Raw genomic sequence first — 55,224 nt, forward strand, 5'->3', positions numbered from 1 at the left:
AACCCGGATTCAGCCTCAACCCATAACCAGTAACTGTGCCGACCGGGGGCCGTGGCGCTCAGTCGTAACAACTGCGCCTGATGACCGGACATCACCGAGCTGCTGCCCAGAACTGCGGTATATAATTTTTGGATCTGCTGAGTGTCCTGAAACAGGATGGCGGGTAGCTCTTTAATACTGTCGCTGCTGGTAACCAGGGCCGGGCGATCGGTTAGAAAATAATACACCACGTCGTCCCGGCGTAAAATATCAACTCCCTCGGCATCCAGTGGCACCAGATGTTCGATTTCTCTGTCGCCGTCACGGCCATGCTGCCAGCGAAACGTTTCCACCTGACTGCCTTTAAATACCACAAAGGAGCTGTCAAAATTGTACTGCTTAACACTTAACTGCACTCTGTCAAACAGCGCCCAGCCAGCCTCATCGGCCTGCAGCAAGCTGCTGCACAACAACATCAGGGTGCAACACAGACTTACTACTTTGTTCATATTACTGCTCGTTGTCTTGCTCAGTCTTAGCCTGGTTCTGCTCCATTACCCGAACCTGTTGCCGGTGCGCCTGCAACAACGCCTGTAGTCTGCGTTGCTGCTCCTGCATGGCCTGCTGCTCCTGTTCGGCAAAACGGCTGTCAGCCGTACTGGAGCTCAAACTGACTGGCGTGGCAAAGCCGCCTATCGGGTTAGTCTGCAAAACCGGACTGGGTAGCATTAATTCCTGTCCGGGCTGCTGGTATTGCTGAACGCCCAGTACAGCAAACAGTGCCACCCCAGCTGCCACCGCCCCCTGAGCCGCAGGTTTCAGCCAGCTGCCATTGGCAGCATGTCTGATACCGCTGCTTATTTTTTGCAATACACCACGGCTTTGCACCAGATGATACGTCGGCTCGTCTTCAAGCAAGGCAGCTATATCTTTACTGAACTCAGCGGGCAAACTTACGACCTGCTCACGCCGGAAAACAGCCGCAGCTAACTGATATCGTTCCAGCTTCTGCTGTAACTCAGGTTGCTGCAACAAGAGATCAAGCTCAGTGTCGCTGATTTGTCTGTTGTCACTGGCCGCTGACAGCCACTCCTGTTTTTCTGACGACATAATTTTTCCTGTCTGCTTGCTGTTCATTATCCGATTTAACCTATCAAGGGTTTAAGCTGAGTGTCGATAGCTTCCCGGGCCCGGAAAATCCGGCTTCGGACCGTACCGATCGGGCATGCCATCACTTCGGCTATTTCTTCGTAACTTAACCCTTCAAGCTCTCTGAGCGTTATTGCGGTACGAAGTTCATCTGGTAATTTATCTATGGTATTAAATACCACAGCACGAATTTCTTCCGATAATAATAACCGCTCCGGCGAATCCTGCTCTTTGAGGGCATCGCTGCCTTCAAAATACTCAGCGTCATCAGCGTCAACATCGGAAGCGGGCGGCTTACGGCCGCTTGCTACCAGATAGTTTTTTGCGCTGTTAACGGCGATCCGGTATAACCAGGTATAAAATGCACTTTCACCGCGAAACCCCGGCATGGCCCGGTAGGCTTTAATAAAAGCGTCCTGGGCAACATCGGCCACGTCTCCGTTGTTAGAGACATAGCGGGAGATTAAGTTCGCGATCCTGTGCTGATATTTTTTTACCAACAGATTAAACGCGGCTTTATCACCTTGCTGGACCCGCTGGACAATTTGCCAATCTAATTCTTGCTCGCTCATTCTTTGAGCCTGTCCCCTGTAATACTTATTAGGTTGTCGAGTTTAAATGGCCCATGGCTGGCGTCGAGGCTCTGACCATGACCACAATAAATAGTTCTGTTTATTATGACAAAACCGCTACAATAAGCTGTTCTAACAGCCATGCTGTCGGCAAATTGCGGCGGTAACCCTAAGGTTCCCCTAACATTAAGGCTCAACTGGGATAAGTGTATCGCATGACACTACAAAATGAATATCATTGTGACGTTTTAATTATTGGCAGCGGCGCGGCAGGCTTATCCCTGGCGTTGCAGTTAGCTGAACATGCAAGCGTCATCGTGTTAAGTAAAGGTCCGCTGCGCGAAGGATCAACCCTGTATGCACAGGGCGGGATCGCTGCCGTATTTGATGAAAATGACAGTATTGCCTCTCATGTTAATGACACCTTAATCGCCGGTGCCGGTTTATGTGATAAAACGGCGGTGCAATTTACCGCCGAACACGCCAAACAGGCTATGCAATGGCTGATTGAACAGGGCGTGCCGTTTGATCAGTATCAGGATACAGACGGCAGCCTGAAATATCACCTTACCCGGGAAGGCGGTCACAGCCACCGCCGCATTCTGCATGCAGCAGATGCCACGGGCCAGGCCGTGCAGATAACCCTGGTTGATAAAGTAAAACAGCACCCGAATATACGTTTACTGGAAAATTATAACGCCATTGATTTAATTAACGGCAGCAAAATAGGCTTAGACAGCAAACGTTGCTATGGCGCTTATGTGTTGAACAAAAGCCGGGGCAAGGTTGAAACCATCAAAGCACATTTTGTAGCCCTGGCCACTGGCGGCGCCAGCAAAGTGTATTTGTATACCAGTAACCCCGATGTTGCCAGTGGTGACGGCATAGCGATGGCCTGGCGTGCTGGCTGCCGGGTCGCTAATATGGAGTTTAACCAGTTTCACCCAACCAGCCTGTATCACCCTGACGCGCCAAATTTTCTGATTTCAGAAGCGATGCGTGGCGAAGGCGCCTATTTATGCCGACCGGATGGCAGCCGTTTTATGCCCGATTTTGATGAACGGGCAGAGCTGGCACCACGGGATATTGTCGCCCGGGCAATCGACTACGAAATGAAACGACTTGGTGCCAATTGTCTGTATCTGGATATCAGCCATCAGCCAAAAGATTTTATTATTGAGCATTTCCCGACGATTTATGCCAAATGCTTAAGTGTCGGTATTGATATCAGCCGCCAGCCAATACCGGTGGTGCCGGCAGCGCACTATACCTGTGGCGGGGTAATGACCAACCTTAACGGCCAGACTGATCTGGAAAATCTGTATGCGGTTGGCGAGGTGGCCTATACCGGATTACATGGAGCGAACCGGATGGCCAGCAATTCATTGCTCGAATGTGTCGTGTTTGCACAGGCGGCAGCAAAGCATATTATCAGCCAGCTGACAGCCCGCGCTGGCTTTGCAGAGATCGCGCCATGGGATGAGAGCCGGGTCAGTGATTCCGACGAGGAGGTCGTCATTACGCATAACTGGCATGAGCTACGGTTATTTATGTGGGATTATGTCGGTATTGTCCGTACCAATAAACGGTTGGAGAGAGCCCTCCACCGGGTAGAATTGTTGCAGTCAGAAATTCATGACTATTACAGCCATTTCCGGCTAAGTCATAATTTACTGGAACTGCGTAATCTGGCGCAGGTGGCTGAACTGATTATCCGCTGTGCCATGGCACGAAAAGAAAGCCGTGGCCTGCATTATAATCTGGACTTCCCTGATCTGCTGAGCAGCAGTCAACCGACGATACTGACCCCGCCATCTTAGCTACCGGCTTTGGGTTTCATTGCTCTTAGCCGTCTGACGCCCCCCTGAGGTTTGCCAGTTAAACTGATTTAACTGGCGTGCCAGCGCGCGATAATCGGCCGCTGACAACTGATCGGCAAATAACCACTGCCAATGTTGCTGCTTATTAACGCTTTGCCAGCTTAACAGCAACGCGTACTCGCTGATAAGACAGCCGGCCATCAGCTGTCCGCCAGGCTGGTCGCTCTGCCACCACCGCAGCTGGCCATCAGCCTGCAGACTCAGCCCCCGGGCAACCGGCGTCTGCCGGTAAAGTATCACAAGGTACCTATATAAAAGGAACAGCAAGGGCGCCGACAGCCACAGCATCAGCGGTGGTAGTGGCTGCAGGGCAAACATCAGCAACAGGCATATTACCAGCGACAGCAGGCCATAGCGGCGCCAGGCCGACGGTTTGACAGCAACATTACACCCGGACACGGTCTAAAATTAAGGCAATAAGCGCCTGCAGCGCTGGATCAGAGGATTTGGCATGCCCCATAAACCAGGCAAATAAATCCGGGTCATCACAGGCCAGCAACCGTTCAAAATCCTGCTTTTGCTGCAACGACAGCGCATCGTAGCCTTCTTCCACAAACGGCGCCAGCAATACATCCAGCTCCAGCATGCCGCGGCGGCACGCCCAGCGCAAACGGGGTTTAATCATCAATTCAGTCATTCCTGTTCCTTACTGCCAGCGGTATAAATAAACATAACGGCATGCCAACAATTCTGCCGCTGTGGGGTTGAGCTTTTCACTGCAGCCCCAATGTTACAACTATCTGCACTCTGGTGATACTTCTGGTGATATAAACTATGCATACATCCTGGTTAACCGCAAACAGTTACGGTAAATTATCCAATCAGGTTCAGGGCGCCTTTATCGCGCCACTGCCGGCGTTTGACATTGTCAGTATCAGTGGTGCTGATAACCGCAAATATTTGCAGAGCCAGACCACCTGTGACATCGACAAACTCGGTGACGATGTCTTTTTACGCGGGGCTCATTGTGACGCCAAAGGTAAGACGTGGTCGGTGTTTCATTTGCTGCAGCAGGGGGACGAACTGCTGGCTGTGGCATTTCGGGATGAGCTGACCGCTTCTGTTGCCCAGTGGCGTAAGTTTGGGGTATTTTCCAAAGTCAGCTTTACCCCAGCCCAGGATCGCTTTGCGGTGCTCGGCATCGGTGGCACAGGCGCGGCAAGACTGATTGAACAGCTTGGCTTTGCCCTGCCTGCAGGTAACGGCAAACTTAGCCGCCATAATGGCGGTGTCTTGTTGCAACTGGCCGAAGCGCATTTTATGCTGGTGTTGCCAACAGAACAGGCGATTGCCCTGCTGGACGCTGACTATCCGCTGGCCGCCCCAACCTTGTGGTTAAAACAGCATATTCTGCAGGGTTTATGTTATCTGGAGCAACCGCTGATTGGCGAGTTTGTTCCACAAATGCTTAACTTACAGGCGGTGAATGCGATCAGTTTTACCAAAGGATGTTACCTCGGGCAGGAGACCGTGGCCCGGATGAAGTACCTGGGGCGTAATAAACGTGCTGCCTGGATCCTGCAGGCAGCAACGGATGACATGCCTGTTGCAGGTTCTGATATCGAACAACAGTTTAACGACAACTGGCGCCGGGTGGGCCAGGTTATTAACGCGGTGAATATCAATAATCAGCTCTGGTTGATTGCGGTACTGCCTAATGACATAACACCGGCAGACTCGTTACGGTTAAAGTCCGACAGTGCACCGGCGCTGCAGTTACTGCCGTTACCCTATCCTTTAAGTTAAAGAGGTTTTCATGACCATATCACAAGACAAAGTCGTCGCCATGCACTACACCGTTACCGATCCGCAAGGTAATAAACTGGATTCATCTGTAGATGGCGAGCCTTTGGTATTTCTGTTTGGCCATGGCGCATTAATTCCCGGCCTGGAACAGGCGTTAGCCGGTAAAACCGCTGGCGATACTTTTACTGCGACCATAGCCCCGGCCGACGCTTATGGCGAACGTCACGATCAGTTAGTTCAATCGGTACCAAAAAACATGTTTGATGGCATGGAAGTCGCACCGGGTATGCGGTTTCGTGCTGCCGGACCTGATGGCCGCGAGCAGTCTGTCATTATTCTCGATGTCACTGATGACGAAGTAGTCGTGGACGGCAACCATCCATTGTCAGGCATTGAGTTGAGTTTCGATGTCGAAGTACTGAAAGTACGGGATGCAACCGAGGAAGAATTAGCCCACGGCCATGTCCATGGTATCGACGGTGACGAAAGTCATTAATGTATTGACATTAATGCAATAACTTTTAAAACCGCAGCATTATGTTGCGGTTTTGTCATTTCTGGCTGCGACGAAAACCTTGACAGCAGCGACAAAGAGCCCTATTTTGGCCTCTTGTCTTGTATTTAACCATTGTAAAAGCTGTTATATCAGATGAAAGATAGAATTATTATCTCGGTATCGAGCATCAATGGTACCCGCCACTATAGCGTCAGCAAACTGTTTAAACGCAATGCCGTGATCAGTTTATGGCTGATCCTGTTCACTGTTATTATTACCGCAGCGGTGATCGATTATCTGCTGAAAACGGTTGACCACACCAGACATCAGCAGCAGGTGCTGGCAGAGCAAGCCGACCAACTGGTGGCAGAAATTACAGAGCTCAGCCAAACCCGGGAGCAGTTGCAGCAAGAGCTGGCGATTAAGCAGGATGAAATGCTGCAGGTTAGTAACCGGCTGGGTGAAATTGAATTAACCCTGGGGCTGGAACAACAGTTCCCCCAGGATCTGGAAGCCAGGCTGGATACGGCAACCGTTAACTCCAGCGCTAAAATGGCCATGTTACAGCTGGTACCCAATGGCTCACCACTGGAGTTTCGCCGCCGCTCTTCCCGCTTTGGTGTCCGTACCCATCCTATTATCGGCAAGCAGCAGCACCATAATGGTATCGATTTGTCGGCTAACCGCGGTACGCCGATTTATGCGCCGGCAGATGGTGTGGTTGAAGTCGTCCGTCCCAGTAAAAATGGCTACGGTAATCTGCTTAAAATTCGCCATGCTTTCGGCTTTTCAACGCTTTACGCCCATTTAGACGAATTTAAAGTCAGCAACGGGCTGTTTGTGCATAAAGGCCAGTTAATCGCCACATCAGGCAATACCGGTAACTCAACGGCGCCGCATTTGCATTACGAAATACACTTCTTGGACCGGTCACTCAATCCACAACACTTTATGGACTGGGATGCCAACAATTTTGACCTGGTATTCGAAAAAGAACGGAGTATTAAATGGGATTCTTTAGTAACGATGCTGCAAACCAAAGCAAGCACACAACTACAACTGTCATCGCTGAAGGATGCTCAGTTATCGGAAGTCTCCGATTAAGCTGCGACATGCAGGTCGATGGTTATGTAGAAGGCGTGATTACCAGCGAAAAAACCCTGATTATCAGTGCCGCTGGCCGGGTCAAAGCGCAGGTTAGTGCAGATAAAGTTATTATCAACGGTTTATTTGATGGTGAGCTGTTCGCTAATACGGTAGAGATCTTGCCGCAAGGTAAGGCGATGGGGATTATACATAGTGACGATTTGTGTATAGAACGGGGCGGCAGTTTTATTGGTGAAACCCAAGCTACCTCGCAGGATCAGGTGGTCAGTCTGACCCGGCCTGAGCAGGACGATGCCGCGATTGATAACCGGCTTGAAAATAACGGCTGAGCAAAAAAACGCCAACACCTGCGCTTAACTTCTGCTATAATGCCGCCCCCTTGCAGGCGGCGTCCTGTCTTTAGTTACAGGATTATAATGTGTCTGCTCTCAGTTTCAGTCAATTGCCGTTACCCGCCTCGTTACTGGCATGTTTAACAAGTCTTGAATATCATCAGATGACAGCAGTGCAGGCCCAGAGCCTGCCTGCTATTTTAGACGGTAAAGATGTTATCGCCCAGGCGAAAACCGGCTCAGGCAAAACAGCGGCCTTTGCACTCGGCTTACTGGCAAAACTGGATGTAAAAAGGTTTCGGATCCAGAGCCTGATATTATGTCCTACCCGTGAACTGGCAGAACAAGTTGCCGCTGAAACCCGTAAACTGGCGCGTCATATTCATAATATTAAAGTGTTAACCCTCTGTGGTGGCGTACCGACCCGCAGTCAGATTGTGTCGCTGGAACATGGTGCTCATATTATTGTCGGTACCCCGGGCCGGGTCCTTGATCATTTGCAGCAGCAACGGCTGGATTTAACTCATTTAACCACGCTGGTGCTGGATGAGGCTGACCGGATGCTGGAAATGGGCTTTGCTGACACATTAAATGCCATCCTGGCCGATATTCCCTCAGCACGGCAAACCCTGCTATTCAGTGCGACTTTCGATCATGCTGTCAGGCAAATTGCCGCTGGTATTATGCAAACGCCTGTCACGATCACCGTTGAGAGTGGTCACAGCCAAACCAGCATTGAACAGTATTTTTATCAGTTAGACGGACTAAGCCGCGCGGATGCCGTCAATCTGTTGCTGCATCAGTTCCGGCCGGTCAGTACAGTGGTTTTCTGCAACACCAAACGCGAGACTCAGCAGCTGGCAGATACATTACAGCACCAAGGTATCAGCGTTATCGCCCTGCATGGAGATTTAGAGCAACGGGAGCGTGAACACGCATTACTTAAATTCAGCAATAACAGTGTCAGCGTACTGGTGGCTACCGATGTTGCAGCCCGGGGGCTTGATATTGATAAGCTGGATTTAGTGATCAATTATCAGCTGGCCCATGATGTCGCGACGCATATCCACCGCATCGGCAGAACCGGCCGCGCCGGTCACAGCGGCATCGCCTGTTCCTTATTAAGCCCGGACGACGGTCATAAGCTGAGTGCGCTGGCCAGCGAGCTTGGCGATGAAATTACCGCTGAGCCGTTACCAGCGCACACTGCACTCGGCCAGAAATTAGCTGAGCCGGCCATGCAGACCCTGCAAATTGATGGTGGTAAAAAACATAAGCTGCGCCCTGGTGATATTGTTGGTGCGCTCACCGCCGGTCAGCAGCTAACATTTGCCGATATCGGTAAAATCCAGGTGCTGGACACCGTTGCTTTTGTTGCAGTTAGCCGTAAACAGGCAAAACTGGCACTGGCGCTTTTGAACGAGGGCAAGATGAAAGGCAAAAAGTACCGGGTTTGGCGACTGTAACACTCAAACCCGGTCCAGTTATAACACAGGATTAACGGCTCAGCGGTTCGGCCTGTAACAAGGTATTTATCCAGCGCTGTTCAGTGATAAAGCTCCAGTGCCAGGCCTGCCACTCTTCACCCAGACCCGCTGCAACTATCTGTTCGTTGCTCAACCCCTTAGCTTGCTGCTGCTCGACCAGCGCCAGGGTTTTTATCATCATCTGATGAAAACGCTGTAAACCGGCTTTGTCAGTTAATGCGCCGTGGCCCGGGATAACCTTAGTGTTATCATCAATATTGGCGATCACATAAGCGACGTTGGCGATATAGCCACGAACTGAACCTCCCTTGCTTAAATCGATAAACGGGAACCGGCCTTCGAATAGCATGTCGCCCATATGCACGACGTTTTTTTCCTCAAACCAGACAATAATATCACCATCGGTATGGCTGGGCGGCAGGTATTCAAGGCGGATTGATTCACCATCTAAATTCAGCCTCAGCTCGCTGACGAAGGTTTCAGTCGGCAGACCACTGCGTGGGAAAGACGCATCGGCACTTAATCGTTTAAATACATTGGTATGGGCAATTATCCGACCAGGCTTTAATGCACTATTACCGTTAACATGATCACCGTGCATATGGGTGTTGATGAGGGTACCCAGGGCTTTACCGTTACTGAGTTCGGCAAGTTTAGCGTGAATTTTATCTGCCAGCTCGGCATATTGAGCGTCAATCAAAATGACGTCATCATCAGTTACCAATGCGGCCATATTGCCACCAGAGCCGGTCAGCATATACAGGTTATCCGCCAGCGGCGTAGCATTAATTTGCACGTCAGCAAAGCGATTGGCGGTAGCAGGCAGGCTTACAAAAAATATCAGGAGCAGCGCGAGATAAGGGAACCGATGCATCGTTTTTATCCTCAGATCAGGGTTAATCAGGTTAATGCAGGCAGCTCAGATGCCGCCTGCGCCATACACAGCTTAACCTATACGCAGCGATACACCATTCAGATGATTTTATTATCCTGCCAGAATTTTTCTTTCTGTTGACGTTTCAGTCTTTTTTCACAGGGTTTGTCGCAATCACAAGCTTTATCTACGCCAATGTCGCCAAGCCCGCCGCAACTACCAGCAATGGTCTTACGCTGCACAATAAAACCTATTGCCATGGCGCATACCACCACCAGAAATAAACCAAAGGTAAAAATAAATACCGCCATCGCTTACCTCACTTCATCAACTAAAAAAGGTTTAAATGCCTCACTGGCCAGCTCACTAAAGCCATCGTCTGTTTTAACAATCAGCAGCGCCGCAAGCTGGTGCTGATTAGCAAATTGCAGCGCTTCTGCCGCATTCATAATATGCAATGCCGTAGCATAGCCATCTGCTGTCATGCTGCTCGGATGGATAACAGTACTGGATACGGTCCGGTGTTGAACCGGTTCAGCGGTGCGCGGGTCAATTAAATGAGAATAACGGACGCCATCCTGCTCAAAATAATTGCGGTAATCACCTGAGGTAGCCATTGCCATATTACCCGGCGTAATGATGCGTTGCACTGCCCTGTCACCCGCCACCGGTTTCTCGATAGCTACCCGCCACGGGCGGTCAGGCTTACTCCCTTTGACCCGCATTTCACCACCAATATCCACCATATAATCTTTTATACCTGCAGAGTCCAGAATTTCAGCCAACCGATCAACACCGTAACCTTTTGCAATCGTTGATAAATCAAGCGCCAGCCGTGGTTCAGTTTTCTGAAGCCGCTGCCCGGTCAAACTGATTTTATCGATGCCGATATAAGCGCTCACTGCTGCAAGTTCTGCAGCAGCAGGCCGTTCGCTGACGCGCCCAGCGGCGCCAAAGCCCCACAGTTCAACCAGCGGTGCTATGGTAATATCCAATACACCCTCAGTCTGCTCAGCAATTCTTATGGCTTCGGCAATCACTTTGGCCGTTGGTTCACTGATCATAAAAGGTTCAGTGGTTTGCTGACGATTAAATTGCATCAGTTCCGATGCCGGCCGGTATGTCGACATCAAATCGTTAATCAGCTCCAGCTCCTGCTCAACTCGTTGCTGTAATAGCTGACTGTCGACCGCTTGCTGACTGAAAAACTTGATACTGTAGGTGGTGCCCATAGTGCGCCCCTGCAGCTCCTGCTCCTGCGGCACTGTTAACACCGGTAAACATCCCGGCAGGGCGACACCAATTGCAAGCAGCCAGAATATCGGAAAAAAGCAAAACCGCTTTGTCATCAATGCTGTTATCACTCTGAATAAGGCTCCTGACAAGTTTGTTTATAACATAAAAGGGGCAACGCAGAACGTTGCCCCTTTTGTTATAACCCAGACGGCAGTTACTTAGCCACCGAAGTCATCCAACAGGATGTTATCGTCTTCGACGCCTAAGTCTTTCAGCATGTTTATAACCGCTTTATTCATCATTGGCGGTCCGCACATGTAAAACTCACAATCTTCAGGGGCTTTGTGGTTTTTCAGATAGTTTTCATAAATGACATTATGAATGAATCCGGTGTAACCATCCCAGTTGTCTTCCGGCTGAGGGTCAGACAGCGCAACATGCCACTCAAAGTTGTCATTCTCTGCCGCCAGCATATCGAAATCTTCGACATAGAACATTTCACGCTTAGAACGGGCACCATACCAGAAGCTGATTTTACGCTTCGATTTTAACCGGCGCAGCTGGTCAAACAGATGCGAACGCATCGGGGCCATACCGGCGCCACCGCCAATGAAGACCATTTCAGCGTCAGTGTCTTTTGCAAAGAACTCACCAAAGGGTCCTGAAATTGTCACCTTGTCACCCTTTTTCAGGCTCCAGATATAAGACGACATTTTGCCACAAGGCAGGCTCAGATTATTAGGTGGTGGCGTAGCAATCCGTACGTTCAGCATAATAATGCCTTCTTCGTCCGGATAGTTTGCCATTGAGTAAGCGCGAATCGTCTCTTCATCCACCTTTGACTCTAAGCTGAAGAAGTTAAAGCGTTCCCAGTCACCACGGAATTTTTCAGGGATATCAAAATCTTTATATTTAACATGATGTGGCGGCGCCTCAATCTGAATATAACCACCAGCACGAAACGGTACTGATTCACCGTCAGGGATGGCCATTTTCAGCTCTTTAATAAAGGTTGCCTTGCTATCATTAGAGATAACTTCACATTCCCATTTTTTGATACCGAAGATCTCTTCTTCTACTTCGATTTCCATATCAGATTTAACCGCCACCTGACAGGACAAACGACAGCCTTCGCGGGCTTCGCCTTTAGTGATATGACCTAATTCAGTTGGCAATATTTCACCGCCACCGGATTTAACATGAACCCGGCACTGCCCGCAGGAGCCACCGCCGCCACAGGCAGACGACAGGAAAATACCGTTGTCAGCCAGAGCACCCAGCAATTTACCACCGGCTTTGGTTTTGATGGCCTTGTCAGGATCATGATTGATACTTATGGTAATGTCGCCGCTTGCCACCAGTTTGGATTTGGCCGCCAGGATGATAAACACCAGCATTAAAACCACTATGGTGAACATGCCAACGCCAAGATATATCTCTTGCATTATATATTCCCTCTACTGCCTTACAGTGAAACGCCAGAGAAAGACATAAAGCCTAATCCCATTAAACCAACTACCAGAAAGGTAGAGCCCAGACCGCGCAAGCCGGCTGGAATATCGGCATATTTTAATTTTTCGCGGACCCCTGCCAGCAGGGTTATCGCCAGCGCCCAACCCACACCACTGCCAAGACCGAATACCACGCTCTCGCCAAAGTTATAATCGCGTTCAACCATAAAGGCCACTGCGCCGAAAATCGCGCAGTTTACGGTGATTAATGGCAGAAATATGCCAAGCGCGTTATACAAAGCCGGGAAAAACTTATCTAAGGTCATTTCCAGGATCTGGACCAGAGCCGCAATGACGCCAATGTAAGTTAAAAAGCCCAGAAAGCTTAAATCCGCTTCCGGAAAGCCCGCCCAGGCCAGTGCACCGGGAGCCAGCAGTAAATTAAACACCAGGTTATTCACCGGTACCGAAATACCCAGTACCACAATAACAGCTACCCCTAAACCGAAGGCAGTTTTGATTTTTTGTGATACAGCTAAAAAGGTACACATTCCCAGGAAAAACGACAGTGCCAGGTTCTCGATAAAAACGGCACGTATAAACAGGCTGATATAATGTTCCATTAACTGCTCCTTATGCCTTCTCTATCTGTTCCGGACGGTAAGTCCGTAACACCCAGATAAATAATCCAATGATAATAAAAGCACTCGGTGCGATTAACAGGAAGCCCATCGGCTGATACCAACCGCCTTCTGCAATCAGTGGCAGGACCTGCACGCCGAATAAAGAACCTGAACCGCCTAACTCACGGACAAAAGCAACTATCAGCAATACCACACTGTAACCAAGACCATTACCGATACCATCTAAAAAGCTCATGCCCGGAGAACTTTTCATGGCATAGGCTTCAGCCCGGCCCATCACGATACAGTTGGTGATAATCAAACCGACGAATACTGAAAGTTCCTTGGCTACATCATAAGCAAAGGCTTTCAGGAACTGATCCACCACTATAACCAGTGAAGCGATGATCGTCATCTGGACAATGATCCGCACACTGGATGGAATATGGTTACGGATAGTCGAAATAAACAGATTTGAAAACGCTGTGACGAAAGTAAGTGCAATACACATTACCAGCGCCTTATCCATCTTGGTGGTTACCGCCAGTGCAGAGCAAATCCCCAGCACCTGCAATGCAATCGGGTTATTGGCGAAAACCGGCCCAAACAGAACCGTTTTAATTTCTTTTACATTAGCCATTAGTTAAAGCTCCTTGACGCACTTTTTGTAAGAAAGGCCCGAAGCCCGTCTCACCAAGCCAGAAGGTAAAGGTATTTTGTACGCCGTTAGCAGTTAAGGTCGCACCTGATAAACCGTCAACTTCATAGTCAGAATCAGGGTCGGCATTACCGGGCTTTTTAACTTCCAGAGCAACCCGGCCGACATCATCCGTTATTTTCTTACCCTTGAACTGCGCCTTAAAGCGGGTACTTTCAATTTCCGCACCCAGACCCGGCGTTTCACCCTGCTCATAATAGTTCAGGCCGATAATGGTATTGGCATCAGGTTCAAGTGCCAGAAACGCATGCATGGTAGACCATAAGCCGTAGCCATGAACCGGCAATACCACCGCAATAAGATTGCGGTTGTCATCGTAGGTCAGATATACCGGCGCCAGTTCAGCGATACGACGAATAGACGCGATGTCGGCAGGACCTTCCAGCGCTGTACTCAACTCCGGATCTTTCATCGCACCACGATAATCGTAAGTCTCGGCGCAGGCTTTATCACAGTCTGCAACAATTTCGCCGGTTTCCAGATGGACTAAGCGGGATTCAATATGCTTATTAAACGTTTCGGTTATCAACTCTGGCGAGGCATTACCTTCGATTAAGCCGACACTTCTGAGAATATTTACCTGAGCATCAAGTAATTTATTCTGTTGCTGCATCGGGCGTAACTGCACTGCCGCAGTGGATACCACAATAGCACACACTAAACATAACGATATTACAACAATCAGTGTCTTGCTGATGGAGTCATTATTACTAGACATTACGTGCCAGCCTCCGCTTAATATTTGCCTGAGCCACAAAGAAATCGAACAGGGGAGCAAACAGGTTGGCGAACAGAATGGCCAGCATCATGCCTTCAGGATATGCCGGGTTAGCGACCCGAATCATCACCACCATAAAGCCGATTAAGATACCATAGGCCCACTTGCCCTGATTGGTAAACGATGCTGAAACCGGGTCGGTTGCCATAAAGAACATACCAATAGCAAAGCCCCCCAGCACCAGATGCCAATGCCATGGCATGGCAAACAATGGGTTGGTGTTAGAACCCACAATATTAAACAGATAGCTGGTCAGAATCATACCAATCATCACACCCAGCACAATACGCCAGGATGCGATCCGGAAATACAGGATGGCTAAGCCACCTACCAGCAACGCCAGCACTGACGTCTCACCTATTGAACCGGGAATGAACCCTAAGAAAGCATCCCACCATAATTCGGTATTGGCTGCATAGTCCAGTTCACCCATCTGCGCCTTACTTAACCAGGTTGCGCCTGAATAACCATCGGCCACTGTCCATACTGCGTCACCGGAAATCTGGGCCGGGTAGGCGAAAAACAGAAAAGCACGGCCTGCTAACGCCGGATTAAGGAAGTTACGGCCGGTACCACCAAATACTTCTTTGGCCACCACTATGCCGAAGGTGATACCTAATGCAACCTGCCACAGCGGGATAGTAGCTGGCAGAATTAAGGCAAAAAGGATAGAGCTGACAAAAAAGCCTTCATTAATCTCGTGTTTGCGTATCGAGGCAAATAACACCTCCCAGAAGCCACCCACGATAAAGGTTACGGCATAAATCGGAATAAACCAGACTGCGCCATACAGCATTTTGCTGGCCCAGCCAGACGCTTCAGATAAATTACCGCCGAGCATCTGAAAAACAGCCACCTGCCAGGTGTCCGGTGTACCGTAACCCGCTGCCAGTGCCTGGACAGCCTGATGACCGATATTGAACATACCAAAGAACAGCGCAGGAAACAGCGCCAGCCAAACGAAAATCATAATTCGTTTTAAATCTATACTGTCACGGACATGCGTGCCGTTTTTGGTAACCAGACCGGGGGTATAAAAAATGGTCGCAGCAGCTTCATACAGCGAGTACCATTTCTCGTATTTACCGCCTTTCTCAAATTGCGGTTCAATGCGCTCTAAAAAATGCTTTAAACTCATGATTAGCCTTCCTTCTGGATGGTCGTCAAGCAGTTGCGCAGAATCGTGCCGTAGTCGTATTTGCCAGGGCATACAAAAGTACACAGTGCCAAATCTTCTTCGTCTAACTCCAGGCAACCCAGGGTTTGGGCGCTGTCTGTATCGTTGGAAATTAAATCCCGCAACAACAGGGTCGGCAAAATATCCAGCGGCATTACCCGTTCGTAATTACCAATCGGCACCATGGCCCGCGATGAGCCATTGGTGGTTGTTGTCATATTGAACAGACGTTTCGGGCTCAGATGTGACAAATAAGCGCGGGTCACCGAGAATTTATTTGCGCCGGGTGCTATCCAGCCTAAAAACTCTTTCTCATCGCCTTCTTCCAGCACCGACACCTGATTATGGTAACGGCCAAGATAGCCATGGACGCCATGAGCGCGGTTACCTGACAGCACTGAGCCTGAAATAATACGGTTTTTACCGTCATTAAGTTCATTGTCGGTCAACTCGGCCAGTGACGCCCCCAATACCGTTTTCAGTAAACGTGGTGATTTCACTACAGGACCGGTTAAGGCCACGACCCTGTTGCTATCCAGCTCGCCGGTTAAAAACAGCTTGGCAATGGCGATGACATCCTGATAACCAATATGCCATACCACTTTTTTCATGCTTACCGGTTCCAGAAAGTGGATGTGAGTACCTACCAACCCGGCAGGGTGAGGGCCATCAAATTCTGCAACGTCGACAGCTGAGCTTGCTGGCAATTGGCTACCGGCTTTTTTAGTCAGATACACTTTACCGTCAGTCAGCTTACTTAACAGGGTCAGGCCCTGCGTGAAGGCTTCTGCTTCCGCATTAATAATAACGCTAGGGTCTGCAGCCAAAGGATTGGTGTCCATGGCATTAACAAAAATGGCACGTGGTGTGCTGTCAACAGCCGGGATTTGACTGAAAGGCCTGGTGCGAAGCGCCGTCCATAGTCCAGAATCAACCAGGTTCTGAGTGACATTTTCGCGGCTTAAGCCAGCGAGCTGATCACTACTGTAGCGCCGGAACTGTTCAGCGTCATCACCCTTTACAGCAATAACGACCGATTGCAATACCCGTTTGGCACCACGATTAATTTCTTTGACGGTACCTGCAAGCGGCGCGGTAAATTTAACGCCAGGGTTTTTCTTGTCTTCGAAAAGCACCTGACCTTTTTTTACCGTATCACCTACTTCGACGGCCATTGTCGGACGCATGCCCACATACTCTTCGCCCAAAACGGCGACGGTAGTAATGGCATTACCCGTACTGATCTCTTGTTTAGGACTGCCTGCGAGGGGAATGTCCAAGCCTTTTTTGAGTTTTATCATACGTACTTGCACTACTATTTTGGGAAGAAACCGGGTCTAGTTTTTCAGCTGCAGCTAGCGCAGCGCACCTGATTTGATTAATCCGACCAGTGCGGCGATTAATTTTTAACCAGATACACGTATTAAAGTCGCGAATTCTAGCATTAAAGCCAGCGGCTATCCATGGTGCAGCGTAAAATTATCAGCAAAATCATTAGCAGGCGGGCGGCTGAAACAGAGCAGCCTGTATGGCCTCATCCCTACTGCTGTGGCGAGATTCACCGATATATCACACTGTGTTGTTTCCATACAGCAAAAACAAAAGCCGCCCACGGGCGGCTTGTCAATTCGACTAATTGGCGAGGTTAGCCAACGGCACCATCGGCGTGACATCAGCGTCGTAATCCACATCGTCATAGCCAAAACCAAATAAATGCAGAAACTCTGTGTGGTAACCCTGATAATCTGTCAGGCTGTCAATAGACTCGGTTGTTACCTCATTCCAGAGCGACGCAACTTTGTCCTGAACGTCGTCGGCCAGCTCTTTGCCATCCATTCGCAGTCGGCCAGCTTCGTCCAGCAGCGGTGTATCGCTGTACAGCCCCTGGCGGAACAAACCATTAATCTGCTCAATACAGCCTTCGTGGCTGCCTTGCTGTTTCATCACCCGGTACAGTAAGGAAATATACAACGGCATAATCGGAATAGCTGAACTGGCCTGTGTCACCAATGCTTTTAGAGAAGCCACATAGGCTTTTGCTTTAACGTCACTTAGTTTGTCGCGAATTGCGCTGGCAGCACGATCCAAATCTTCTTTGGCCCGGCCAATGGTTGCTTTGCCATAGATTGGCCAGGTCAGTTTTTTACCGATATACGTGTAAGCAACTGTCTGGCAATTTTCTGCCAGCACCCCAGCGGCATGCAGCTGATCTAACCAGCGCTCCCAGTCTTCACCACCCATAACTTTAACGGTGTTAAATATCTCGTCATCAGAGGCCGGCTCAACAGAGACTTCTTCAATTTCCCGCTTAGTCGTATTCAGGTTTTTCGCTGTATAGGCCTGACCAATAGGCTTTAATACGGAACTGTATACTTCGCCACTGACCGGATCTTTACGCCGCGGCGCAGCCAGGCTGTATACCACTAAATCGATTTTTCCCATTTCACTACGAATAAGATTAATCGCTTCGGCTTTTAATTCATCGGTAAATGCATCGCCATTAAGATGTTTATTCCACAGACCTTCGGCTGTCGCGGCCTGTTCAAACGCTGCCGTGTTATACCAGCCAGCTGAGCCGGTTTTGTTTTCTGTTGGAGCCTTTTCAAAAAAGATACCCAGAGTGTTTGCCCCAGACCCAAAAGCGGCAGTAATCCGTGATGCCAGGCCATAACCGGTAGAGGCACCAATGACCAGGACATTTTTCGGACCATTGGTTAATGGCCCCTGTTGTTTTACATAGCTGATTTGCTGTTTTACATTCTCGGCACAGCCTACCGGATGAGCGTTAGTACAAATGAAACCACGAATTTTCGGTTGAATAACCATAGAAAGTCCTGCTGTTAGCTCGCTAAAAAATTATGCTAGTGTAAAACTTTAACGCAGAAAACAGGTCTGATCAGCCTGTTTATTTTTTTTTCGGCTAAATTCAGCACCTGTTGATGCCGCTATCACTTACAGCGAGGCTTTATCAGCCTTACTGCCACCAAAGCATTTGGGTGAGGCAGGTGGCTTTTCAGCATAATATTCATACCATTCAGAGGGAGTATAGGTGTGCAGTGCCAGCGCGTGAATTTTTTCTGCCAGTTCTTCTGCCACCACGGCGTTTACCGCACGGTGACGTGCCAGAAGACGCATTCCGTCAAATGCCGGAGTCACAATCACCACTTTAAAGTGGGATTCAGCGCCAGCGGGAACATTGTGTTTGCTGCTTTCGTTTACCACATCCAGAAACACTGGCTCAAAAGCATTAAGTAATTTTTGTTCGATCGCTGTATGAATTAGCATAAGGTTGTCATCCTGAACAGGTTATAAGGCTGATCTTAGTAAAGCCCGCTGGCATTGTCTCCCGCTATTTTACTTTTTACAGTCGGCACCAGCCTAACGAGCTGGTCAAACTACTAAAAATAATTTTATCTAAGCCGGCGGCACAATATATCGAAAAGTTAGGTTCAGCCGTGCTGCACTGACCCGGCTTTGCTTGGGTAAGCGATGCTGCCAATACTGCTGGCAGTCCCCGCCCATCACCAGTAAACTGCCATTTGCCAGCGCTAACTGCAGTTGATGGCCGTCTGTCCTGTGTTTCAGGTCAAAGCGGCGGCTTGCACCTAAACTCAGGGATGCAATTACCGGTGTCCTGCCCAGTTCAGGTTCATCGTCAGCGTGCCACCCCATATGCTCAGTACCATTGGCATACAGATTAAGTAACACGCAATTAAACGGGTGTCCGAGCATATCCGTTAATTTGGCAGCCAATTGCTGTACCAGCGGATGCCAGAGCTCAGGGGCAAAGCGGACGCCCGAATACTGATAACTGCAATGAGCGTCACCCATCCACACCTGGCGCCGCGGTATTTTAACGACCTTACCATAAATTCGGATTTGCTCCTGACGCCAGCTTAGCTCTGTTGTCAGCCTGGCCTGCAATGCACTGGCCTGATGCGCTGGCAGCCAGTTAGGCCAGACGCTAAGTTCGGCATTGGGCAATAAAAAGTGCCGGGCATCTGCTTTGCAGTTGTCGCTGTTCGTCTGGCATGTCAAAATGTGGTTCTCTCTGCTAAAACGTTGTCGCTATGAATACCCAATTTCAGTTTGGTCAGATCAGCCTGACCCTCCGGCGCTGGCCATTAAATCAGCCAAATCGCAGCTTACAGGCCTGGGACGCCGCTGATGAACTGCTGATAGACGCAGCAAAAACGGCCATTGCCAACTATGGTGCAACGCGCTCTGGCCAGCCAAACTTACTGTTAATCAATGACAGTTTCGGTGCCCTGTCCTGCGCTCTGGCTGACTGGCCCCAAACCAGCAGTACTGACTCTTTTCTGGCGCGTCAGGCTGTTGCTCATAACCGGGCAGACAATAATATCACTCAGCAGCCATTTAACAGTATCTGCAGCCTGGAAACGCTGCCTGAAAACGCTGACATTGTGTTGATAAAGCTGCCGAATAATCATAGTTATCTGAGTTTTATTTTAAGCCAGCTGGCAGCAATTGTCAGTCCTGACACCATAGTACTTGCAGCAGCTAAAGCCAAAGACATTAGCCGTAATGTCCTGGAAATGTTTAACAGCCAGCTCGGTCCGGCCGAGGCATCACTTACCGTTAAAAAATGCCGGCTGATCCGCTGCCAGCCTGAACCGGGAAAGGCACAACCACATTTTCCAATTAGCTGGCCGCTGCCAGAGACTGATTTTACCCTGATAAATCATGCTAATGTTTTTGCCCGTGAAAAGCTGGATCTAGGGGCCAGATTTTTGTTACAACACTTGCCTTGCAGCACAGCTGGTCAGCGGGTTATCGATTTGGGCTGTGGTAATGGCGTTCTGGGACTGATGCTGCTGGCAAAGCAGCCCGAGACCCAGCTACTGTTTACCGATGAATCGTATATGGCCGTCGCCTCGGCCAGAGCCAATATTGAATTGAACCTGCCACAATGTCTGCGCCAGTGCGAGTTTATCGTCGACGACTGTCTGGCTGGTCAGCCGGATCAAACGGCTGATCAGATTATCTGTAACCCTCCTTTTCATCAGCAACACACTGTTACCACACATATTGCCAGCCAAATGTTTATTGCCGCCAAACGGGTATTGAAACAGGGCGGCCGGTTGCGTATTGTTGCCAACCGACATCTGAATTATCAGCAACAGCTGCAACGACTTTTCGGCCACTGTCAGCAGCTGGCTGCTAATCCAAAATTTGTCATACTCGAAGCCATAAAAAGGAGCTAACCAGATGCGTACCCTGTTGCTGTGTTTACTATTGCTTGCAGGTTGTGCCAGCAAGCCACCACGCTTAATAGTCAGTCCTCAGGTGTTCTGGCCGCAAGCACCGTCACTGCAGCAAAGCGCTTTCAGTTTTTATCTGCTGGATCAGCGCTCCAGTCTGAACACTCTGGTGATCCAACGCGGTGATACCACCAAAGGCTATGCCACCGCCAATAATCTCAGAGCAGAGCTGGAGCAAACCATTGCCGATGCATTAAGAGCCCGCGGAGCGACGCTGACAAACCAGAGCGATCGCTCGCTGACTATCCAGATAAATCAGCTGCAAGCCAGAGTAAACCAGCGTCCGCTCGATCATGAAGTAGTAAACCGGGTAACGATGACAGTGTTGGTGGAATATAACGGCAACAGTTTTTCCAAAGCCTACAGCGGTGATAGCCGGCAGATTGCCCCCTTTAAAGCAGACATCGCCGTTATTGAACGTGAACTCAGGGTATTAACCGAGCAGGTACTGACCGATCTGCTACGTGATGAAAGCTGGCAAAAACTTCTGCGAGGATAAGATAATGCGTCTATGGTTCATCGTTGCAATGTTGCTGTGTGCCCTGCCGTTACACGCTGGCAAATTTATGCAGCCGGACAATCTTTACCCCAGGGTAAAACTTGAGACCTCACTGGGTGATATCGTTGTCGAGCTGGATCGCAGCCGAGCGCCTATTACCGTCAATAATTTTTTAGGTTATGTAAAAACCAATGCTTATAACAATACGGTTTTTCACCGGCTTATTGCTGATTTCGTTGTTCAGGGCGGCGGATATGATATGCAGTTTCAGGACATTGAGCAAGGCAAGACCATTTTCAATGAGTCCGGAAATGGTCTGAAAAACCAGTATGGCAGCATTGCCATGGCAAGGTTGTCTGATCCACACAGTGCCAGCAGCCAGTTTTATATCAATCTGGCCGACAATGACAGCCTTGACCCGGGTTCGCGCTGGGGTTATGCCGTATTTGGCCGGGTAATTACCGGCTTTGAGGTGCTGGATAAAATCAATGCACTGGAAACTGAAACCAGTGAAAAGCTCGGCTGGCCAGACGTGCCGCGCGAACCTTTGCTATTAAAAACGGTACGCTTGCTGCCAACCGAGTAAAACCCGCTATACTTGCCTTAATTGTTGTATTCCCGGCAACAGTTGAGGCTAGCAATGTCAGAGCGGTTTATTGAACTTAAATCCCAGCAGCTGGTTTACTATGTGTCCCGCTTTTTACGGGGGCGGTTGGCCCATAACGAGCTGCATATCTTTATCTGGGATACTCTTGAAGAGTGGTCCCAGTTCGATCTGCTTGCCGGCGCACCCGGCAGCCTCAAAGAGCAGGTGTTCTGGCACCTGATGCATCAGCTGGAATACTGGCCTGCCTGTCGCCTGCAGCATGATCATCAGCTGCGCAGAAGCATTCAGGATTGTCTGAACTTTTTGCGGGGTACCGGGCGCTGTCCGTTAAATTGCATTGGTGTCCGGCCGTAATCACTTGACCAGAATTATCAGCAAGGTAAGCTAACCCTATCGTTTGTGTCCGGAAATTCGTCTTGACCTCCTATTTTGGCTGGCTTTCAGGCCTGCGCATCTATTTTCAGCGCCAGGTGTTAATCATTTTTGTGCTGGGGTTTTCCAGTGGCTTACCGTTAATGCTGGTATTTGGCGTGTTGTCATTCTGGCTCAGAGAAGCAGGCGTTTCTAGGGCCGATATTGGCTATTTCAGCTGGGTCGCGCTGGCGTATGCAGTCAAGTGGCTCTGGTCGCCACTGGCTGATAATCTGAAAATCCCGCTGTTATACCATTGGTTGGGCCGCCGACGCAGCTGGTTGCTGACCTCACAACTTGCAGTGGCAATTGCGATTGGCTGCATGGCATTTACTGACCCGCAGCAGAATTTAGCACTAATGGCTGCGCTTGCGGTAATGCTGGCATTTTCGTCTGCCACTCAGGATATCAATGTCGATGCATTCAGGATAGAAAGTGCTGTCGTTGAGATGCAGGCGGCATTAGCTGCTGCGTATCTTACCGGCTACAGGCTGGCGATGATTCTGGCATCGGCTGGTACGCTGTGGTTAGCCGCATTATTTTCCGACGGCAGTGCTTACGATCTATCAGGCTGGCAACACGCCTATCTGGTGATGGCACTGTGTATGTTACCCGGCATAGTAACCACCCTGCTTTGTAAAGAACCGGTCAGTGGTCTGCAACAGCAGCAGCATACTGATGGCAGCCTGCTACAGCGTTTCGCTGGCTGGCTGCGGCACGCCGTCATTGCCCCTTTTATCGATTTTTTTTCCCGCTATAAATGGCATGCCCTGCTTATTCTGGCGTTAATTGCGTGTTACCGGCTGACTGACGTGGTAATGGGCGTTATGGCCAACGCATTTTATGTTGATATGGGGTACAGCAAAGAAGAAGTTGCCAGCATCTCAAAAATTTTTGGCGTGATCATGACCTTAATCGGGGCAGCCCTTGGCGGCGTGTTAATTAACCAATTCGGGATTATGAAAATATTATTTGCCGGTGCTATTTTAAGTGCTGCCACCAACCTGTTGTTTTCGGCGCTGAGTCAGATTGGCTATGATTTAATGTGGCTGACTCTGGTGATTTCTGCCGATAATTTAAGTGCCGGTATCGCAACCAGCGCTTTTATTGCCTATCTGTCGTCGCTGGTTAATTTAGCTTTCACTGCGACCCAGTATGCGATGTTCAGCTCTCTGATGTTATTACTGCCAAAGTTTACCGGCGGTTTTTCCGGCCAGTGGGTTGATCATTTCGGTTACAGCAATTTCTTTATCATGACCGCTGCGATGGGTTTGCCGGTACTAATCCTGATAGCGTTACTGGCAAGAGCCAACCTGAGACGTCAAAATAAAAAAGCCACTGAATAGTGGCTTCCTTGATTACTGCTCTGTGCCTGAGTGCTTTATCATTTGCAGGCTTTCATTCTCAGGCGCTTAGCACCTGCTTTAATCCTTCAGTAGGATCAACTTCCAGCGCCTGACAATAACGGACATATTCAATGACATCCAACCGGCGCTCCTGATTTTCAACTTTACCGATAAAAGAATGAGGTGTCCCTAAAATTTCTGACAAGCTACGCATGGTATGGCCTTTGTCCTGTCGCTGTCGTTTCAGCCAGACACAAAGACGTTTATTTTCGTCTGAAATTACACTTTTAGTACCTTTCATATGTTTTCTGCTCCCAGCGTGTTACGCTTTTATTATAGTAAACAGCCTTCCTGCGAAATAAAATCCAAACCTTATTGCCAATGCAATAAGCAAGTTAAAGCAATTAATTAAACCATAGGATGCGACGAGCGTATAGCTACATGCGTTAAAAAATGTACAATGACTTTACATTGGCAGAAAACAGCGGCAAAGATAATAGCGCAAGCCGCCGGAACTGGATGGTAGCGGCGGAGTTCCCGAGGTTAAAAAAATGGTTAAAATATTGTTCTTAATACCTTTATTGATGTGTGCAATCTGGTATTTGTATCTGCAGCAAAATAATTGGACGTTAGCTCAGGGCAAAAAAGGATTTATTTATATAATCAGCTTCAATCTGGTGATAGCGTTGGTGCTGACCCTTTTGGTGTTTGCCACCCGGCCATAAAATACAACAATGGTCTAAAAGCAACTTTGCCGGATAAACCGGCAAGATTGTCTTTATAAATTTACAAAATGTCTACTTTTACTAAACAGAAAATGACGAGCCACAACCACAGGTGGTGGTTGCATTCGGATTTTGGACAATAAAACGGCTGCCTTGCAGACCTTCTGTATAATCGACGACCCCGCCCATCAGATACTGTAAACTCATTGGATCAACAACCATAGAAACACCCTGCTTTTCCACGGTTAAATCGCCTTCGTTTACTTTCTCATCAAAGGTAAAGCCATACTGAAAACCTGAGCAGCCACCGCCAGTAATATAAACCCGTAATTTCAGGTTTGGATTATCTTCTTCACTTACCAGCATCGCCACCTTGCGTGCCGCGGCATCAGTAAATTCTAAAGGGATTTGCATATCTGACATGGGCGCTCCAACTGGGGTTACAACAGCGCCGATTATCTAATACCTGACTAATTTATTCAAGTATTAAGCCCGTTACGGCCAAACTAAAATTGGCGATGAGCGAATGTGAGTAATTAATATCTGCGTTCTCAGATGCTTATGTTAGACTTAAGCCATCGTTTAATATTCCTGCTTATCTATGCGACAATGGCGAGACTGGCTGCCCGGATTGCAGCGCCGATTAGCACTCCCCCGGACCTCCTTACAGCTGTGTCTGCTGGGTATGCTTGGCGGATTGATCGCCGCTCTGCTGATTATCATTTTCCGGCTTGCTATCGTCGCGCTGCAACAACTGTTTCTGGCTAAAACGGATGATTTCTCCAGTGCTGATCCGGAAATTGTCTGGTTATTGCCACTTGGCGGGGCATTACTTATCGGGCTGCTCGCACTGATTACCGGTTATCGCCATTACCGGATGGGCATCCCTTTTGTTATCCACCGGATAAAAACCCGGTATGGCATCATGCCGTTTCGTAATACCCTCACTCAGTTTTTTGGTGGCATTATTGCGCTGGTCAGTGGTTTTTCTGTCGGTCGCGAAGGCCCGTCAGTGCATTTGGGTGCTTATGGTGCGAGCACAGTAGGTCGCTATCTGCAACTTCCCTATAATAGTGTCCGCATTCTTGCCGGCTGTGGTATCGCCGCCGGCATTTCCGCTTCCTTTAATACACCGCTGGCGGCGGTAATTTTTGTAATGGAAGTGGTGTTACGTGAATATCGGATCCACGTTTTTATTCCGATAATGCTGGCATCGGTGGTGGGGGCACTGGCTACCCAGCTGGTATTTGGCCATGACCGGGAGCTGGCATCGTTGAATATCATCGCCATCAGTATCTGGCATTTTCCTTACCTGATTATTTGCGGCATTGTATTTGGTGCCGTGGCATTTGTGTTTAACCAAAATCTTATGCGATTGATAAGACTAGTTAAAAACTGGCCACTACTGCTCAGACTCGCTCTGGCCGGCGCAGTGACCGCCGCCGTGGGTTATCTGATACCCCACGCCATGGGAGCCGAAACCGGTGCGATATTTAACGCCGTTAATCACCCGGGTGACATGCAATTATTGCTGGTCATCTTTATTGGTAAACTGATCCTGACCATTTTCGCCCTGGGGTTGGGTGTGCCAGGTGGTGTAATAGGCCCGGTATTTGGTATGGGTATCGTGCTTGGCACCCTGCTGGCAATCGTACCTGCCATCTTTATTGGCGATAGCAGCACCGCAGGCACTTATGCAGTGCTGGGGATGGCTGGTTTAATGGCCGCCACATTGCACGCGCCGTTAGCCGCGCTGCTGGCCGTTATTGAGCTGGCATCAAATCAGCAAATTATATTACCAGCGATGGTGGTCATCATCACCGCTTATGTTACGACGGTGCAGTTTTTTAATAATAAATCCATCTTTATGATGCAACTGGACTTTATGCAAATGCCTTATAAACTGGCACCGGCAGACGATATCCTGCAGAAAGTCGGGGTGCTGGCATTGCTCAGTAAAGAATATGTGCTGCTGCATAACCCGGATGACAATGCTGTCCGCCAGCAACTGGCTCAGTTACAGCCTCCGGTTCAGTTATTGCTAAAACGCCCGCAGGGCGACAGTATCGAATTTGTAGCGGCCAGTTACGATGTCAGTCTGTCGCTAAGTGGGGATAGTGTAATCCGGTATCAGGATATAACCGGGCTGTCACATCAGGCGACAATGGCTGAAGTATTTGCGGTGCTGGAAGATGAGCGCGATGGACTGGTTTATATTTATCAGGATTCTCCGACCGAGCCCATTGGTATTATCCGTTGGGATCAGGTTCGCAGCCTGCTGATTAAACAGAATAATTTACTATGACTTTAATTTTGCTCTACAAAGCACTTCATCTTTTTTTTATGGTGGCCTGGTTTGCCGGTATTTTCTATCTGCCAAGGCTATTTGTGTATCATGCCCAAACACGCAGTCCCGAGTGCGCTGAAACTTTTAAACTAATGGAGCGTCGTCTGCTGTTGTTTGTCACCCCTTTTGCCGTTCTGACTCTGGTTTTCGGTGTGTTACTGATTGCTGCTTATGGCAAAGCCTGGTTTGCGGCCAGTGGCTGGTTACATATTAAACTGCTGCTGGTGCTATTACTGTACGGCTACCATGGCTGGTGTTTTAAATTACTGGCCGATTTCAGAGCTGACCGCAATCGGCGCAGCCCGCGCTTCTACCGGATTTTTAATGAGTTGCCGGTACTGCTGCTGCTCGTCATTATTTTACTGGCGACATTCAAGCCTTTACTGCAGTAAACTCGCTTTTCGTCATCGCTTTTGCGTATAATAGCGGCCACTTTGCGTCCGCTGCGGCGCCTCATGGCAAATGTTAAGTGAGTACTGACAATGAGCTTCAAAGGCCAGCATATCCTCTCTGTTAAGCAATTTGACCGCGACAGTATTACCCGGATTTTCGATATTGCCCGCCAGATGGCACCTTATGCCAGCCGTAAAAAAAGAACCCGGGTACTGGAAGGGGCGATTCTGGGTAATCTGTTTTTTGAGCCCAGCACCCGCACCCGGGTTAGCTTTGGCTGCGCGTTTAACCTGCTTGGCGGTGAGGTCCGGGAAACCACCGGCATGGAGTCATCTGCGCTGTCCAAAGGCGAATCGTTGTTTGACACCGCAAGAGTTATCAGCAGTTACAGTGATGTTATCGCAATGCGCCACCCACAAGCCGGTTCAGTCGCAGAGTTTGCCGAAGGCAGTCGGGTACCGGTACTTAATGGCGGTGATGGTGCCAATGAACACCCCACTCAGGCTTTACTGGATCTGTTCACCATTGAGAGAGAGCTTGCCGCGTCAAATCTTAAAATCGATGGTATGCATATTGCCATGGTCGGTGACTTAAAGTTTGGTCGCACCGTCCATTCGTTATCTAAACTTCTGTGTTTGTATCGCAATATTAAGGTCACCCTGGTATCCCCGGCAGAGCTGGCAATGCCTGATGACATCATCAGCAGCCTGTCCGATGCCGGTCATCAGCTGGTTATCAGCGATAAACTGGAGGGTCATTTAGGTGCTGATATTGTTTATCAAACCAGGATCCAGGAAGAACGCTTTCCGTCGAAAGCCGACGCGGATCAGTATCGCGGTAAGTTCCGGTTAAATCAGGAGATTTATACCCGCTACTGTAAATCGAATACCGTTATTATGCATCCGTTACCGCGAGACTCGCGTATCGAAGCTAATGAGCTGGACAATGATTTAAACCTGAACCCTAACCTCGCCATCTTCCGGCAGGCTGATAATGGCGTGCTGGTAAGAATGGCTTTGTTTGCGCTGACCCTGGGTGTGGAACACATTGTCAAAGATTACGAGTGTGCCGTCCCCTGGTATAGCAATAAATAGGCTGGAGCTTGGGTCAACCGCACTCCCCAATAACACAGAACGGAATTTACTATGTCATTATCTGAAACCCTGTTTCAACGGGCCCAGCTGACAATACCAGGTGGTGTTAATTCACCGGTGCGGGCATTTAAAAGTGTTGGCGGCACGCCGGTTTTTATTGAGCGCGCCGACGGCGCCTACTTATTTGATGTTGATGGCAAACGCTATATTGACTATATCGGTTCCTGGGGGCCCATGTTGCTGGGGCACAATCATCCGGCGATTCGCGACGCCGTCATTCAGGCCGCAGCAAAAGGTCTGAGCTTTGGTGCGCCCTGCCCGGCAGAAATTGATATGGCAGAAAAAATTGCCCAGCTGGTACCATCAATGGAAATGGTCAGGATGGTTAGTTCTGGCACCGAAGCGACCATGAGTGCCATTCGGTTGGCCCGGGGCTACACTGGCCGTGATACCATTTTGAAATTTGAAGGTTGTTATCATGGCCATGCCGACTCATTGCTGGTGAAAGCCGGCTCCGGCGCACTGACTCTGGGTGTCCCCAACTCCCCTGGCGTGCCGGCAGACTTTGCCAAATATACGCTGACCTGTGAATTTAATAATCTTGAGCAGGTAGAACAGATTTTTGCCGATAAAGGCGCTGATATTGCCTGTATTATCGTTGAACCGGTTGCCGGAAATATGAATTGTATTCCACCTGAGCCCGGGTTTCTGGAAGGGCTGCGCCGGATTTGCGATCAGTACCAGAGCGTGCTTATTTTTGATGAAGTGATGACCGGTTTTCGGGTCGCGCTGGGGGGCGCTCAGGCGGTGTATCAGGTCACGCCCGATCTGACCACACTGGGCAAAATAATAGGCGGAGGTATGCCAGTTGGCGCTTTCGGTGGCAAACGGGCCATCATGGAATACATAGCACCATTAGGCCCGGTATATCAGGCAGGCACCTTGTCGGGTAATCCAATTGCAATGGCGGCAGGCCTGGCAGCGCTGAATGAAATCAGTAAGCCGGGCGTATTTGACAAGCTCAGCGCGAAAACCAGTCAGTTACTGACCGGTATCGGCGCGGCGGCGCAACAACATGGCGTGCCGATGACGTTTAATCAGGTTGGCGGTATGTTCGGTTTTTTCTTCAGTAACGAAGTAAGGATCAGTAATTACCAGCAGGCAACGCAGTGCGACGCCGCTGCCTTTAAGCAGTTTTTTCATCTGATGCTGCAGCGGGGGATTTATCTGGCACCATCAGCGTTCGAGGCAGGCTTTTTATCACTGGCGCACACGGATGATGATCTGGCCGCAACAATAGACGCCGCAGCCAGCAGCTTCGCAGCGCTTTAACTGCGATTTTGCAGCCAGACAATATCAGTGTCATAGTGTCTTGGCTGCACACTAAATAAGTTGCCGGCATTGTCGCTGTGAATTTCCAGTGGCAATGCTTTTGCCGGCCAGCGATAACGGTGCCGTTGACCACTTTCCCAGTCGTAACTATTAAGCTGCCACTGTTTCAGATCTAACCAAAGCAACTGCGTATTATTACTGGTCCACTGCTCTGGCAGGATCTGCTGCCAGTTTATACTGACCGGCAAGACTATTAGCCGCTGAGGATCGTTAGCGGACCATAATGCCAGCTCATCACTGTTATAAAACTGCACAACTAACCCGGTTGCAGCACATTTAACATTAACCACCCCCGACAACAGCACTACCGGGTTTGCTAAATCTGACATTAACTGCCAACCGTCGTTGTTTTGCTCTGTCCAGTACAACGTATTATGGCAGCTTTGGTAGCGACCCGAGACCGGCCTTCGATTCACCACTGACAGGCTGCCATCAGTTAACGCTAACTGGTATAACTGATTATCGATTACTGACAACAGTTTGTTCTGATGCCAGAACAACTGCTGGATATACTGGCCACTGGCTAAGCGTGACAGCTGGCGGCTATCTCCGGCCTGTGACAACCAAACCTGATTATCGCCAATTCGCTCTGAGACAAAAGCAAGTTGCTGGCCATTGGCCGCAAACAGTCGTTCATTCCGGTTACTGGTTTGCCAGCTTTGCTCGCTGCTAAGCTGGCCGCCTGCAAACGTCAGGGATACGATATCTGTTACATAATCGAGATATTGGGTGGCCAGAATACGCTGCTGATAGCGCTGCGGCTGCGTTAATCCCAACGTCATAGGCCCGAGACTCAGGTGTGTCTGGCTGTCTAAATTGTATAGCTGCAGTTCGCTGTTATGCAGAGTCAACAGGGCATGTTGCCGATCCCAGTCGCTGCCGGCAATAATCTGATTGTCAAAATTACCAACTTTTTCCAGCTGTTTGTGCGCCAGATCTATCCGATATAACCGGCTGCGGGAAAAATCCTGCTGCACAACCAGATAGAGTGATGAACTGACCACTAACAGCTGCTCTGCTTTATACCATTTTTTTGGTAATGTTATTAGCCTGGCTATGTTGCCATCCGCACTGCGGTGCCATAATTCATACTGGCGGGAATCCTGAGCATAATCAATCCAGTACCAGTTTTGTTCAACAATTGCTAATCCTTGTACCACGACCTGCTGACACGGCATGATTTTTTCAGCAGGTGAAAACTCAGGCAGCACTTGTTGCCGATAAAAGTAGCATTGCTGCTCGCTGTCCACCGCCCGGAATACCAGACTGTTATCATTCAGCCACAAAGGCTGGCTTACGGCCGGGTAGAATGTGTTGCTGTAAGTGACTTTTAAACTAATCAGGTCCTGACGTGCCAGTTGTTGCGGTGCCGCTTCAGTGTCGCGATGCCAGTAAAAAACATTCTGCTGTCCGGGTTCCAGTGTCGCCCAGAACTCCTGACCGGTTAATGCGCTGAGCGGTTTGACCGTATCCGGCAGCTGCATCAACGGGGTGACCGTAACGCTGGCCAGCAGATAGGCTAAAGCCGCACCACCAACTATCAAAGCAGTGCAGACAGCGCTGATAAACCGCCATGGCAGCACTTTTTCTTCGATAGCAACGGGCTCCGGTAGCTCAGCACCGGTTCTGGCACGACTATGCATTACCGGCTGGCGCTGAATGCTGGTCAGCGGCTCTATATGACAAAGCCACCGGTAGCCCTTTTTGGCAATCGTCGCAATATACACGGGTGATTTAACATTATCACCCAGCACTTTACGCAACGCACCGACCGCACGCATAACAGCCGCATCTGTACCTTCCGCAGACGGCCAGACGTTGTTAATCAGGGTATCTTTATCGAGGATCTGATCCGGATGCAGTAAAAAATAATTCAGCAGACTATGCAATCGCGGTTCTAACACCACCGGCTCGGCGGTGCTGGAATCCGGTTCGGCAGGCAATAGTTGGCCATAAGCCGCCTGATAGTACCAGTCGCCAATTTTTACCAGTGGTTCTAAATTTGACATTAAGCTCCGCCTGACTAAAGGGTCACGGCGGATTATACCTTAAATGACTGAAAAGTTGAGTGTATCCGCTTTTGAAACGGCTTCAGTTTGGCTAAGCCAACCGGGCTTCATCTTTTTTATCTTTAGGCGTGTCTTTATCGTCACTTGGTTTTGGGAGGGAAGGAGCAGTGGGTACTGGCACAGGAGAACGATCTTCCGGATCTTTACAAGTCGGCCACCACGGACAAGCATACAGCGTGTCCGGCAGTAAAGGCTCATTAACATATCCACTATTGTTAGCATTGCTGGCACTTAGAGTCAGGGTAGAGGTCATAACGAATATTTTAAAAGCGTTTTTCATGATCCAATCTCCGAGTGAAATTCAGTTGTTGGAGTCACATTGTTGTGCTCAACGGGTAAGACCCTACTCCTGAATCCAAAGTTAAACTCGATGATTTTTCAATAAAACCCTTATAAAACGTCGATCTAAAAACTTATTTCAGCAATATCAAAATCAGCTCTGACTGCTTCGAGAACAAACACTTCAGTCTCATCAACCGAAATACTATAGCGATTGTGATACAAATTATCGTCAATTACTTCTTTTCTGACCGTACCCGTATTTAAGTCGTAATAACGGAGCTGGTACTGGGTATCCTCAAGTAAATATGTGAAATAAAATCCATGTCGTCGCAAATCAAATTTAAACAGCATCTGATCAGCCGTCGTACCTAAATTCAGCTCCCTGCTGTCGCCATTGCTGTATTCAATAACAAAGCGCTTCGAGTTGGCGTCGCGCCAGATAGCGTAATCCGCATTAAAACTTTGGATATATAGCTCACGATCCGTTGCCAGCAGACGCCTATCAGATTCAGTATCCACCGGCGCCGCCATAATATTCCAGCGTCCCTGGCGCGACTGCGCATAGAATACTTCCTTGCCATCCCGGCTCCAGGCCGGATTAGCAACAATCTCACCCTCCTGCCCCACTATCTGCTTTAGCTCACCATCAAGCGTTAATTGCCAGATACCGCTATTTAAATGCAGTAATAACTGGCTGCCATCCGGTGAAAATACCAGGCTGCGAATTCTTTCATTGGACGCAAAATCAGTCAGTTGCTGTTGACGGCCATCGGCATAAAACAGCCAGACCTGAGCCTGACCGGAACGCCGTGATACCACAGCAGCAGGTCCCTCAGGCAGTGGGCTGATTTCAATATATATTTCGTTACGATTTGAGCTGAACATCAGGCTTTTGACTGATTTGTCAGAAATCAGTCTGTTGTTAATTTTTTTAATGTTGGTATGTGAAAAAAAGCCCACTGATGCGTAAATTTTACCGCTAACAGCGCCCAGCTGTATTTCACTGGCCTGGTTATCGGTATAAGCCAGCTCACGGCTCTCGCCAGTGGCCACATCAACAATACCCAACGAGGTCGGACCCGACGGATAAATAATACTGACATCATCAGGAGTCCAGTCGATATTACCCGGATAAGCATCGTCTATCTGCACTAACAGCCGGGTTGCCCGGGTGGTTAAATCAAGCAGCCAAACCTGGGCAGTTCCGGCGGCATCACGGATAAAGGCAATTTTATCACCCGAGCGCGAATAGCGCCCGGCATAATCACCAAAACTGCTGGCTGGCGGTACAGTCAGTTGTTCTGGGGTGCCGCCGGCCAGCGGATACATCATCATCACCATCTGCCGTTGCACGGGGTCCAGACTCGGGTAGACAATATAGCGGCCATCAGGTGACCAGCTGACACGGGCTGAGACTGATTCAGGGGTGCAGGCCGTCAGCAGGGTGTCTGATTTAACCGCCATCTGGTCAGGCTCAAGTTCGATTAGACGGATTTCGCAACCGCGGTCCGGCAACATCCTGTGATAAGCAATTTGCCGGCCATTGGGGCTAAAAGCGGCACCAAGACTACTGACATTTTCACTGGTTATTTGCACCCGTTTATGGCTTTGTAAATCCTGCAAATTAAGTACAGCTATTTGCTCACTGCCTTCTTTAGCAAAACTAAACACCAGATAACGCTCATCAGGTGACACATTATGATAGAACTCCAGGCCATCAAGCGAGGTAATGGGTTTATAGCGCCATAACGGGATACTGTTGTCCTCTGTTATCTGTTGTCCGGTCATCGGCTTTAACCATAACAACCAGCCGGACAAGATCAGCAAAGAAACTAATACCCCGGCTGCCCAGAAAAACGTACTCTGGTGTGGCCTGAACGCTGTGCTGGTTGGCGATGCTATTGCTGCAGCATTATTCTCAGGGTCAGCGTTTGCTGGTATTTCAGCCACATTGGCAATAAACCGGTAGCCGCGTTTGGGTATCGTTTCTATATAGCTGGGTTGCCGGCTATCGTCTCCGAGTGCGACTCTGATTGCCCTTATCACCCGCATTACCCGGCCATCTGAGACATCGCGGATGCCCCAGACATCAGAAAGCAACTGGTCTTTGGTGACCAGATCACCTGCATGAGCGATAAAGTAATTAACGACTTTCTGGCCCAGATTATCTAATGCTGCTGTCGCGACTATCCGGCCATGCTGGTCAAGCTTTACCAGCTTGTCCTCTTTGGCCAGATAATGCCACTCTCCCACCAGTAATGATCGTTCGGGTTTTATTTCCATAATAATGTGCGTGTCACACCCTGAATATCTTTCGTATTAAAATGAATTGTCACAGGTTAAATCCTGATGCATTTCAGCCGATATTGCCGGTAATAACAATATGTTAGGGCAATTTTCTGCGACAGGAGCCCCACTGCTGGCAGAAAACGCCTGAATATGAACCTGGTCTGGCAGGTAACGAATGATTGACTGGGCGCCATGCGCTCTGAAATAGTCAATAAACAACGGCAGCGCGCCGGTGCTACCTGTCAGACCTATCGGTTTATTATCATCCCGTCCAAGCCAGATTGTCAGTAGCGTTTGCTGATCAAAGCCGCTAAACCAGCTGTCCCTGTAATCACTGGATGTCCCGGTTTTCCCCGCAAACACGGTCATCGGTAACGCCTGTTGTAATGCTTTAGCTGTCCCGGTCTGAGTGGCCGCTATCAGGGCGTGTTGCAGCAGATAAATACTTTGTGCAGAATAACGGCTGTAGCGCTGACCCGGCCGCTGATACAGCCGGTGACCATCCTGATCCGTTACCGCCTGCACCGTTGCCAGTGCCTGGTACACACCATCGTTGGCAATGGTCTGGTACAGCTGGCTCACCTCAAGCGGGCTTAGTTCAATAGCACCTAATAATGCAGCAGGATGTAAGTTAACCCGCCTGTTTAGTCCCAGCTTGCGCAAGCCGTCACTGACTGCCGGCATACCCAGTTGCAAACCAAGCCGCACTGTCGGCACATTTAACGAGTCAGTTAACGCGGTAAACAGATTAACCCGGCCACGGTAAGTTTTATCAAAGTTCTGTGGTTGCCAGTCCTGATCATTGGAACGTAAACTCAGCGGTTGATCTTCCAGCACTGATGCCAGAGAAAACCGGCCAGGTTGATTCAGTGCTTCCAGATAAATAACCGGCTTAACAATACTGCCTATTTGCCGCTTGGCATCCAGCGCCCGGTTAAACCCGGCAAAACCCCGCTCGCGGCCGCCGACCAGTGCCTGAATTTCAGCGCTCTGGTAATTCACTACCAGCATCGCAGCTTGCAGTTGCTCATCCTTATTCTGTAAATGACGTTGCACTGTCAGTTCTGCCTGCTGCTGAGCGCTGGGGTCAAGAAAGGTAAATACCTTAATGCCACTGCTCAGTAACTGCTGATCAAAATTAATCTGACGTAACTCTTTTTTGACTGCATCAAGATAAGCAGGAAAACGTGCGTTCAGATACTGGCCTCGTTCGACCACTCGCAGCGGCTGACTGAGCGCCTGCTGATATTGCTTAGCATCAAGCAAATGATGCTCAAACATCAGTCTTAGTACCAGATCACGGCGGGTGAGCGCCCGCTCCGGATAACGTCTGGGGTCATAATAGGAGGGGCCCTTCAGCAAGCCTATCAGCAACGCTACTTCATCTGGTCGCAGCTCAGTAATCGGTTTGGCAAAATAAAAGCGGCTACCCAGACCAAAACCATGGACAGCAGTCGCATGATTCTGGCCCAGAAAAATCTCATTCAGATAGGCTTCAAGTATATGGTCCTTACTAAAACGATAATCGAGGATTAACGCAATCATCGCTTCATTCACTTTGCGCAGTAATGTCCGGTCACTGGACAGATACATATTCTTGGCCAGCTGCTGGGTTAATGTAGACCCTCCCTGCACCGTTCGCCCGGCAATAATATTAGCCCACAGTGCGCGTATCACCGATAATGGTGATACGCCACGGTGATGATAAAAATCGCGGTCTTCCACCAGCAGCAGACTTTCCTTTAACAGCGTGGGAACCTGCTCTAAGCGCACCAGTTCCCTGTCTTCCTGATGCGGCGACAACATATGCTCAATTAACTGGGGCTCAAGCCGCGCAAAATTCACTTCCTGCTGTTGCCGGTAACGGATCCGGTTAATACCGCTGCTGTTAAATTCGACACTGAACAGAGCTTCAGGCTCCATGCCATCTATATAGGTAAAAGCCCGCCGGTAAACCGTGATATGGTTGCGCGATACGCTATATTGTCCGGCGGCTGTCATTGCCGGGTTACGTTGATACTGTAGCTGCTCTAATTCCGCCTGCAACTGAGCCGGCGTTAATGGCTTACCGGGAAACAGCTCAAGACTGCGGCCATAAATTTGTGCCGGTATCTGCCATTTCTGACCGGCAAAAGCCCGGGTGACTTTACTGTCGAGATAGATGAGATAAGTTACCAGTAAAAAAAATACCGCTAATGCCAGTTTCCCCATGGTCAACAGCGATTTGTACCACCAGGGTTTCATTTTCGTTTTCGGCAGACGGGCGCCTTTACTTCGGGTTGACATCGCGTAACATCGCCTTTTTAGTCTTAGTCGTTGGCTGGGCCCCGGCCGGGTCGTCCGGCCAGTAATGTTTAGGGTAACGCCCCTTCATTTCTTTTTTAACATCCTGCCAGCTGTTTTGCCAGAAGCTGGCCAGATCGCGGGTAACCTGCAACGGCTGGCGCCCAGGTGAGAGCAGAGCAATGGTCAGGGCAATGGCGCCATTTAACACCACGGGCGTGGTAAGTTGACCATACATTTCCTGAACTCTGACTGAAAGCAGCGGACCGCCAGGATGCAGATAATCAATATTCAGCCGGCTGCCTGCGGGCGTCTGCCAGTATTCCGGTAGCAACTGCTGTAGCTGCTGCTGTTGCCGGAAGTTTAATCTGGCCAGCAGCAGGGGCTGTAGCTCCAGTTGCATCAGCTGGTTCTTTTTCGTGATATTTCCCAGATAAGGGCCAAGCCAGCTGGCAAGCTCTGACAATAATGCTGCCTGGCTAAAATCAGGCAGGACATCGGTACCCAGCTGCTGTCGGAGCAGTTCGACTCTGGCGCATAAGCTTTGCGCGGATTCTGACCAATTCAGCTCGGCCAGGCCCCGCTGGCTAAGATAGCCCAACCACGCCTGCTGACGCTCTGCTGCGCTGATGTTGTTCTGAACCGGCTGGCGTTGCAAAACCAGTTGGCCAAAACGGCGCTGACGTTCACTGCTGAAGCTACCCGTCTGGTCATTCCAGCCGGTTTTCAGTAACCAGGGCAGCTGTGACTGCCAGTCTGCCAGAATATCATCCAGTTCAATTGCCACAGCATGCCTGATCCGGTTGTGTTGCTGCCACTGCTGAATATCCAGCACCACCAGAAACTCCGTGTCCTGCAGCGGGTGATCCGGGACAAGATTGGCCCCGGCACCGCCAGCCAGCAGATAGCCCTGGCCACGGCGCTGCGCCAGTTGATCCGGAAACGCCCGGAGTAATAGCAAAGGCAACCACTGTAATGGTAAAGGGACACCGCTGGGACACCCGAGACGCCGGGCAAACTGCTGCGCCTGCTGATATTGCGGCACGTGTTTACTGCGGGCCAGGTATTGCAGCTGCGCTGTCAGGTTTGCCGTAAGATTGCGGCTATCTTCCAGCAAGGCTGCCGTCAATGCCGCCAGCCACCCCAGCCCGGGGATCTGCGCCTCCCGTTCTGCCGCATATAACAGCATATTGGCCAGACGCACTGAACTGCCGGTTCGATATAACCGCCGGCCAAAAGGGGTAATAAGGCCGGCGTCATCGATTGCACCAAACTGCTGCAACAGGTTACTGGCCACAGCCAGATGTGCCGGCGGCGGCGGGGTTAACCAGCAGATATCGGCAGGCTGACACCCCCAAACCGCCACTTCAAGTCGCAGCTGCGTCAGCTCAGCCAGCTCTATTTCTGCCGGCTCAAAGGCCGGCCGCCGTTGCCACAACTCAGCACTATCCAGCCGGTAACATTGCCCCGGAGCCTGGCGACCGGCCCGGCCTGCGCGCTGAATGGCAGCAGCCTGACTAATTGGCACGGTTTCAAGTTTGCTAAACCCATGACGTGGATGAAAGCTGGCACGCCGGCACAGGCCGGTATCAATCACCTGTGTTACGCCGTCGATGGTTAAACTGGTCTCCGCCAGATTGGTCGCCAGCACAATTTTATAATGACCTGCTGGCGGCGCGGCAATGGCGGCCTGCTGCTCAGCCAGGCTCATAGCCCCAAGCAAACTATAGATAGTCAGATTAGCTGGCAATGGCTGGCTGGCCAGAAACTCGCGGGCCTGATTAATTTCAGCCTGGCCTGGCAGAAAAACCAGAATATTGCCAGAGGCGGTATTAAACGCGGTCAGCGCCAACCTTGCCGCTTGCAGTGCCACAGGCTCGCTGCCGGGTTTAACATAGTTAATATCAACCGGGTAGCTCTGACCTGTGCTGCTGAGCACCGGCGCCTCAAGATAACGCTCCAGTGCAGTAACATCCAGCGTGGCAGACATGACCAGAATCTTCAGATCGTCCCGTATCTGCTGTACCTCAAGGCTCAGCGCCAATGCCAGATCAGCATGCAGGGACCGTTCATGAAACTCATCGAAAATCAGCAGGCTGACACCAGTAAGCTCAGGATCCTGTTGCAGTTTTCGGGTTAGAATACCTTCAGTAACAATCAGCAGGCGGGTAGCCGCTGACTGACAGCTATCATGCCGTATCTGGTAACCGACTGTCTGGCCCGGGCGTTCATTTAATTGCCGGGCCAGATAAGCGGCGATAGTTTTTGCCGCCAGCCTGCGTGGTTCCAGCATTATGATCTGGCCAGCTGCGAAGGTCTGTTGCTTCAATAATTGTAACGGCAGCCAGGTTGACTTACCGGCACCCGGTGGTGCCGATAGAATCAACCGATTAGTGCCTTGCAGCAACTGACAAAGTTGTGGCAGTACTGCGGCTACCGGTAATGCTGAGGCTACCTCGTGTCTTGTCACGGTAATCTTACTTTGCTGAGGTTTCAGCCAGTAAGGTAGTGGCAATAGTCCGGATACCGTGGCCGGTAGCGCCCGCTGCCCAATAACTGTTTGCCGAGTTATTAAAGGCCGCCGCTAAATCAAAATGCAACCAGCCTTTGCCATCGTCAGGCACAAAACGACTTAAAAATCCGGCAGCATTACTGGCACCACCTGCACCACCACCTTTGACCGGCCGGCTGTTAGCCGTATCAGCATAAGGCGACGGACACTGTTGCTGATGCCATTTTTCCAGCGGTAATTGCCAGGTGGCTTCCTGTTCATTGGCAGCATATTGCAGCGCCCGGGCAGCCAGAGGCTTGTCCAGTGCAAACAGGGCGTTATATTCTCCGCCAACTGCTATCATGGCGGCACCGGTCAGCGTTGCCGCATCAATGATTAACGGCGCTTCGCTCTGTGCCGCACACATCAGGCCATCGGCCAGCACCAGGCGGCCTTCTGCATCGGTATTAACAATTTCAACGGTAGTACCATTCTTATAAGTAATAATATCGCCCAGTTTGTAGGCATGACCACTAATCAGGTTCTCAGCACAACACAAAATTAATTTTACCCGTTGCTTTAACCCCTGCATTATCGCCAGTGCCAGCGCAGCGGTGACTGTGGCCGCCCCCCCCATATCGCATTTCATCGTCGCCATGCCTTCGGTGGGTTTTATTGAGTAACCCCCACTATCAAAGGTGATACCTTTACCCACCAGCGCTGCGGCAACCGGAGTCTCCCCGGCCTGGTCCGGGTTAAAGTCGAGCACCAGCATTGCCGGCGGCCGGCTACTGCCCCGCCCGACCTGATAGATACCATGCCAGCCCGCTTCAGCCAGATCAGTACCAGTGATAAGTTCACTGCTTACGGTACCTTCAGGTGCAATGCTTCGGATAAACGCTTCAGCCTGCTCTGCTAATGCCACCGGCGACAGCATTTCGGGCGTATCGTTAATGATTTTTTTGGCAAAGCTGAAGCATTGCGCAAGCTGAGCCAGTTGCTTAGCGTCACCTTGTTTATCGTTAAAGTTGACCCCGCTATGTTTTCTGGCATTACAAAAGCCCTGATAAAATGCCCATTGCAAGTCTTTGCTCCAGCCCTCACCGGTTAACTGCAGTTCGGTAATGCCCAGATTGTCCAGACTACGACCCGCTTTTTGCATTGACCGTAGTGGCTCATTGCCGGGCAAATGAATTTGATACCCCTGTGAAGTGGGGCTTAATAATGCATTATTACCCCATTTTGCTGCCGCTTTAGCGGTTGCAATACTAACCTGTAATAGTTCTGATGTAGTTTTAAGTGATGAATCAGACATTGAATCAGACATTGAATCAGACATAGTAATCCCCATATGTTCATTGAGCTTATTCGTGATGATAACCAGCTGCAGCGGTTTGAAGTGTACCATAGCAACAAGACTGACAACGAGCGCTGCGTGTTAAAAGGCTGCGGGTTGCAGCTGTGTAGTAAAAGACTATCGGATTGAATTAATCACTTTATGCTACAAAAAAGCCGCTGATGTTAAAACAGGTGACGGTCACAGCCACAATCTGTATACTTCGCCGGCTTTTTTATTAGTGATTGCGGTGATGGCAATATTCTGCTATCTATAGCCGCCACTTTTTTTTGCTTGGCAGTATTGTACAGGAGATGATCATGCCAGAAGGCAAGAATGTTAAGACATTAGGGTTACTGGCACTGGCCGGTGTAACACCTTATCAGGAAGCGGTCGGGGAAGAGTATATGAACCCGAAGCAGCTCGAACATTTTCGCAAAATTCTTGACGCCTGGCGCCAACAACTGCGTGAAGAAGTTGACCGCACCAAAACCCATATGGCTGACGAAGCCGCTAATTTTCCTGATCCGGTTGATCGGGCAGCGCAGGAAGAAGAGTTCAGCCTGGAATTGCGGGCACGCGACCGCGAGCGCAAGCTACTGAAAAAAATTGAAAAAACATTGCAGAAGATTGAGAACGACGATTTCGGTTATTGCGATACCTGCGGTATTGAAATTGGTATTAAACGGCTGGAAGCAAGGCCAACCGCTGACCAATGTATTGACTGCAAAACATTAGCGGAAATAAAAGAAAAACAGCTGGGCGGCTAGTTACAGCCACTGTGGCAACGTTAAATAACGACACCAGGCCAACAGCTGTTGCTGTTGGCAGATTTGCTCCCTCCCCTTCCGGACCATTACATTTTGGCTCGCTGCTGGCGGCCGTGGGTAGCTATTTATATAGTAAACAACGAGCTGGTAAATGGCTGCTGCGGATTGAAGACATTGACACTCCGAGAGTTTGCGCCGGTGCCGACAGCAGCATAATGTATACGCTAGAGCAGTATGGCCTGCTCTGGGATGATGACGTTATATATCAAAGCCAGCGCTTAGCACGCTACCACGACGTGTTTAATCAGTTGCAACAACGCGGCTTACTTTATGGCTGTCAGTGCAGCCGTAAACAAATTAATGCCGCTGGCGGGCTGTATCAGGGTACCTGTGCCGCACTGAACCTTAACAAAAGCCGCACGACTGCGAAGCTGAGCTGGCGTCTGCGGGCATCAGACGTCCCCTGCCAGTTTGTTGACTGCTTGCTGGGTCCCCAGCAGATAACGCCTGCTCTGGCACATGAAGATTATATACTACTTCGCCGGGACGGCTTGTTCTCTTATCAGCTGGCGGTAGTGGTAGATGATCTTGACCAGGGTGTGACGGAAGTGATCCGAGGCGCAGATTTGCTCAGCATGACCCCACGCCAGCAACACTTATTTCAGCTACTGGGTACCACAGCGCCTATGTATGGTCATTTGCCATTGGCGGTGACTGCACCGGGCCAGAAGCTGAGTAAACAGAATCATGCCACGGCACTTAGCAACTGGCCTGCAAGCTACACTATGGCCAGGGCACTGGCTATTCTGGGTCTGGTACTGCCAGCCGATTTACAACAGGCTCCCGCCCCAGAGCAGTTAACTTATGCGCTGGCCAACTGGCAGCCTGCTGATATACCGGCAGTGCAGGAAGTGTTAACAAGCGATTTTGGCTGAATTTGGCCAGATTAATTCTTTTTTGCCGGCTGCTGCGGTATTATTAGCCGTTTTTTTTATTCAGACGCCATTACCGTCCGCCAGGCTGGCGATTGCTCAGGAGAGATATCATAATTTCGCGCGTGTTAGATTTTTGCCGCAGAACCTTAAGCGGCAAGCCCCAGGGCGACCAGAAACCACAACCTGTTGCGGCAAAAAAACCGGCTGCCGCGCCGGCAGCAAGCACTATATTGCCACCACTGCAGGTCATTAGTCGCGACCAGCACAGTATTTCCCGGCGTGATATCAGCCCCAGCGCGCTGAAAGTGCTGTACCGGCTGAAAGATGCCGGCTATGAAGCTTATTTAGTTGGCGGCTGTATTCGCGATTTATTACTGGGTCTTAAACCCAAAGATTTTGATGTCGTGACTAATGCTCATCCCGAGCAGGTAAAACAGGTATTTCGCAACTGCCGCTTAATCGGCCGCCGTTTCAGGCTGGCTCATGTTGTGTTTGGCAGAGAGATCATCGAAGTGGCGACGTTCCGCGGCCATCACACTGGTGCTGAAGAGGAAGCGTCTGTCGCCCCGAAGCTTAAGACGGCCAGCCTAAGCGACCATGGTCAGATATTGCGCGACAATGTATATGGCACCATTGAAGAGGATGCAGAGCGTCGCGATTTCACCATTAACGCGCTGTATTATTCAGTAAAAGACTTTGCTGTTTATGATTTCGCCAATGGGATGCGGGACATTGCCGCCCGGCGCATCGAATTGATTGGCGATCCGGAAGTCCGGTACCGGGAAGACCCGGTGCGGATGCTCAGAGCTATTCGGTTTGCTACCAAGCTGAATATGGATATTGCTCCCGCTGCGCTGGCCCCTATTAGCCAGCTGGCGGTGTTGTTAAAAAACATCCCGGCGCCACGCCTGTTTGACGAGCTGGTAAAGATGCTGATGGCCGGCAAGGCATTCGACAACTTTATGTTACTGCGTGACACCCGGATTTTAAAACAACTGATGCCACAGCTGGACAAAATACTGAAGCAGGAGCCCGAAGGCAAAGCCTTTAATCTGGTTACCCGGGCGCTGCAGGACACCGATCAGCGGGTGGCGGCTGACAAACCGGTTACCCCGGCGTTTATCTTCGCAGCCATGCTGTGGTATCCGGTAGAATTACGCAGTCAGACCCTGCTGATTGAAAGTGGCCTGAATGAAATTGATGCCCTGAATATTGCCATGACCGAAGTGCTTGACGATATACAGCGTACTATTGCCATTCCTAAACGCTTTACATTGACAATGCGCGATATCTGGGCGCTGCAGGCCCGTCTGACAAAACGCAGTGGCCGCCGGGCCTTTAAGATGCTTGAGCAAACCAAATTTCGGGGTGCCTTTGATTTTCTGCAACTACGGGCGCAGGCAGAGGGCGGCAGTCTGACCGAACTGGCCAGTTGGTGGCAGCAATTTCAGTTTGCTGATGATGCGGAAAAACTGGAGTTAATCAACGGTCTGGGGCGAGACGGCCAGGAGCGGCCCAAACGCAGACGTAATAATTATAAACGTAAACGCAGCAGTACGCCTGATGTCTGACGATAACAGCGTGCGCCAGCCAGATCGTCTGCCTGAGTATCAGGTGTATATCGGGCTGGGTGCCAATTTAGCTAACCCGGTTATGCAGCTGCAAAATGCCATTGCTGCTCTGCATCAACTGGCTGACAGCAAAGTGGTGGCGGTATCGGGTTTTTACGGTTCCAGACCCATGGGGCCACAGGACCAGCCCGATTATGTCAATGCGGTAGCCCGCCTTAACACCCGTTTGACACCCCTGGCGTTGCTTGATGCATTGCAGCAAATTGAGCGCCAGCAAGGCCGGCAACGTAAAGCTGAACGTTGGGGGCCTCGTTCAATCGATCTGGATATTTTACTGTATGCTAACCACACTATTACCTCAGAGCGGTTGACCGTACCACACTATGGGCTGACGCAACGTGAGTTTGTGCTGTATCCCCTGGCCGACATTGCCCCGGCGCTGATATTACCCTGTGGTACGCCACTACAGGCCTTGCTGCAGCGGGTGCCGTTAAATGGTCTGGAGAAACTTACCGAAACCTGCAGCGGGTAACTTGCAGCTGCAGGAACTTTGTGCGATCTTGCGCACCCGGAATAAATGGTCGGATGAGAATGTTATGGCTAAGATCACCACAGCAGTATTGCAGAAAATGAAACAGCAGGCGGATAAAATCACCATGCTGACCGCCTATGATGCCAGCTTTGCCAAGTTATTTGCTGAGCAGGGCGTTGATGTGCTGTTAATTGGCGATTCGCTGGGCATGGTACTTCAGGGACATAGCGATACCCTGCCTGTTACCGTTGCAGATATTGCCTACCATACCAGAAGCGTGCGGGCCGGTGCGCCTGATGCGTTTGTCATTGCCGATTTACCTTTTATGAGTTACGCCACCGCTGAACAAGCCATGCAAAGTGTTACGCCATTAATGCAGGCGGGCGCTAATATGGTGAAACTGGAAGGTGGCGATTTTCTGTTGCCAACTATTAAGGCCCTGACTGAGCGTGGTGTGCCAGTATGCGGTCACCTTGGATTAACCCCGCAGTCTGTCCATATTCTGGGTGGGTATAAAGTGCAGGGTAAAACCGATGCCGCGGCAGATACCATGGTCTCTCAGGCCAAAGCGCTGCAGGAGGCCGGTGCCCAGTTGCTGGTGCTGGAGTGCATTCCCACCTCATTGGCAAAAAGAATTACCGAAGCTTTGCGTATTCCGGTTATCGGCATCGGTGCCGGTAATGTCACCGATGGCCAGGTGCTGGTCATGCATGATTTGCTGGGGATCAGCAGTGGCTATATTCCGAAGTTTTCTAAAAACTATCTGGCACAAACCGGCGAGATCAGAAGTGCGATTGCCGCTTATGTCACCGAAGTCAAAAGCCAGATATTTCCTGGCACGGAGCATAGTTTTAATTAAATGAATACTCTGAGCACTATTGAAGACTTAAGAGCACAGCTTGGCCGCTGGCGCCGTGCAGGTGATAAAATTGCGTTCGTGCCAACGATGGGTAATCTCCATCAGGGTCATTTACAACTGGTTGATATCGCAAAAAGCCGCGCCGATAAAGTGATTGTCAGCATTTTCGTAAACCCGATGCAATTTGGCCAGAACGAAGATTTAGCCAGTTATCCGCGCACGCTCGACGCCGACATAGCAGGCTTAACCCGGCACGCTGCCGATGCGGTCTTCACCCCGACTCCCCAGCTGATGTATCCGCGTGGCCTGGACGTACAAACCTTTGTTGAAGTGCCGCAGCTGGGCGATCTGCACTGTGGTGCCAACCGCCCCGGGCATTTTCGCGGTGTATCGACGATTGTTTGTAAACTGTTCAATCTGGTGCAGCCTGATATTGCCTGCTTCGGCAAAAAAGACTACCAGCAACTGGCGATTATCCGCCAGATGGTGACCGATTTATCTTTGCCGATAGAAATTATTGGCGTGGCAACGGAACGGGCCAGCGACGGCCTGGCATTAAGTTCGCGTAACGGTTATTTAAGCAAAGAGGAACGGGCTAAAGCGCCGGTTTTATATCAGGTATTGCAGCAGCTAAAAACGCAAATAGCTGGCGGCAACCATGATTACCGCGCTCTGGAACAACAGGCGAAGGCCCGGCTGACAGCCGCTGGCTTTGTGCCGGATTACATTAATATCAGCAATCAGCAAAGCTTAATGCTGGCAACAACCGCAACTGAGCCAAAAGTGATTCTGGCAGCAGCCAGACTTGGCACTACCCGGCTGATTGATAACCTGGAATTGTAACCACTTGCTGTATCTCGGGTGTCCGATGTGGGCCAATAGCCGCTGGAAAGGCAGCCTGTTTGCAGACGATTTGCCAAGCAACGGCTTTTTAGCCGTTTACAGCCAGTACTTTAACAGTGTCGAGGGCAATACCAGCTTTTATGCTGATCCATCTGAAAGCCAGCTGCAGCGCTGGGCCAGCCAGCTACCTGATAACTTCCGTTTTGTCTTTAAAATACCCCGCCGTTTCAGCCATCAGTTAGCAGCGCTGGACCATACCGCTCTGCTGGCGTGGTGGCAGCACTTAACGCCAGTGCACCGCTTTATCGGGCTTTTGCATCTGCAACTGCCTGCTACTGCCGGCCCGGCATTACTAGGCCAGTTAACCAAGGTACTACAGCTGCTAAGCAATCTGGTGCCGCTGGCAGTAGAAGTGCGCCATCCGGCCTTTTTTGATAAAGCGGAATATGAGCTGGCCTTAAATCGCCTGTTGCAGCAGCATGACGCCGAGCGGGTCGTCCTCGATAGCAGAGCACTGTTTTCTGTGGCGGCCAATAATCCGGCATTGCGGGATGCTCAGGCTAAAAAACCGCGCCTGCCAGTGCACGCTATTTGTCTAAGCTCCCGGCCAATGCTACGTTTTATCGGCTGCGATGATATGCAGCTGAACCGCCAGTTCTATACCCCCTGGCTGGCTAAAATTAACGGATGGCTGGCTGAGGGCAAAACCCCCTACTGTTTTTTCCATACCCCGGATAACACGCTGGCACCACAATTGTGCCGCCAATTTGCTGAAAACTTACAGCATTGCCACCCGGTAATGTCACCGTGGCCGGGTGAGCACCACGCACAGCTTGGACTCTGGTAACAGCAGCTAATCAGGCAGTTAGTCGGGACGACATAGCCTGTGGTTATCGGTGCTTCAACGCTGGCCTGCCATAAGCTTAAAGGGCGTGAAGCTTTATCGGGTATGATTGCGATCAGAGTTGCTGACGGAGTTTCAACAATTGCCTGCGCCGCGCCCTGCTGACTTTGGGGTAATCCATTTTCAGGTTTCGCAACGTTGCGACGACGATTTTAGAAATAATCAGCCTGGCATTCTTTTTATCATCAGCCGGAACAACAAACCAGGGGGCCTCAGCGGTACTGGTGGCGCTAAGGCAGGCCTCATAAGCACGCATATAGTCGTCCCAGTGTTCGCGTTCATTTACGTCGGCAACACTGAACTTCCAGTTTTTCGCCGGCTTGTCGATACGTGCTAAAAACCGCGCTCGTTGCTCGTCTTTGGATAAATGCAGAAAAAACTTCAGCACCTGAGTACCGTTCTGATGTAAATGCGCCTCCAGATCCGTTATTGATTGAAAACGCGCTTTCCAGATAGCCTGCTCAGCGATGGCCTCATCGGAAAACCCCTGCGCCTTAAGAAGCTCGGGGTGCACCCGGACAATCAGCACTTCCTCGTAGTAAGAGCGGTTAAAGATACCAATCCGTCCCCGCTCGGGCAGGCATTTACTGGTGCGCCAGAGAAAGTCATGCTGCAGCTCTTCAGTGCTGGGTTGTTTAAAGCTAAATACCTGACAACCTTGTGGATTGACACCCGACATCACATGACGAATAGCACCATCCTTACCGGCGGTATCCATGCCCTGGAAAATTAATAACAAAGCCTGTTGGTTCGACGCGTAATACAGTCGCTGCAGCTTACTTAGCTTCTTAACCTGCTGCTTTAACATCTTCTTGTAGTGTTTCTTAGAATCATAAGCCGGCGCAACTTTAGTCGGGCGCTGCGACAGGTCAACATTCTCGCCAGATGGCACCAGATAGTCACTGGGTTTAATTTTCATAATATATCCTTCTGCTTATGCAGCCCTGGCGGGGCGAAAATATCATAAAAAAACGCTAAATAAGTCAGCCGCTGTCGCTGGCTAATTCAATGTTCATGCACTAATTCATCGCAATCTGACAGCCTGGCATGTTCAAACTCCAAAGTTGAATGTCCCACATTAAATTGCTCTGAAAGCAATGTCTTAAGCGCAGTTTTTATTTTCTCGACTTGTTGTAGTTCGGTGCATTTCACCACCACATGGGCTTCAAGGGCGTTATGCTGCTCATCCAGCTGCCAGATGTGCAGATGATGGACGTTAGCAACGCCGTCCACGGCGGTCATCGCGCTGATCACCTGTGGTATGGAAATATGTGCGGGTGTTCCTTCCATTAATAAATGGATAGCTTTGGGTAACATTGTAAAGCCCTGCCACAATATATAGCCTGCGATAAGAAGGGTTAGCAATGTATCTACCCAGTACCATTGATAAAGCAGAATAAGCGTACCGGCGATAATCACAGCAACGGAGGCCAGTGCATCTGACAAATTGTGGATAAATGCTGCTCTGATATTCATGCTGTTTTTAGACATGGTGTAGGTTAGTAAAGCCGTGATAATATCAACGAGCAGTGCCAGGCCTGCGACAATCACTACCGTCCAGCCTGCAATCTCTTCTGGCTTGGCAAAGCGCCATAACGCCTCGTAAATCAAATAAAGGCCAACGATTATCAGCGTGGTAAGATTGATCAGTGCTGCAATCACCTCGGCCCTTTTATAGCCGAAGGTTTTGAGCTCATTGGCAGGCTTTCTGCTAATCTTGCGGGCAAACAAAGCAATGCCCAGTGACGCCGCATCACTTAAATTATGCAATGCATCAGCAATCAACGATAAGCTGCCGGACAAGACCCCGCCAATAACCTGAGCGGTGGTCAGCAGAACATTAACCGCAACCGCTATAATCAGCTTAAGATCGCCATGGTTTTCTGTGCCATGATGGTGCCAGTGCAACATCTTATTTTCTCGGCTGATCGATTAAGTGGCGACGGCCATACCGTGCTGATAGTTGACGTTTACTGATCAGAAAGCCCCCTTAACAGAACTGACTCATTAAGCATATTTTCGATATAAACAATAATATCCGGTATCGTCGCTAGCTATTTAATGGCCAGAACAATGGCAGCAACAACATCGTGATCACAAACAGCAGCAAACTTAAGGGCCCGCCAACTTTCAGATAATCAACAAAACGGTAGCCGCCGGGTCCCATCACCAGGGTATTAGCGGCGTGAGATACCGGACTGGCCAGACTGGTGGCGGCAACAGCAACAACCATCATGGCACTTTGACCACTTACCCCCAGCGCATTGCTTAGCATCAGGCCAATCGGCGCCATAATCAATACCAGCGCCACTGTCGGTATTACCAGGGTACCAACTGCTGTCACCAGATATAAGCCTGCCATTACCGCCAGCGGACCATAATTACCTAATCCCGTTTGCACACCCGCCGCCAGCCAGGCCGCAGCCCCACTATGCTGCATCGCCAGACCCAGCGGCAGCATACCGGCGATCAGAAAGATAGATCGCCAGTCGATGGCGGCATAGGCCTGCTCCATACTCAGACAGCGACTGGCTACCATTGATGTGGCCGTCAGAATAGCGGCAAGGTAGATGGGCAAAACCCCGGTGACGGTCAGTATTACCATTAACGCCATTAAACCAGCAGCAAGCGGTGCCTTGCTGGCATTAACCGGCTTAACCTGAACCGGGTTCATCACGATTAAATGCTCACTGTCATTCAATTGCGCCAGACGTGAGCGCGGCCCGACAATCAGCAGGGCATCGCCCGGCTGCAGTAACATACTGCCAAGTGCAGTGCGATAGGGGCGACCTTCACGCCAGATGGCCGCCACCTCCACTTTGTAGCGCTTATCCAGTTGCAGGGCGTTGACACTCTGGCCGATGTATTTACTGCGTGGATGCAACGTGGCCTCAACCAGCTCCAGCTTGCCTTTGGCCAGCAAATCGAGGTACGGCGACATATCGTCTAACCGTTCTAATTCTTTAAAACCACGCAGGATATCCAAATCTTCTTCGCGGCCCTGGATCAGTAATAAATCCCCCGCTTCCAGCTTGTCATCAGAGTGAAACTGCTGAATGATTTCGCCCTGGCGGAATAAACCCAGCAAACGAAAGTCAAACGCATCGCCCAGCCGGTTGTCAGCAAAGGTGCTGCCTACCAGCGGGCTGTCCACCGGTAACCCAAGCACAAAAAGGCGCTCTTCCAGCTGGTATTGGCGTTTGACGTCGTCCGCACTTAAAGGCAGTACCGAACTGAACGCCTGCTGTTTTTCCATTGCCTCTATCGCATTACGACTGCCCTGCACCAGCAACTTGTCGCCGGCAGCCAGCGACAAATCAGTCAGCCGGGTGTACAAGGTTGTACCGGGCCGTTTTACCGCCAGCACGTTCAGCTGATAATTTTCCCGAAAACGGTGATGTTGCAGCACCTCATCGTTCAGGGGTCCGTCAGGGGCTACCTCCAGTTCAGCCAGCCCACTGGCCGCCAGTAGTTTTTCATGCAGCATCGGCGCCTCACGTTCAATGGTCAGCGAGTTCCAGCTGCGCAGCCGTTCAAAGCGGTTAAACTTACCTTGCGCCAGCACAATATCACCCGCTTTAAGTACGGTCTGGCGTGCCGGCAGGGTATAGGTCTCCCTGCCCCGGGTTAGCGCAATAACCATCAGGCCGACGGTATTAATCAGTCCTGATTCCTCCAGGGTACGCCCTGCCAGCAAGGACGGCTTTGGCAGACGCAGGGCAAAAATCCGGTCCTGCAAACCATACTGATCACTCAAATTGCGGCTGCCGGCTAAACCGGCCCGACCGGGGTCAATAGCCGGTAGCAAGTGGCGGCCGATAAACGCGACAAACAAGGTGCCAGCCAGCAGCACCGGCAAGCCAATAAACGCAAAGTCAAACAGCTGGAAGCCCGGCTGACTGTTGTTTTCCAGGGCAATACTCACCAATAAATTCGGCGGAGTGCCAATAAGCGTCAGCAGGCCGCCCAGCATGGCGCCAAAAGCCATCGGCATCAGCACCTTGGCAGGCGGAATGCCGCAACGCCGGGCTGCCTCTACGGTAACCGGCAGCAATAGTGCCACGACCCCGATATTACTCATAAAGGCTGACAGCAGGCCCGCTACCAGCATAATGACGACGATCATCCGGGTTTCGCTCTGGCCGGATAAACGAATAACCCGCCGGCCAATGCTGTCAGCAATTCCTGCCCGGGTCAGCCCTTCGCTCATAATGAACATCGCCCAGACAGTAATGACGGCCGGGTTACTGAAACCGCTGACGGCTTCTGTCGGTGAAACCAACCCCAGCAGCGCAAGCGCACACAGGATAAACAGCGCAACCACATCCATCCGCAGCCATTCTGTCACAAACAACAGCAGAGCTGTCATCAGCAGCAACAGAACCAGCGCGATTTCCAGCGTCATAACGGCCACACCAGCAATAATACTGGCAGGCTCACCAGCACAACCAGTACATCCAGAGGCAACCCCATCCGCCAGTAATCACCAAATCTGAAACCGCCGGGCCCGAGGATCAGTGTGTTATTCTGGTGGCCAATCGGCGTTAAAAAAGCGCAGGAAGCCCCGACTGCCACAGCCATTAAAAAGGTGTCGGGATTAACGCCAAGCTGGTTGGCTGCACCTAGCGCTATCGGCGCCATGACGGCAGCCGTTGCTGCATTATTCATTAAATCGGTCAGAATAAGGGTGGTGATCAGAATAACCGCCAGGCCGATCACAGCATTGCCCTGAGCAAGCGTGTTGAGTAGCGCGCTGGCAATCAGGCCGGCGGCGCCGGTGTTCTGCATAGCGCCAGCAACCGGCAACAGACAGGCAAGCAACACAACGACCGGCCAGTCAATAGATTCATAGACCAAGCGCCAGGGGATAGTACGAAGCGCCATTGATGCCAGTACCCCGGCTGCAAAGGATACCGCCGCAGGCAAAATACCCAACGCAGCCAAAGCAACAGCCAGCACCATGATGACGGTTGCCATAATGGCATTATGTTTGTCTGGAATACGCAGCTCACGTTCAGCCAGTGGCACACAGCCTGTGCTATTGGCAAAATCCTGCAGCACATCCGGCGCCCCTTGCATCAGCAGTAAATCACCGGCCCGAAGCCGCATTGAGCGTAGCCGGGCCATTGAGCGCCGGCCATGGCGTGACACGGCCAGCAGGTTAATACTGTAACGGGTGCGCAACAACATGTCGGTGGCGGAGCGGTTAACTAAACTTGAAGAGGGTAAAATGGCCAATTCCAGCAGCACAATCTCGTCAGACTTTCGCTCTTTCTCCGGAATTTTCTTAGCAATCTCTGCGGCGTCCTCAGTTGTATCCGCAGAGCTGGCGCCAACACTCTGGGCTTTGTCGTTTGCTTTTTTTGCATCTTTACTACGCTGCCTGTCATTATCCGTGTCTTTTGTTTCCTTTGTTTTACCGTCACTGTCCGCCTTGGTTTCTTCCTCTGTTTTAGATTCTGTCTTCGGTTTTGCGTGCGCCAGTACCAGCCCTAAATCAGACAGCACTTTTGTTAAGGCATCGGCCTCCGCCTCGATAATCAGAATATCAAGTGCCCGCAGATAACGGCCTGAATGAGGCGCGTTGACCCGAAAGTCATTACGGATAAGACCCACAACCTGTGCATCAGCATCATCCAGCACAGCCTCAACTTCGCGCAGTTTCATGCCATCAGCTTTGCTACCTTCGGGAATTTTAACTTCGGTGATATAAGCGCCGGTTTCAAATCCTTCAGTACCGGCTTGTTTGCGCCTGGGTACCAGCCGCCAGCCAATAAAAATAATAAACAGCAGGCCAACCGCAGTCAGAGAGGCACCGACAGGGGTAAAGTCGAACATATTGAAACCCTGCATGCCTTCGGAACGACGAATACCGGAAATGATCAGGTTAGGTGGGGTACCAATTAACGTCGTGGTGCCGCCAAGAATAGACGCGAACGACAAGGGCATCAGTACCTGGCCGGGAGACAGCTTTAACCGGTTGGCCAGCTGTATTGCTACCGGCATCAGCAACGCCAGCGCTCCCACATTGTTCATAAAGCCCGACAGCAGTGCTGCCAGCACAGTTAAGGCGGCAATACTGACCGTCGGGCCTGCTTTAGCCGGTAACACAGACCGGGTTAACACATCCACTGCGCCCGAGCTTTGCAACGCCCTGCTGAGCACCAAGACACAAGCTACGGTTATCACCGCAGGATGACCAAACCCTTTAAAAGCGGTTTCTGCTTCAATCAGTCCGGTAAAAACACAGGCCAGTAGGGCGCCGAGCGCAACCATGTCATGTCGCCAGCGACCCCACAGAAACATAGCAACCGTGACCAGTAAAATAAGGATAATGATGCTTTGCTGCACGGTCATAAACGCCCTTTCTTTTATAAGTTAACGTTTTAAAAGTAGCTGCAGCAGGCGTTTGCTGCAATCTGGCTACTACAACCGAGGCTGGAACCGTGCTGCATCAATAATGGCCCATAAATGCGCGATAGCTGCAATAATGGCGGGGATAATCAACCACCACAGGGCATAACCGACCACACAGATCACAAAAAACAGCAAAGCAGCTAATACCCTGCCCTGCACCAGCTGCCCTAAGCCTGGTATAAAAATATTACACAACGCCGCGATTACATTTCCTCCGGAACCTTGTCCTGGCATGGTCATCTCCTTTTTTACATTACGGGTTAATTACAATGGGCAAACTGCCGTTGTCTATTGTTTAAGGGTAGCAATAAATTGTTGTGATTCGCGAATTGCTTTGTTCATATTATTGATAAGTTTCGTGATATCCCGCTCAATACTGGCAAACTCATCACGAAGCGCGCCAATCGCCTGGGCATTCAGATTATGCTTTAAGTACAGACTGTTATCCCTAAGGCTATCCAGCACCGGTGCCATTGAACTTTCTGCCTGTCGCATGGTGCTGATCAATTGCTGGTATTGGCGCTGGGTTGCTCTTAGCTTGGCAGCACTTTCCTGCTTTAGTTTGGTGCTGGTATACATGTCCAGCTCTTCCTGCCATTCATCAAACAGGGCTTCTGCCACATCTTCAATGCTGTTTATCCGCTCTGACACTAATGCTGCCGCTTCACTGCAATCCTGATACTGTTCATGGGTTTGCTCATATTGTTTCTGTAAATCACCACCATCAAATTTAATCAGAGTACTAAACTGGGCCAGGGCCGATTTAAACTCCTGCTGAGCTTCCTGCTGGGCAGCCTGGGCTTTATTAACCCGTTCGGCCAGAATGTCTCTTTTATGAACACCTACTTTCTCCATGGTGGAGTAATAGGCGCTCTGGCAAGCTGTCACTAACAACAATGACAAGACTACAATGAGCGTACGCATCTAAGATTCCTTAAGTTGGTAAAAGCCAGACAGCGTTTTACAGTACCGACAATAGCAATTCGTTATCAGTTTACAACATAAATGCCGAAAAAATGTCGCAGATCAAGCTTTAAACCGGCTGCTGACGCTATTCTCCAGCCACAGTGTTTTAAAGGGAGTGTACTTTGCTAAAACAGCTTTTCGGTATAGCCCGGGTTAACTTTCTAAGCCTGACGCTGGTTTGTATAGCACTTGCCACAGCCACCAGCTGGCAGGCAGGCTATACGTTGTCACCTGGTTTGCTTATCCTGATTACGGCAGTGGGATTATGCGCTCATATCAGTGTCAATGCACTGAACGAATATCTCGATTTTAAATCCGGCCTGGATTTTCTTACGCTCCGCACGCCTTTCAGTGGTGGCAGTGGCACTCTGGTAACCGATCCTGCCGCCGCTAAACTGGCGCTGCTACTGGGTATTATCAGCATGCTACTGGTTATTGGCGGTGGCTTATATCTGAGCTACACCCTGAACTGGCAACCCTTGCTAATTGGATTACCCGGTGTGCTGCTGATTTATGGCTACACCAGGTATATCAATCGCTGGCCTTTGCTTTGCTTACTGGCACCGGGGCTTGGCTTTGGCATCTTTATGACACTGGGCAGTTACTGGATATTATCAGGCAGCATCAGCGCCACAGCCTGGCTGCTGGCGTTTATTATCACCCTGCTGGTCAGCAATTTATTACTATTAAACCAGTTTCCAGATGTCGAAGCAGACCGGCAGGTTGGCCGGCGCCATTTACCCATCGTGATTGGCCGCCGGCATAGCGCTGGCGTTTATACTGTGCAGTTGATGCTAAGTTATCTGATATTGATTTTAGGAGTACTTTCCGGAGGTTTACCCTGGCAATGTTTACTGGCGCTGTTAACTCTGGGCCTGGCAGCAAAGTTGCTGCCAGGCTTATTCCGCTTTGCTGACCAACCGCAGCAACTTGCGCCTTACCTGGCAATCAATGTGCTGCTGTCTCATCTTTATCC

General features: G+C 50.3%; 54 protein-coding genes. 23 read left to right on the top strand and 31 right to left on the bottom strand.

Translation table 11 applies throughout. The annotated features are described in order from the left end of the window. The 3 genes from R3177_RS00875 to rpoE all read right to left on the bottom strand — a co-directional run. Nucleotides 1-488: sigma-E factor regulatory protein RseB domain-containing protein (locus R3177_RS00875; RefSeq protein ID WP_318969156.1), on the bottom strand; the 488-nt coding region annotated here is incomplete at its 3' end. A 1-nt stretch (nucleotide 489) separates the two neighbouring features. Then, a complete protein-coding gene (locus R3177_RS00880) occupies nucleotides 490-1,089 on the bottom strand; it encodes a sigma-E factor negative regulatory protein (RefSeq protein WP_318969157.1) in 600 nt (199 codons plus the stop codon). A 35-nt stretch (nucleotides 1,090-1,124) separates the two neighbouring features. Further along, nucleotides 1,125-1,700, bottom strand: a complete 576-nt coding sequence (rpoE, locus tag R3177_RS00885; protein WP_318969158.1) for an RNA polymerase sigma factor RpoE — start codon at nucleotides 1,698-1,700, stop codon at nucleotides 1,125-1,127. A 215-nt stretch (nucleotides 1,701-1,915) separates the two neighbouring features. Between rpoE and nadB the strand changes: the two genes are divergently transcribed. Next, entirely contained in the window at nucleotides 1,916-3,520 is a 1,605-nt protein-coding gene (nadB, locus tag R3177_RS00890; protein WP_318969159.1) for an L-aspartate oxidase, read from the top strand. Here nadB and R3177_RS00895 read toward each other — a convergent pair whose 3' ends face one another. Together R3177_RS00895 and R3177_RS00900 are read right to left on the bottom strand one after the other, a co-directional pair. After that, nucleotides 3,521-3,979 carry a protein YgfX gene (locus R3177_RS00895; RefSeq protein WP_318969160.1) on the bottom strand — a complete coding sequence of 153 codons (459 nt, stop codon included), beginning with the start codon at nucleotides 3,977-3,979 and terminating at the stop codon, nucleotides 3,521-3,523. Continuing rightward, complete coding sequence (locus R3177_RS00900) at nucleotides 3,966-4,217, bottom strand: succinate dehydrogenase assembly factor 2 (RefSeq protein ID WP_318969161.1); 252 nt, start codon at nucleotides 4,215-4,217, stop codon at nucleotides 3,966-3,968. The genes R3177_RS00895 and R3177_RS00900 overlap by 14 nt, the downstream gene beginning before the upstream one ends. Before the next feature lie 137 nt (nucleotides 4,218-4,354). On the opposite strand from R3177_RS00900, the gene ygfZ reads away from it, so the two are divergent. From ygfZ to dbpA, 5 genes are all read left to right on the top strand, one after another. Further along, entirely contained in the window at nucleotides 4,355-5,326 is a 972-nt protein-coding gene (gene ygfZ / locus R3177_RS00905) for a tRNA-modifying protein YgfZ (protein ID WP_318969162.1), read from the top strand. Nucleotides 5,327-5,336: 10 nt separating this feature from the next. Next, complete coding sequence (locus tag R3177_RS00910) at nucleotides 5,337-5,822, top strand: peptidylprolyl isomerase (RefSeq protein ID WP_318969163.1); 486 nt, start codon at nucleotides 5,337-5,339, stop codon at nucleotides 5,820-5,822. A 153-nt stretch (nucleotides 5,823-5,975) separates the two neighbouring features. Next, the gene (locus R3177_RS00915) at nucleotides 5,976-6,926 is read left to right on the top strand and encodes a M23 family metallopeptidase (RefSeq protein ID WP_318969164.1); all 951 of its coding nucleotides are present in this window, start codon (nucleotides 5,976-5,978) and stop codon (nucleotides 6,924-6,926) included. An 8-nt stretch (nucleotides 6,927-6,934) separates the two neighbouring features. Continuing rightward, on the top strand, nucleotides 6,935-7,258 hold the full coding sequence (locus tag R3177_RS00920; RefSeq protein ID WP_318969165.1) for a polymer-forming cytoskeletal protein: 324 nt from the start codon (nucleotides 6,935-6,937) through the stop codon (nucleotides 7,256-7,258). Between the two features lie 89 nt (nucleotides 7,259-7,347). Beyond that, nucleotides 7,348-8,727 (top strand): ATP-dependent RNA helicase DbpA, encoded by a 1,380-nt coding sequence (gene dbpA / locus R3177_RS00925; protein WP_318969166.1) that lies wholly within the window; start codon nucleotides 7,348-7,350, stop codon nucleotides 8,725-8,727. Between the two features lie 31 nt (nucleotides 8,728-8,758). Here dbpA and R3177_RS00930 read toward each other — a convergent pair whose 3' ends face one another. From R3177_RS00930 to R3177_RS00985, 12 genes are all read right to left on the bottom strand, one after another. After that, complete coding sequence (locus tag R3177_RS00930; protein WP_318969167.1) at nucleotides 8,759-9,622, bottom strand: MBL fold metallo-hydrolase; 864 nt, start codon at nucleotides 9,620-9,622, stop codon at nucleotides 8,759-8,761. Nucleotides 9,623-9,720: 98 nt separating this feature from the next. Beyond that, nucleotides 9,721-9,933 carry a (Na+)-NQR maturation NqrM gene (gene nqrM / locus R3177_RS00935; RefSeq protein WP_318969168.1) on the bottom strand — a complete coding sequence of 71 codons (213 nt, stop codon included), beginning with the start codon at nucleotides 9,931-9,933 and terminating at the stop codon, nucleotides 9,721-9,723. 3 nt (nucleotides 9,934-9,936) lie between these two features. Continuing rightward, complete coding sequence (locus tag R3177_RS00940) at nucleotides 9,937-10,986, bottom strand: FAD:protein FMN transferase (protein WP_318969169.1); 1,050 nt, start codon at nucleotides 10,984-10,986, stop codon at nucleotides 9,937-9,939. Between the two features lie 90 nt (nucleotides 10,987-11,076). Next, on the bottom strand, nucleotides 11,077-12,303 hold the full coding sequence (gene nqrF / locus R3177_RS00945) for an NADH:ubiquinone reductase (Na(+)-transporting) subunit F (RefSeq protein WP_318969170.1): 1,227 nt from the start codon (nucleotides 12,301-12,303) through the stop codon (nucleotides 11,077-11,079). A 20-nt stretch (nucleotides 12,304-12,323) separates the two neighbouring features. Then, nucleotides 12,324-12,932, bottom strand: a complete 609-nt coding sequence (nqrE, locus tag R3177_RS00950) for an NADH:ubiquinone reductase (Na(+)-transporting) subunit E (protein WP_318969171.1) — start codon at nucleotides 12,930-12,932, stop codon at nucleotides 12,324-12,326. Nucleotides 12,933-12,942: 10 nt separating this feature from the next. Next, entirely contained in the window at nucleotides 12,943-13,572 is a 630-nt protein-coding gene (locus tag R3177_RS00955; protein ID WP_318969172.1) for an NADH:ubiquinone reductase (Na(+)-transporting) subunit D, read from the bottom strand. Then, on the bottom strand, nucleotides 13,565-14,368 hold the full coding sequence (locus R3177_RS00960) for a Na(+)-translocating NADH-quinone reductase subunit C (protein WP_318969173.1): 804 nt from the start codon (nucleotides 14,366-14,368) through the stop codon (nucleotides 13,565-13,567). The genes R3177_RS00955 and R3177_RS00960 overlap by 8 nt, the downstream gene beginning before the upstream one ends. Next, nucleotides 14,361-15,566, bottom strand: coding sequence for an NADH:ubiquinone reductase (Na(+)-transporting) subunit B (locus R3177_RS00965; RefSeq protein WP_318969174.1), 1,206 nt, complete (start codon nucleotides 15,564-15,566; stop codon nucleotides 14,361-14,363). Before R3177_RS00965 ends, R3177_RS00960 begins: the two co-directional genes overlap by 8 nt. 2 nt (nucleotides 15,567-15,568) lie before the next feature. Continuing rightward, on the bottom strand, nucleotides 15,569-16,906 hold the full coding sequence (locus tag R3177_RS00970) for a Na(+)-translocating NADH-quinone reductase subunit A (protein ID WP_318969175.1): 1,338 nt from the start codon (nucleotides 16,904-16,906) through the stop codon (nucleotides 15,569-15,571). A gap of 331 nt (nucleotides 16,907-17,237) precedes the next feature. Next, nucleotides 17,238-18,431, bottom strand: coding sequence for an enoyl-ACP reductase FabV (gene fabV / locus R3177_RS00975; protein ID WP_318969176.1), 1,194 nt, complete (start codon nucleotides 18,429-18,431; stop codon nucleotides 17,238-17,240). A 126-nt stretch (nucleotides 18,432-18,557) separates the two neighbouring features. Next, nucleotides 18,558-18,890, bottom strand: a complete 333-nt coding sequence (locus tag R3177_RS00980) for a BolA family protein (RefSeq protein WP_318969177.1) — start codon at nucleotides 18,888-18,890, stop codon at nucleotides 18,558-18,560. Nucleotides 18,891-19,019: 129 nt separating this feature from the next. Continuing rightward, entirely contained in the window at nucleotides 19,020-19,643 is a 624-nt protein-coding gene (locus tag R3177_RS00985; protein ID WP_318969178.1) for an alpha-ketoglutarate-dependent dioxygenase AlkB family protein, read from the bottom strand. Nucleotides 19,644-19,675: 32 nt separating this feature from the next. Between R3177_RS00985 and R3177_RS00990 the strand changes: the two genes are divergently transcribed. The 5 genes from R3177_RS00990 (at nucleotide 19,676) to R3177_RS01010 (ending at nucleotide 23,750) form a co-directional block, all read left to right on the top strand. After that, a complete protein-coding gene (locus tag R3177_RS00990) occupies nucleotides 19,676-20,830 on the top strand; it encodes a methyltransferase (protein ID WP_318969179.1) in 1,155 nt (384 codons plus the stop codon). Between the two features lie 4 nt (nucleotides 20,831-20,834). Next, nucleotides 20,835-21,386 carry a YajG family lipoprotein gene (locus R3177_RS00995; RefSeq protein ID WP_318969180.1) on the top strand — a complete coding sequence of 184 codons (552 nt, stop codon included), beginning with the start codon at nucleotides 20,835-20,837 and terminating at the stop codon, nucleotides 21,384-21,386. Nucleotides 21,387-21,390: 4 nt separating this feature from the next. Then, entirely contained in the window at nucleotides 21,391-21,972 is a 582-nt protein-coding gene (locus tag R3177_RS01000) for a peptidylprolyl isomerase (protein WP_318969181.1), read from the top strand. Between the two features lie 54 nt (nucleotides 21,973-22,026). Continuing rightward, entirely contained in the window at nucleotides 22,027-22,347 is a 321-nt protein-coding gene (locus tag R3177_RS01005; RefSeq protein ID WP_318969182.1) for a hypothetical protein, read from the top strand. 62 nt (nucleotides 22,348-22,409) lie between these two features. After that, nucleotides 22,410-23,750: an AmpG family muropeptide MFS transporter gene (locus R3177_RS01010; RefSeq protein ID WP_318969183.1), complete on the top strand. Its 1,341-nt coding sequence runs from the start codon at nucleotides 22,410-22,412 to the stop codon at nucleotides 23,748-23,750. A gap of 58 nt (nucleotides 23,751-23,808) precedes the next feature. On the opposite strand, the gene R3177_RS01015 is transcribed toward R3177_RS01010, so the two are convergent. Together R3177_RS01015 and erpA are read right to left on the bottom strand one after the other, a co-directional pair. Further along, nucleotides 23,809-24,051 carry a helix-turn-helix domain-containing protein gene (locus R3177_RS01015; protein WP_019675992.1) on the bottom strand — a complete coding sequence of 81 codons (243 nt, stop codon included), beginning with the start codon at nucleotides 24,049-24,051 and terminating at the stop codon, nucleotides 23,809-23,811. Between the two features lie 505 nt (nucleotides 24,052-24,556). Continuing rightward, entirely contained in the window at nucleotides 24,557-24,898 is a 342-nt protein-coding gene (gene erpA, locus R3177_RS01020) for an iron-sulfur cluster insertion protein ErpA (RefSeq protein WP_318969184.1), read from the bottom strand. Nucleotides 24,899-25,076: 178 nt separating this feature from the next. Here erpA and R3177_RS01025 point away from each other — a divergent pair, with 178 nt between their 5' ends. The 4 genes from R3177_RS01025 (at nucleotide 25,077) to hemL (ending at nucleotide 29,641) form a co-directional block, all read left to right on the top strand. Next, nucleotides 25,077-26,780: a chloride channel protein gene (locus tag R3177_RS01025; protein WP_318969185.1), complete on the top strand. Its 1,704-nt coding sequence runs from the start codon at nucleotides 25,077-25,079 to the stop codon at nucleotides 26,778-26,780. Then, the gene (locus tag R3177_RS01030) at nucleotides 26,777-27,214 is read left to right on the top strand and encodes a CopD family protein (protein ID WP_318969186.1); all 438 of its coding nucleotides are present in this window, start codon (nucleotides 26,777-26,779) and stop codon (nucleotides 27,212-27,214) included. Before R3177_RS01025 ends, R3177_RS01030 begins: the two co-directional genes overlap by 4 nt. A 90-nt stretch (nucleotides 27,215-27,304) precedes the next feature. Further along, nucleotides 27,305-28,309 carry an aspartate carbamoyltransferase gene (locus R3177_RS01035; RefSeq protein WP_318969187.1) on the top strand — a complete coding sequence of 335 codons (1,005 nt, stop codon included), beginning with the start codon at nucleotides 27,305-27,307 and terminating at the stop codon, nucleotides 28,307-28,309. A gap of 51 nt (nucleotides 28,310-28,360) precedes the next feature. After that, nucleotides 28,361-29,641 carry a glutamate-1-semialdehyde 2,1-aminomutase gene (gene hemL, locus R3177_RS01040; protein ID WP_318969188.1) on the top strand — a complete coding sequence of 427 codons (1,281 nt, stop codon included), beginning with the start codon at nucleotides 28,361-28,363 and terminating at the stop codon, nucleotides 29,639-29,641. Here hemL and R3177_RS01045 read toward each other — a convergent pair. The 6 genes from R3177_RS01045 to pepB form a co-directional block, all read right to left on the bottom strand. Beyond that, nucleotides 29,638-31,710: a winged helix-turn-helix domain-containing protein gene (locus R3177_RS01045; protein WP_318969189.1), complete on the bottom strand. Its 2,073-nt coding sequence runs from the start codon at nucleotides 31,708-31,710 to the stop codon at nucleotides 29,638-29,640. The genes hemL and R3177_RS01045 overlap by 4 nt on opposite strands. 91 nt (nucleotides 31,711-31,801) lie before the next feature. After that, the gene (locus R3177_RS01050) at nucleotides 31,802-32,050 is read right to left on the bottom strand and encodes a hypothetical protein (RefSeq protein WP_318969190.1); all 249 of its coding nucleotides are present in this window, start codon (nucleotides 32,048-32,050) and stop codon (nucleotides 31,802-31,804) included. A gap of 125 nt (nucleotides 32,051-32,175) precedes the next feature. Then, complete coding sequence (locus tag R3177_RS01055; RefSeq protein ID WP_318969191.1) at nucleotides 32,176-34,335, bottom strand: winged helix-turn-helix domain-containing protein; 2,160 nt, start codon at nucleotides 34,333-34,335, stop codon at nucleotides 32,176-32,178. Between the two features lie 36 nt (nucleotides 34,336-34,371). Further along, entirely contained in the window at nucleotides 34,372-36,627 is a 2,256-nt protein-coding gene (gene mrcB, locus R3177_RS01060; protein WP_318969192.1) for a penicillin-binding protein 1B, read from the bottom strand. Further along, complete coding sequence (gene hrpB, locus R3177_RS01065; RefSeq protein WP_318969193.1) at nucleotides 36,611-39,094, bottom strand: ATP-dependent helicase HrpB; 2,484 nt, start codon at nucleotides 39,092-39,094, stop codon at nucleotides 36,611-36,613. Before hrpB ends, mrcB begins: the two co-directional genes overlap by 17 nt. 7 nt (nucleotides 39,095-39,101) lie before the next feature. Then, on the bottom strand, nucleotides 39,102-40,454 hold the full coding sequence (gene pepB, locus R3177_RS01070; protein WP_318969194.1) for an aminopeptidase PepB: 1,353 nt from the start codon (nucleotides 40,452-40,454) through the stop codon (nucleotides 39,102-39,104). 317 nt (nucleotides 40,455-40,771) lie between these two features. Here pepB and dksA point away from each other — a divergent pair, with 317 nt between their 5' ends. From dksA to R3177_RS01105, 7 genes are all read left to right on the top strand, one after another. Further along, the gene (gene dksA / locus R3177_RS01075) at nucleotides 40,772-41,221 is read left to right on the top strand and encodes an RNA polymerase-binding protein DksA (RefSeq protein ID WP_318969195.1); all 450 of its coding nucleotides are present in this window, start codon (nucleotides 40,772-40,774) and stop codon (nucleotides 41,219-41,221) included. 11 nt (nucleotides 41,222-41,232) lie between these two features. Continuing rightward, on the top strand, nucleotides 41,233-42,156 hold the full coding sequence (gluQRS, locus tag R3177_RS01080) for a tRNA glutamyl-Q(34) synthetase GluQRS (RefSeq protein WP_318969196.1): 924 nt from the start codon (nucleotides 41,233-41,235) through the stop codon (nucleotides 42,154-42,156). A 230-nt stretch (nucleotides 42,157-42,386) separates the two neighbouring features. Next, nucleotides 42,387-43,727 (top strand): polynucleotide adenylyltransferase PcnB, encoded by a 1,341-nt coding sequence (gene pcnB / locus R3177_RS01085; RefSeq protein ID WP_318969197.1) that lies wholly within the window; start codon nucleotides 42,387-42,389, stop codon nucleotides 43,725-43,727. After that, nucleotides 43,720-44,259 carry a 2-amino-4-hydroxy-6-hydroxymethyldihydropteridine diphosphokinase gene (gene folK, locus R3177_RS01090; protein ID WP_318969198.1) on the top strand — a complete coding sequence of 180 codons (540 nt, stop codon included), beginning with the start codon at nucleotides 43,720-43,722 and terminating at the stop codon, nucleotides 44,257-44,259. The genes pcnB and folK overlap by 8 nt, the downstream gene beginning before the upstream one ends. Nucleotides 44,260-44,323: 64 nt before the next feature. Further along, nucleotides 44,324-45,118 carry a 3-methyl-2-oxobutanoate hydroxymethyltransferase gene (panB, locus tag R3177_RS01095; RefSeq protein ID WP_318969199.1) on the top strand — a complete coding sequence of 265 codons (795 nt, stop codon included), beginning with the start codon at nucleotides 44,324-44,326 and terminating at the stop codon, nucleotides 45,116-45,118. Next, nucleotides 45,119-45,961: a pantoate--beta-alanine ligase gene (panC, locus tag R3177_RS01100; RefSeq protein ID WP_318969200.1), complete on the top strand. Its 843-nt coding sequence runs from the start codon at nucleotides 45,119-45,121 to the stop codon at nucleotides 45,959-45,961. 25 nt (nucleotides 45,962-45,986) lie between these two features. Further along, the gene (locus tag R3177_RS01105) at nucleotides 45,987-46,808 is read left to right on the top strand and encodes a DUF72 domain-containing protein (RefSeq protein WP_318969201.1); all 822 of its coding nucleotides are present in this window, start codon (nucleotides 45,987-45,989) and stop codon (nucleotides 46,806-46,808) included. A 112-nt stretch (nucleotides 46,809-46,920) separates the two neighbouring features. Here R3177_RS01105 and R3177_RS01110 read toward each other — a convergent pair whose 3' ends face one another. The 6 genes from R3177_RS01110 to R3177_RS01135 form a co-directional block, all read right to left on the bottom strand. Continuing rightward, nucleotides 46,921-47,784 (bottom strand): ADP-polyphosphate phosphotransferase, encoded by an 864-nt coding sequence (locus R3177_RS01110; RefSeq protein ID WP_318969202.1) that lies wholly within the window; start codon nucleotides 47,782-47,784, stop codon nucleotides 46,921-46,923. 86 nt (nucleotides 47,785-47,870) lie between these two features. Then, a complete protein-coding gene (locus R3177_RS01115; protein WP_318969203.1) occupies nucleotides 47,871-48,776 on the bottom strand; it encodes a cation diffusion facilitator family transporter in 906 nt (301 codons plus the stop codon). Nucleotides 48,777-48,915: 139 nt separating this feature from the next. Next, a complete protein-coding gene (locus R3177_RS01120; protein WP_318969204.1) occupies nucleotides 48,916-51,270 on the bottom strand; it encodes an SLC13 family permease in 2,355 nt (784 codons plus the stop codon). Then, the gene (locus R3177_RS01125; protein ID WP_318969205.1) at nucleotides 51,267-53,222 is read right to left on the bottom strand and encodes an SLC13 family permease; all 1,956 of its coding nucleotides are present in this window, start codon (nucleotides 53,220-53,222) and stop codon (nucleotides 51,267-51,269) included. Before R3177_RS01125 ends, R3177_RS01120 begins: the two co-directional genes overlap by 4 nt. Before the next feature lie 69 nt (nucleotides 53,223-53,291). After that, nucleotides 53,292-53,516 carry a hypothetical protein gene (locus R3177_RS01130; protein ID WP_318969206.1) on the bottom strand — a complete coding sequence of 75 codons (225 nt, stop codon included), beginning with the start codon at nucleotides 53,514-53,516 and terminating at the stop codon, nucleotides 53,292-53,294. A gap of 54 nt (nucleotides 53,517-53,570) precedes the next feature. After that, nucleotides 53,571-54,206: a DUF2959 domain-containing protein gene (locus tag R3177_RS01135; RefSeq protein WP_318969207.1), complete on the bottom strand. Its 636-nt coding sequence runs from the start codon at nucleotides 54,204-54,206 to the stop codon at nucleotides 53,571-53,573. A gap of 164 nt (nucleotides 54,207-54,370) precedes the next feature. On the opposite strand from R3177_RS01135, the gene R3177_RS01140 reads away from it, so the two are divergent. Then, nucleotides 54,371-55,224 (top strand): prenyltransferase (locus R3177_RS01140; protein WP_318969208.1); only part of this gene is annotated, 854 nt, incomplete at its 3' end.

The organism is Arsukibacterium sp. (assembly GCF_033722355.1).
Classification (GTDB): domain Bacteria; phylum Pseudomonadota; class Gammaproteobacteria; order Enterobacterales; family Alteromonadaceae; genus Alishewanella.

What these genes read in the sequence shown, in the direction of transcription:
- R3177_RS00880 (WP_318969157.1), bottom strand. Translation starts at nt 1,089, where the DNA reads ATGTCGTCAGAAAAACAGGAGTGGCTGTCAGCGGCCAGTGACAACAGA.
- rpoE (WP_318969158.1), bottom strand. Translation starts at nt 1,700, where the DNA reads ATGAGCGAGCAAGAATTAGATTGGCAAATTGTCCAGCGGGTCCAGCAA.
- nadB (WP_318969159.1), top strand. Translation starts at nt 1,916, where the DNA reads ATGACACTACAAAATGAATATCATTGTGACGTTTTAATTATTGGCAGC.
- R3177_RS00900 (WP_318969161.1), bottom strand. Translation starts at nt 4,217, where the DNA reads ATGACTGAATTGATGATTAAACCCCGTTTGCGCTGGGCGTGCCGCCGC.
- ygfZ (WP_318969162.1), top strand. Translation starts at nt 4,355, where the DNA reads ATGCATACATCCTGGTTAACCGCAAACAGTTACGGTAAATTATCCAAT.
- R3177_RS00910 (WP_318969163.1), top strand. Translation starts at nt 5,337, where the DNA reads ATGACCATATCACAAGACAAAGTCGTCGCCATGCACTACACCGTTACC.
- R3177_RS00915 (WP_318969164.1), top strand. Translation starts at nt 5,976, where the DNA reads ATGAAAGATAGAATTATTATCTCGGTATCGAGCATCAATGGTACCCGC.
- R3177_RS00920 (WP_318969165.1), top strand. Translation starts at nt 6,935, where the DNA reads ATGCAGGTCGATGGTTATGTAGAAGGCGTGATTACCAGCGAAAAAACC.
- R3177_RS00930 (WP_318969167.1), bottom strand. Translation starts at nt 9,622, where the DNA reads ATGCATCGGTTCCCTTATCTCGCGCTGCTCCTGATATTTTTTGTAAGC.
- nqrM (WP_318969168.1), bottom strand. Translation starts at nt 9,933, where the DNA reads ATGGCGGTATTTATTTTTACCTTTGGTTTATTTCTGGTGGTGGTATGC.
- nqrF (WP_318969170.1), bottom strand. Translation starts at nt 12,303, where the DNA reads ATGCAAGAGATATATCTTGGCGTTGGCATGTTCACCATAGTGGTTTTA.
- nqrE (WP_318969171.1), bottom strand. Translation starts at nt 12,932, where the DNA reads ATGGAACATTATATCAGCCTGTTTATACGTGCCGTTTTTATCGAGAAC.
- R3177_RS00955 (WP_318969172.1), bottom strand. Translation starts at nt 13,572, where the DNA reads ATGGCTAATGTAAAAGAAATTAAAACGGTTCTGTTTGGGCCGGTTTTC.
- R3177_RS00960 (WP_318969173.1), bottom strand. Translation starts at nt 14,368, where the DNA reads ATGTCTAGTAATAATGACTCCATCAGCAAGACACTGATTGTTGTAATA.
- R3177_RS00965 (WP_318969174.1), bottom strand. Translation starts at nt 15,566, where the DNA reads ATGAGTTTAAAGCATTTTTTAGAGCGCATTGAACCGCAATTTGAGAAA.
- R3177_RS00970 (WP_318969175.1), bottom strand. Translation starts at nt 16,906, where the DNA reads ATGATAAAACTCAAAAAAGGCTTGGACATTCCCCTCGCAGGCAGTCCT.
- fabV (WP_318969176.1), bottom strand. Translation starts at nt 18,431, where the DNA reads ATGGTTATTCAACCGAAAATTCGTGGTTTCATTTGTACTAACGCTCAT.
- R3177_RS00980 (WP_318969177.1), bottom strand. Translation starts at nt 18,890, where the DNA reads ATGCTAATTCATACAGCGATCGAACAAAAATTACTTAATGCTTTTGAG.
- R3177_RS00990 (WP_318969179.1), top strand. Translation starts at nt 19,676, where the DNA reads ATGAATACCCAATTTCAGTTTGGTCAGATCAGCCTGACCCTCCGGCGC.
- R3177_RS00995 (WP_318969180.1), top strand. Translation starts at nt 20,835, where the DNA reads ATGCGTACCCTGTTGCTGTGTTTACTATTGCTTGCAGGTTGTGCCAGC.
- R3177_RS01000 (WP_318969181.1), top strand. Translation starts at nt 21,391, where the DNA reads ATGCGTCTATGGTTCATCGTTGCAATGTTGCTGTGTGCCCTGCCGTTA.
- R3177_RS01005 (WP_318969182.1), top strand. Translation starts at nt 22,027, where the DNA reads ATGTCAGAGCGGTTTATTGAACTTAAATCCCAGCAGCTGGTTTACTAT.
- R3177_RS01015 (WP_019675992.1), bottom strand. Translation starts at nt 24,051, where the DNA reads ATGAAAGGTACTAAAAGTGTAATTTCAGACGAAAATAAACGTCTTTGT.
- erpA (WP_318969184.1), bottom strand. Translation starts at nt 24,898, where the DNA reads ATGTCAGATATGCAAATCCCTTTAGAATTTACTGATGCCGCGGCACGC.
- R3177_RS01025 (WP_318969185.1), top strand. Translation starts at nt 25,077, where the DNA reads ATGCGACAATGGCGAGACTGGCTGCCCGGATTGCAGCGCCGATTAGCA.
- R3177_RS01030 (WP_318969186.1), top strand. Translation starts at nt 26,777, where the DNA reads ATGACTTTAATTTTGCTCTACAAAGCACTTCATCTTTTTTTTATGGTG.
- R3177_RS01035 (WP_318969187.1), top strand. Translation starts at nt 27,305, where the DNA reads ATGAGCTTCAAAGGCCAGCATATCCTCTCTGTTAAGCAATTTGACCGC.
- hemL (WP_318969188.1), top strand. Translation starts at nt 28,361, where the DNA reads ATGTCATTATCTGAAACCCTGTTTCAACGGGCCCAGCTGACAATACCA.
- R3177_RS01045 (WP_318969189.1), bottom strand. Translation starts at nt 31,710, where the DNA reads ATGTCAAATTTAGAACCACTGGTAAAAATTGGCGACTGGTACTATCAG.
- R3177_RS01050 (WP_318969190.1), bottom strand. Translation starts at nt 32,050, where the DNA reads ATGAAAAACGCTTTTAAAATATTCGTTATGACCTCTACCCTGACTCTA.
- R3177_RS01055 (WP_318969191.1), bottom strand. Translation starts at nt 34,335, where the DNA reads ATGGAAATAAAACCCGAACGATCATTACTGGTGGGAGAGTGGCATTAT.
- mrcB (WP_318969192.1), bottom strand. Translation starts at nt 36,627, where the DNA reads ATGTCAACCCGAAGTAAAGGCGCCCGTCTGCCGAAAACGAAAATGAAA.
- pepB (WP_318969194.1), bottom strand. Translation starts at nt 40,454, where the DNA reads ATGTCTGATTCAATGTCTGATTCAATGTCTGATTCATCACTTAAAACT.
- dksA (WP_318969195.1), top strand. Translation starts at nt 40,772, where the DNA reads ATGCCAGAAGGCAAGAATGTTAAGACATTAGGGTTACTGGCACTGGCC.
- folK (WP_318969198.1), top strand. Translation starts at nt 43,720, where the DNA reads ATGTCTGACGATAACAGCGTGCGCCAGCCAGATCGTCTGCCTGAGTAT.
- panB (WP_318969199.1), top strand. Translation starts at nt 44,324, where the DNA reads ATGGCTAAGATCACCACAGCAGTATTGCAGAAAATGAAACAGCAGGCG.
- panC (WP_318969200.1), top strand. Translation starts at nt 45,119, where the DNA reads ATGAATACTCTGAGCACTATTGAAGACTTAAGAGCACAGCTTGGCCGC.
- R3177_RS01105 (WP_318969201.1), top strand. Translation starts at nt 45,987, where the DNA reads ATGTGGGCCAATAGCCGCTGGAAAGGCAGCCTGTTTGCAGACGATTTG.
- R3177_RS01110 (WP_318969202.1), bottom strand. Translation starts at nt 47,784, where the DNA reads ATGAAAATTAAACCCAGTGACTATCTGGTGCCATCTGGCGAGAATGTT.
- R3177_RS01115 (WP_318969203.1), bottom strand. Translation starts at nt 48,776, where the DNA reads ATGTTGCACTGGCACCATCATGGCACAGAAAACCATGGCGATCTTAAG.
- R3177_RS01120 (WP_318969204.1), bottom strand. Translation starts at nt 51,270, where the DNA reads ATGACGCTGGAAATCGCGCTGGTTCTGTTGCTGCTGATGACAGCTCTG.
- R3177_RS01125 (WP_318969205.1), bottom strand. Translation starts at nt 53,222, where the DNA reads ATGACCGTGCAGCAAAGCATCATTATCCTTATTTTACTGGTCACGGTT.
- R3177_RS01130 (WP_318969206.1), bottom strand. Translation starts at nt 53,516, where the DNA reads ATGCCAGGACAAGGTTCCGGAGGAAATGTAATCGCGGCGTTGTGTAAT.
- R3177_RS01135 (WP_318969207.1), bottom strand. Translation starts at nt 54,206, where the DNA reads ATGCGTACGCTCATTGTAGTCTTGTCATTGTTGTTAGTGACAGCTTGC.